Annotated in this window: 54 protein-coding genes (2 of these 54 only partly in view); 16 read left to right on the top strand and 38 right to left on the bottom strand. The window is 46.9% G+C overall.

The window, feature by feature from the left end; all coding sequences use genetic code 11:
* A protein-coding gene (locus SEDOR53_RS18380; protein ID WP_051416711.1) for a putative porin crosses the window boundary here: on the bottom strand, nt 1–1314 show its 5' portion. The gene continues 720 nt to the left of window position 1, outside the view; 1314 of the gene's 2034 nt are visible here — the first part of the coding sequence; the start codon lies at nt 1312–1314; its stop codon lies off the left edge, out of view.
* A 48-nt stretch (nt 1315–1362) separates the two neighbouring features.
* Nucleotides 1363–2184, bottom strand: a complete 822-nt coding sequence (locus tag SEDOR53_RS0116225; protein WP_026770650.1) for a purine-nucleoside phosphorylase — start codon at nt 2182–2184, stop codon at nt 1363–1365.
* Nucleotides 2185–2262: 78 nt separating this feature from the next.
* Here SEDOR53_RS0116225 and SEDOR53_RS0116230 point away from each other — a divergent pair, with 78 nt between their 5' ends.
* Entirely contained in the window at nt 2263–3462 is a 1200-nt protein-coding gene (locus SEDOR53_RS0116230; protein ID WP_026770651.1) for a hypothetical protein, read from the top strand.
* Between the two features lie 51 nt (nt 3463–3513).
* On the opposite strand, the gene SEDOR53_RS0116235 is transcribed toward SEDOR53_RS0116230, so the two are convergent.
* Nucleotides 3514–3717, bottom strand: coding sequence for a cold-shock protein (locus tag SEDOR53_RS0116235; RefSeq protein ID WP_026770652.1), 204 nt, complete (start codon nt 3715–3717; stop codon nt 3514–3516).
* 187 nt (nt 3718–3904) lie between these two features.
* Here SEDOR53_RS0116235 and SEDOR53_RS0116240 point away from each other — a divergent pair, with 187 nt between their 5' ends.
* On the top strand, nt 3905–5722 hold the full coding sequence (locus SEDOR53_RS0116240; RefSeq protein ID WP_037361497.1) for a M61 family metallopeptidase: 1818 nt from the start codon (nt 3905–3907) through the stop codon (nt 5720–5722).
* On the opposite strand, the gene SEDOR53_RS0116245 is transcribed toward SEDOR53_RS0116240, so the two are convergent.
* Both SEDOR53_RS0116245 and SEDOR53_RS0116255 read right to left on the bottom strand, forming a co-directional pair.
* Complete coding sequence (locus SEDOR53_RS0116245; RefSeq protein WP_255346349.1) at nt 5719–6996, bottom strand: TCR/Tet family MFS transporter; 1278 nt, start codon at nt 6994–6996, stop codon at nt 5719–5721. The two genes, SEDOR53_RS0116240 and SEDOR53_RS0116245, sit on opposite strands and share 4 nt — an antisense overlap.
* 75 nt (nt 6997–7071) lie before the next feature.
* The gene (locus SEDOR53_RS0116255; protein ID WP_026773437.1) at nt 7072–7956 is read right to left on the bottom strand and encodes a DUF4382 domain-containing protein; all 885 of its coding nucleotides are present in this window, start codon (nt 7954–7956) and stop codon (nt 7072–7074) included.
* 195 nt (nt 7957–8151) lie between these two features.
* On the opposite strand from SEDOR53_RS0116255, the gene SEDOR53_RS0116260 reads away from it, so the two are divergent.
* Nucleotides 8152–9450, top strand: a complete 1299-nt coding sequence (locus tag SEDOR53_RS0116260; protein ID WP_026770656.1) for a M20/M25/M40 family metallo-hydrolase — start codon at nt 8152–8154, stop codon at nt 9448–9450.
* On the opposite strand, the gene SEDOR53_RS0116265 is transcribed toward SEDOR53_RS0116260, so the two are convergent.
* On the bottom strand, nt 9447–9962 hold the full coding sequence (locus tag SEDOR53_RS0116265; RefSeq protein ID WP_026770657.1) for a YdeI/OmpD-associated family protein: 516 nt from the start codon (nt 9960–9962) through the stop codon (nt 9447–9449). The two genes, SEDOR53_RS0116260 and SEDOR53_RS0116265, sit on opposite strands and share 4 nt — an antisense overlap.
* A 16-nt stretch (nt 9963–9978) precedes the next feature.
* Nucleotides 9979–12594: an ATP-dependent chaperone ClpB gene (gene clpB, locus SEDOR53_RS0116270; protein WP_026770658.1), complete on the bottom strand. Its 2616-nt coding sequence runs from the start codon at nt 12592–12594 to the stop codon at nt 9979–9981.
* Nucleotides 12595–12698: 104 nt separating this feature from the next.
* Between clpB and SEDOR53_RS0116275 the strand changes: the two genes are divergently transcribed.
* A complete protein-coding gene (locus SEDOR53_RS0116275) occupies nt 12699–13754 on the top strand; it encodes a serine hydrolase (RefSeq protein ID WP_198018988.1) in 1056 nt (351 codons plus the stop codon).
* A 33-nt stretch (nt 13755–13787) separates the two neighbouring features.
* Nucleotides 13788–14720: a tRNA epoxyqueuosine(34) reductase QueG gene (gene queG, locus SEDOR53_RS0116280; protein WP_026770660.1), complete on the top strand. Its 933-nt coding sequence runs from the start codon at nt 13788–13790 to the stop codon at nt 14718–14720.
* Here the strand turns inward: queG and SEDOR53_RS0116285 are convergent.
* From SEDOR53_RS0116285 to SEDOR53_RS0116300, 4 genes are read right to left on the bottom strand one after another with little or no spacing between them, the layout of a single operon-like run.
* Nucleotides 14707–15309, bottom strand: a complete 603-nt coding sequence (locus tag SEDOR53_RS0116285; protein WP_026770661.1) for a hypothetical protein — start codon at nt 15307–15309, stop codon at nt 14707–14709. The two genes, queG and SEDOR53_RS0116285, sit on opposite strands and share 14 nt — an antisense overlap.
* A 1-nt stretch (nt 15310) precedes the next feature.
* Nucleotides 15311–16567: an LVIVD repeat-containing protein gene (locus SEDOR53_RS0116290; RefSeq protein ID WP_026770662.1), complete on the bottom strand. Its 1257-nt coding sequence runs from the start codon at nt 16565–16567 to the stop codon at nt 15311–15313.
* A gap of 50 nt (nt 16568–16617) precedes the next feature.
* Complete coding sequence (locus SEDOR53_RS0116295) at nt 16618–17919, bottom strand: hypothetical protein (RefSeq protein WP_037361500.1); 1302 nt, start codon at nt 17917–17919, stop codon at nt 16618–16620.
* Nucleotides 17909–18469 (bottom strand): RNA polymerase sigma factor, encoded by a 561-nt coding sequence (locus SEDOR53_RS0116300; RefSeq protein WP_026770664.1) that lies wholly within the window; start codon nt 18467–18469, stop codon nt 17909–17911. The genes SEDOR53_RS0116295 and SEDOR53_RS0116300 overlap by 11 nt, the downstream gene beginning before the upstream one ends.
* Nucleotides 18470–18556: 87 nt before the next feature.
* Between SEDOR53_RS0116300 and bioA the strand changes: the two genes are divergently transcribed.
* Nucleotides 18557–19819 (top strand): adenosylmethionine--8-amino-7-oxononanoate transaminase, encoded by a 1263-nt coding sequence (gene bioA, locus SEDOR53_RS0116305; protein WP_026770665.1) that lies wholly within the window; start codon nt 18557–18559, stop codon nt 19817–19819.
* A gap of 473 nt (nt 19820–20292) precedes the next feature.
* Here bioA and SEDOR53_RS0116310 read toward each other — a convergent pair whose 3' ends face one another.
* Nucleotides 20293–21612, bottom strand: a complete 1320-nt coding sequence (locus tag SEDOR53_RS0116310) for an aspartate kinase (RefSeq protein WP_026770666.1) — start codon at nt 21610–21612, stop codon at nt 20293–20295.
* A 93-nt stretch (nt 21613–21705) separates the two neighbouring features.
* Nucleotides 21706–22842: an Ldh family oxidoreductase gene (locus SEDOR53_RS0116315; RefSeq protein ID WP_232214798.1), complete on the bottom strand. Its 1137-nt coding sequence runs from the start codon at nt 22840–22842 to the stop codon at nt 21706–21708.
* A gap of 3 nt (nt 22843–22845) precedes the next feature.
* On the opposite strand from SEDOR53_RS0116315, the gene SEDOR53_RS0116320 reads away from it, so the two are divergent.
* Nucleotides 22846–24129 (top strand): hypothetical protein, encoded by a 1284-nt coding sequence (locus SEDOR53_RS0116320; protein ID WP_026770668.1) that lies wholly within the window; start codon nt 22846–22848, stop codon nt 24127–24129.
* Nucleotides 24130–24175: 46 nt separating this feature from the next.
* Here SEDOR53_RS0116320 and SEDOR53_RS0116325 read toward each other — a convergent pair whose 3' ends face one another.
* Nucleotides 24176–24592 carry a single-stranded DNA-binding protein gene (locus SEDOR53_RS0116325; protein WP_026770669.1) on the bottom strand — a complete coding sequence of 139 codons (417 nt, stop codon included), beginning with the start codon at nt 24590–24592 and terminating at the stop codon, nt 24176–24178.
* Nucleotides 24593–24759: 167 nt separating this feature from the next.
* Here SEDOR53_RS0116325 and mnmA point away from each other — a divergent pair, with 167 nt between their 5' ends.
* Complete coding sequence (mnmA, locus tag SEDOR53_RS0116330) at nt 24760–25866, top strand: tRNA 2-thiouridine(34) synthase MnmA (RefSeq protein WP_026770670.1); 1107 nt, start codon at nt 24760–24762, stop codon at nt 25864–25866.
* Here the strand turns inward: mnmA and SEDOR53_RS0116335 are convergent.
* From SEDOR53_RS0116335 to SEDOR53_RS0116350, 4 genes are all read right to left on the bottom strand, one after another.
* Nucleotides 25838–27013, bottom strand: coding sequence for a hypothetical protein (locus SEDOR53_RS0116335; protein ID WP_026770671.1), 1176 nt, complete (start codon nt 27011–27013; stop codon nt 25838–25840). The two genes, mnmA and SEDOR53_RS0116335, sit on opposite strands and share 29 nt — an antisense overlap.
* 67 nt (nt 27014–27080) lie before the next feature.
* The gene (locus SEDOR53_RS0116340; RefSeq protein WP_026770672.1) at nt 27081–27968 is read right to left on the bottom strand and encodes a hypothetical protein; all 888 of its coding nucleotides are present in this window, start codon (nt 27966–27968) and stop codon (nt 27081–27083) included.
* 122 nt (nt 27969–28090) lie between these two features.
* A complete protein-coding gene (odhB, locus tag SEDOR53_RS18385; protein WP_026773455.1) occupies nt 28091–29323 on the bottom strand; it encodes a 2-oxoglutarate dehydrogenase complex dihydrolipoyllysine-residue succinyltransferase in 1233 nt (410 codons plus the stop codon).
* Between the two features lie 49 nt (nt 29324–29372).
* On the bottom strand, nt 29373–32117 hold the full coding sequence (locus tag SEDOR53_RS0116350; protein WP_026770673.1) for a 2-oxoglutarate dehydrogenase E1 component: 2745 nt from the start codon (nt 32115–32117) through the stop codon (nt 29373–29375).
* 195 nt (nt 32118–32312) lie between these two features.
* Here SEDOR53_RS0116350 and rpsT point away from each other — a divergent pair, with 195 nt between their 5' ends.
* Nucleotides 32313–32570 carry a 30S ribosomal protein S20 gene (gene rpsT / locus SEDOR53_RS0116355; RefSeq protein WP_026770674.1) on the top strand — a complete coding sequence of 86 codons (258 nt, stop codon included), beginning with the start codon at nt 32313–32315 and terminating at the stop codon, nt 32568–32570.
* Nucleotides 32571–32627: 57 nt separating this feature from the next.
* Here rpsT and SEDOR53_RS0116360 read toward each other — a convergent pair whose 3' ends face one another.
* From SEDOR53_RS0116360 to SEDOR53_RS0116370, 3 genes are read right to left on the bottom strand one after another with little or no spacing between them, the layout of a single operon-like run.
* On the bottom strand, nt 32628–34010 hold the full coding sequence (locus SEDOR53_RS0116360) for an ATP-binding protein (RefSeq protein WP_026770675.1): 1383 nt from the start codon (nt 34008–34010) through the stop codon (nt 32628–32630).
* A 9-nt stretch (nt 34011–34019) separates the two neighbouring features.
* The gene (locus tag SEDOR53_RS0116365; protein WP_026770676.1) at nt 34020–34700 is read right to left on the bottom strand and encodes a response regulator transcription factor; all 681 of its coding nucleotides are present in this window, start codon (nt 34698–34700) and stop codon (nt 34020–34022) included.
* A gap of 45 nt (nt 34701–34745) precedes the next feature.
* Nucleotides 34746–35471: a head GIN domain-containing protein gene (locus SEDOR53_RS0116370; RefSeq protein ID WP_026770677.1), complete on the bottom strand. Its 726-nt coding sequence runs from the start codon at nt 35469–35471 to the stop codon at nt 34746–34748.
* A gap of 113 nt (nt 35472–35584) precedes the next feature.
* Here SEDOR53_RS0116370 and guaA point away from each other — a divergent pair, with 113 nt between their 5' ends.
* Genes guaA through SEDOR53_RS0116385 form a run of 3 tightly spaced genes read left to right on the top strand, consistent with a single transcriptional unit; the run spans nt 35585 to nt 39249 of the window.
* The gene (guaA, locus tag SEDOR53_RS0116375; RefSeq protein ID WP_026770678.1) at nt 35585–37120 is read left to right on the top strand and encodes a glutamine-hydrolyzing GMP synthase; all 1536 of its coding nucleotides are present in this window, start codon (nt 35585–35587) and stop codon (nt 37118–37120) included.
* Between the two features lie 32 nt (nt 37121–37152).
* A complete protein-coding gene (locus tag SEDOR53_RS0116380; protein ID WP_026770679.1) occupies nt 37153–38340 on the top strand; it encodes a hypothetical protein in 1188 nt (395 codons plus the stop codon).
* 3 nt (nt 38341–38343) lie between these two features.
* Nucleotides 38344–39249, top strand: coding sequence for a histone deacetylase (locus SEDOR53_RS0116385; RefSeq protein ID WP_026770680.1), 906 nt, complete (start codon nt 38344–38346; stop codon nt 39247–39249).
* Nucleotides 39250–39278: 29 nt separating this feature from the next.
* Here the strand turns inward: SEDOR53_RS0116385 and SEDOR53_RS0116390 are convergent, their stop codons facing one another.
* The gene (locus tag SEDOR53_RS0116390) at nt 39279–40031 is read right to left on the bottom strand and encodes a LexA family transcriptional regulator (RefSeq protein WP_026770681.1); all 753 of its coding nucleotides are present in this window, start codon (nt 40029–40031) and stop codon (nt 39279–39281) included.
* Between the two features lie 226 nt (nt 40032–40257).
* On the opposite strand from SEDOR53_RS0116390, the gene surE reads away from it, so the two are divergent.
* Both surE and SEDOR53_RS18390 read left to right on the top strand, forming a co-directional pair.
* Nucleotides 40258–41052 carry a 5'/3'-nucleotidase SurE gene (gene surE, locus SEDOR53_RS0116395; RefSeq protein ID WP_026770682.1) on the top strand — a complete coding sequence of 265 codons (795 nt, stop codon included), beginning with the start codon at nt 40258–40260 and terminating at the stop codon, nt 41050–41052.
* On the top strand, nt 41052–41345 hold the full coding sequence (locus SEDOR53_RS18390) for a hypothetical protein (RefSeq protein WP_037361504.1): 294 nt from the start codon (nt 41052–41054) through the stop codon (nt 41343–41345). The genes surE and SEDOR53_RS18390 overlap by 1 nt, the downstream gene beginning before the upstream one ends.
* On the opposite strand, the gene dnaJ is transcribed toward SEDOR53_RS18390, so the two are convergent.
* Both dnaJ and SEDOR53_RS0116410 read right to left on the bottom strand, forming a co-directional pair.
* The gene (gene dnaJ, locus SEDOR53_RS0116405; protein WP_026770683.1) at nt 41342–42517 is read right to left on the bottom strand and encodes a molecular chaperone DnaJ; all 1176 of its coding nucleotides are present in this window, start codon (nt 42515–42517) and stop codon (nt 41342–41344) included. The two genes, SEDOR53_RS18390 and dnaJ, sit on opposite strands and share 4 nt — an antisense overlap.
* 7 nt (nt 42518–42524) lie before the next feature.
* Nucleotides 42525–43094 (bottom strand): nucleotide exchange factor GrpE, encoded by a 570-nt coding sequence (locus tag SEDOR53_RS0116410; RefSeq protein WP_037361505.1) that lies wholly within the window; start codon nt 43092–43094, stop codon nt 42525–42527.
* A 118-nt stretch (nt 43095–43212) separates the two neighbouring features.
* Here SEDOR53_RS0116410 and SEDOR53_RS0116415 point away from each other — a divergent pair, with 118 nt between their 5' ends.
* Nucleotides 43213–44385, top strand: coding sequence for a class I SAM-dependent rRNA methyltransferase (locus SEDOR53_RS0116415; RefSeq protein WP_026770685.1), 1173 nt, complete (start codon nt 43213–43215; stop codon nt 44383–44385).
* A 97-nt stretch (nt 44386–44482) separates the two neighbouring features.
* Here the strand turns inward: SEDOR53_RS0116415 and SEDOR53_RS0116420 are convergent, their stop codons facing one another.
* The 10 genes from SEDOR53_RS0116420 to rpsA form a co-directional block, all read right to left on the bottom strand.
* Nucleotides 44483–44836: a T9SS type A sorting domain-containing protein gene (locus tag SEDOR53_RS0116420; protein WP_026770686.1), complete on the bottom strand. Its 354-nt coding sequence runs from the start codon at nt 44834–44836 to the stop codon at nt 44483–44485.
* 184 nt (nt 44837–45020) lie between these two features.
* Nucleotides 45021–45494: a redoxin domain-containing protein gene (locus tag SEDOR53_RS0116425; protein WP_026770687.1), complete on the bottom strand. Its 474-nt coding sequence runs from the start codon at nt 45492–45494 to the stop codon at nt 45021–45023.
* A gap of 39 nt (nt 45495–45533) precedes the next feature.
* A complete protein-coding gene (locus tag SEDOR53_RS0116430) occupies nt 45534–46190 on the bottom strand; it encodes a 3-oxoacid CoA-transferase subunit B (RefSeq protein WP_026770688.1) in 657 nt (218 codons plus the stop codon).
* A gap of 27 nt (nt 46191–46217) precedes the next feature.
* On the bottom strand, nt 46218–46916 hold the full coding sequence (locus SEDOR53_RS0116435; protein WP_026770689.1) for a CoA transferase subunit A: 699 nt from the start codon (nt 46914–46916) through the stop codon (nt 46218–46220).
* Between the two features lie 37 nt (nt 46917–46953).
* Nucleotides 46954–47316 carry a DUF4296 domain-containing protein gene (locus tag SEDOR53_RS0116440; protein WP_026770690.1) on the bottom strand — a complete coding sequence of 121 codons (363 nt, stop codon included), beginning with the start codon at nt 47314–47316 and terminating at the stop codon, nt 46954–46956.
* Nucleotides 47313–48242 (bottom strand): DUF4835 family protein, encoded by a 930-nt coding sequence (locus SEDOR53_RS0116445; protein WP_232214799.1) that lies wholly within the window; start codon nt 48240–48242, stop codon nt 47313–47315. Before SEDOR53_RS0116445 ends, SEDOR53_RS0116440 begins: the two co-directional genes overlap by 4 nt.
* On the bottom strand, nt 48229–49431 hold the full coding sequence (gene coaBC, locus SEDOR53_RS0116450) for a bifunctional phosphopantothenoylcysteine decarboxylase/phosphopantothenate--cysteine ligase CoaBC (protein ID WP_026770692.1): 1203 nt from the start codon (nt 49429–49431) through the stop codon (nt 48229–48231). Before coaBC ends, SEDOR53_RS0116445 begins: the two co-directional genes overlap by 14 nt.
* Nucleotides 49432–49509: 78 nt before the next feature.
* Nucleotides 49510–49854: a DNA-directed RNA polymerase subunit omega gene (locus SEDOR53_RS0116455; protein ID WP_026770693.1), complete on the bottom strand. Its 345-nt coding sequence runs from the start codon at nt 49852–49854 to the stop codon at nt 49510–49512.
* Entirely contained in the window at nt 49823–50647 is an 825-nt protein-coding gene (locus SEDOR53_RS0116460) for an outer membrane protein assembly factor BamD (protein ID WP_026770694.1), read from the bottom strand. Before SEDOR53_RS0116460 ends, SEDOR53_RS0116455 begins: the two co-directional genes overlap by 32 nt.
* A gap of 164 nt (nt 50648–50811) precedes the next feature.
* Nucleotides 50812–52716, bottom strand: coding sequence for a 30S ribosomal protein S1 (rpsA, locus tag SEDOR53_RS0116465; RefSeq protein WP_037361507.1), 1905 nt, complete (start codon nt 52714–52716; stop codon nt 50812–50814).
* A gap of 184 nt (nt 52717–52900) precedes the next feature.
* Between rpsA and SEDOR53_RS0116470 the strand changes: the two genes are divergently transcribed.
* Entirely contained in the window at nt 52901–53209 is a 309-nt protein-coding gene (locus tag SEDOR53_RS0116470) for a hypothetical protein (RefSeq protein ID WP_026770696.1), read from the top strand.
* Between the two features lie 56 nt (nt 53210–53265).
* On the opposite strand, the gene SEDOR53_RS0116475 is transcribed toward SEDOR53_RS0116470, so the two are convergent.
* The 4 genes from SEDOR53_RS0116475 to rplO form a co-directional block, all read right to left on the bottom strand.
* The gene (locus SEDOR53_RS0116475) at nt 53266–54414 is read right to left on the bottom strand and encodes an NAD(P)/FAD-dependent oxidoreductase (RefSeq protein WP_232214800.1); all 1149 of its coding nucleotides are present in this window, start codon (nt 54412–54414) and stop codon (nt 53266–53268) included.
* A 64-nt stretch (nt 54415–54478) separates the two neighbouring features.
* Nucleotides 54479–55300 carry a type I methionyl aminopeptidase gene (gene map, locus SEDOR53_RS0116480; RefSeq protein WP_232214801.1) on the bottom strand — a complete coding sequence of 274 codons (822 nt, stop codon included), beginning with the start codon at nt 55298–55300 and terminating at the stop codon, nt 54479–54481.
* Nucleotides 55301–55362: 62 nt separating this feature from the next.
* Nucleotides 55363–56709, bottom strand: coding sequence for a preprotein translocase subunit SecY (gene secY, locus SEDOR53_RS0116490; protein ID WP_026770699.1), 1347 nt, complete (start codon nt 56707–56709; stop codon nt 55363–55365).
* Between the two features lie 76 nt (nt 56710–56785).
* Nucleotides 56786–57122: the 3' portion of a 50S ribosomal protein L15 gene (gene rplO, locus SEDOR53_RS0116495; RefSeq protein WP_026770700.1), read on the bottom strand. The gene runs 113 nt beyond the window's last position; only the last 337 of its 450 coding nucleotides appear in the window; its start codon lies beyond the right edge, outside the window; its stop codon occupies nt 56786–56788.

Here is a 57122-nt window from a genome sequence, read left to right on the forward strand (position 1 = left end):
TCTCTTCATGCTCACGAAAGCCGCATAATCACCCGCATTGAACCCATTCAGGTATAGCTGCCCATTGGCTTCTATATCCCATACCTGGTTACGCGTGCGGTTACGGTATTCGCCGGTTGCGTATACATTGTAATAGCTGCGTGTGGTAATGGTGTCGAAAGTTCCCCGCAGGTTCTGCAAAGCAATCCCCGCCTTCAGGTACTGGCTCTGGTTGTTCTTATCGGGGAATGAAAGCAGGCTGAATTCGTTGGTGAGACTTTTCCATTGGTCTTTGATATCGATAACCGCACTGCTTTGTGGAAGCCGTATATTGAAATAGTTTCGATAAGGAGTTGAATCGGCATTCTGGTCGAGAAATTCATAACTGTTCGTAGTGTAGTTCAACGTATGTTCGACCCTCAATCGCGGGTAAAATAATTTATACGTAACTGAATCCGTCACCAGCGAATCTTTCTTACCCAGGTCGAAATGATGCCGGAAAAGCAGCGTGGTATTTTTATAAATATTTCCCGTATTCACGCCAGTGTTAAAAGGATTGCGCGTAGCAGCTCCTGCAATACCCAGCCTCGTTTCCAATTCATACGGATCATTCAATGCAAGACTATCGAGTTTTTTCACATCACGCAGTCCTCCGTTCTCCGAAGACGCTGCTTTATTGGAAATATAAATAAGGAAGTATTCGTACTTCTTATTACGCGTCTGATAGTGTGCGGTGAAGCGGATATTATTGTGACTGGCATTCTGTGTTTTCAATACCCCGGGTCCGTTACTGAAACGGTATTCAAAAGAAAAATTAAAATTGCTTTTCCTGTTCTGAGTATGCGACAGGTTCACCAATTGCTCCGCCTTACTACCCAGCAAATATGCCAGCTCCGTATAAGGCCGGGTGGTCTGGTAAAACCGGGTATTCTCTACCGTGTACGCATATATATCGTACTGGTGAAAACCTGCGTCGAAGCCGGGCTTCATATAAGGGTTGAACAACATTGACTGTGCTGCTGTTCCATAGTTTCCCAATGTGTGATAGTAATAAGGCAGGGGGAAGCGGGTGGTAAAATCGTTGATGGAAGAATCAATGATGCGGTTGCGGGTGGAATCGTAATAGCGATAATAAATGGTGATGGAATCTGCATACCGGTCGCGGTGCTGTAGCGAGTCGCCTCCTTTGCTTTTCCTGATGGGCCTTCCCTGGTTATCATAAGTGACGTTACTGCCGCCCGTACCCTGCTGACCATACTGGCGCAGCGGTATTTGTTGTGCCCGCAGGGAAACACTGCCAAGGAGTAATATGATGATCAATAGCCTTTGTACCATTGGCCGAGCTTACGATAATATCCTGCAAAATAAAGGTATAATACCGGCTTATAACGATTTTATCAATTCCTTAAACAAGAGGGTAAGCTTGGGTTCGGCTTCTTTGGCCGCCTGGAGCACTTCTTCATGCGTGATCACATTGTCCTCTTTACGTATGCCCAGGTCGGTGATCACGCTCATAGCAAACACTTTCATGCCACCATGAACAGCTGCGATCGTTTCCTGTACGGTACTCATTCCTACGGCATCGCCTCCTACGGTACGAATGAGCTTATATTCAGCCCTTGTTTCGAAAGTAGGGCCTGTTACACCCAGGTAAACGCCCTCCTTCAACAGAATATGATGCGATGCGGCAATCGCTTTTACTTTGGCTATGAGTTCTTTGCTGTAGGGTTCGCTCATATCAGGGAAACGGGTACCCAGTTCGTCTACATTTCTGCCAACGAGCGGATTAGCAGTGAAGAGGCTGATATGGTCGTTGATGATCATGAGGTCTCCTACTTTTAAACCCGGTTGCACTCCTCCGGCTGCATTGGATAAAAGCAGGGTCTCTACGCCCAACAGTCGCATCACCCTTACAGGATAGGCCACCTGCTGCGCCGTATATCCTTCGTAATAATGAAAACGTCCGGCCATCACCCACACTTTGCGGCCACCCAATTCTCCAAAAAGCAAGCGCCCTTTGTGACCTTCTACCGTACTCACAGGGAAATGAGGAATTTCATGGTACGGAATTTCATGCTCGACCCTGATCTCCTGTGAAAGATTACCCAGGCCACTGCCCAATATGATCCCGATCGAAGATGTTGCATCGACTTTTTGCCTGATGAATGCTGCTGTTTCTTCTAATTGCTGCATGACTGGTGACATCCGCTGTGAATTAAGTGGGCAAATATAGGAAAAGGTAAAAAGGATTCTTTACTTTGGGTAACAGCTAAACAAAACGCGATGGTTCCTTCTATCCGGCAACAATACAACCAGGCATTTACCGAAACAACCTATCAGCAATATCTCAACGAGCTCAACAGCCTGCATCCAGGCGCTATTGAATTCAGGGTGGCGGAAACACCTGTATTCATCGACAGGTCTTTCAAAGAAAAAATTCTTTCCACCTGTGAAAGTATTGTAGATGTGATTACACAACCCGGTTTCCCGGCACGAAGTGCTCATGCCATTCCTGCCGGGTTGCATGTACCCAATGAAACCAGTTTCAGTCAGTTCATTGCTTTTGATTTTGGTATCTGTGAAAATGAATCGGGTGATCTTGAGCCGCAGTTGATAGAAATGCAGGGCTTCCCCACCCTTTTCGGATACCAGGTATGGCAGGACGATTGCTGCCGGCGTCATTTCCACATACCCGATCATTACAGTACTTATCTCAACGGACTAACGCGTGATACTTATCTGCAACTGCTCAGGGAAGTGATCCTGGGCAAGCACGCACCGGAAGAAGTGATCCTGCTGGAAATATTACCTCATCAGCAGAAGACCAGGATCGATTTTTATTGTACTGCCGATTATACCGGTATTCCCATCGTATGCCTTACCGAACTGCAACAGGAAGGACGCCGTTTGTTTTATGAAAAAGACGGAAAAAAGATGCCGGTGAAACGCATCTATAACCGCATCATTTTCGATGAACTGCAACAACAAGCAGCCGAAATACAGGAGAAGGGTAAACTGTTGTTCCAGGACCTCGATGTAGAATGGGTACCCCACCCCAATTGGTTTTATCGCATCAGCAAACATTCACTGCCCTTCATACAACACCCTTATGTACCGCCCGCCACTTTCCTGAGCGATTTGCATAGCATACCCGCTAACCTGGAAGATTATGTATTAAAGCCTTTGTTTTCTTTTGCGGGACAAGGTGTGGTGATTGATGTTACACAGGCCGATATAGAAGGGGTGAAAGATCGGGAGAACTGGATACTGCAGCGCAAAGTAAAATATGCGAACGTGATCCAGACACCCGACAACGATGCTGCCAAAGCAGAGATACGCATTTTTTATTTCTGGAAAGATGGTACTGTAAGACCTGTGCCTGTGAATAACCTGGCGCGACTGAGCAAGGGTAAAATGATCGGTGTTCGTTACAATAAAGACAAAACCTGGGTAGGTGGAAGCCTTGTTTATTTTGAGCAATAAAAAACAGGCTGCCTTATAAAGACAGCCTGTTATGCGTTAACAAAGAAGATATTAATCTATGCGTTTTACGTTAACTGCGTTGGGACCTTTACGTCCGTCCTGTACATCAAAAATCACCTTGTCATTGGCTTCGATCTGATCGATCAAACCATTGGCATGCACAAAAGTCTCTTTGTTAGAGTCGTCGTGCTTGATGAATCCATAACCTTTTTCTTCGTTAAAGAACTTTACAGTTCCTTGAATTTGTGTGTCCATGTGTAAATTGTAAATAAATAATGAAGTGCAAAGGTAAGGAGAATCCCCTCCTCGTCCTAATAAATATGTTTTTATTACACTAACGGCGCAGCAGACCTTCATTATCAAGAGGTTGATGAGTGGTAAATCTGATTGGCCAAACCGGATTAACTTAGTATCTCTGCAAATATTCACTCAAATATCGCTCATGAAAAAAATACCGCTCGCACTCTTATTGCTCACTGCATTGAGTAGTTATGGCCAACAAATGCACTATCAAGTGTCTTTCCCGAATGCAGTACACCACGAAGCGCATATTGAACTAACCGCCAGTCATATCCCTTCCGGCCCTGCCGTTTTCCGTATGAGCCGTTCTTCTCCCGGCCGTTATGCCACACATGAGTTTGGCAAGAATGTATATGATGTAACGGCACGCGATCGCAATGGTAAAAACCTGACCGTAAAAAGGATCGACGGTGATGTATATGAAGTACCGCAACATGATGGCGCTGTTACCATCGCCTATACTTTATACGCCAATTATGCCGATGGTACTTATGCTGGCATCGATCCCGAAAGCATTCACCTGAACATGCCGGCTTGTTTCATGTGGATGAAGGGACAGGACAATGCGCCCATTAGCATCAGCTTCGATATACCCAAAGAGAACAAAGGCGTAATTGCCACGCAACTGTTTCCTGCCGATGTACCCAACAATTTTACGGCACCAGGATTGCAGTATTTTATGGATTGCCCTACCAAGATCGGCGATTTGCATTTCAGGGAATGGAAAGTGACGAACACCAATGGAAAGATCTATACCATACGGGTAGCGCTTGAAGCAAACGCTACCGAACAGCAGATTGATGAGCTTACAGAAAAAACAAAAAAGATCACTGCTGAAGCCAAAGAAGTTTTCGGTGAATATGCACCATACGATCACGGTACTTATACTTTTATCATCAGTGCCAATCCTTATGTTTTTGGCGATGGCATGGAGCACCGCAACTCTACGATGATTACCCAAACCATGGGCAGCTTTAACCCCAATTGGTTAACAGGCGTGATCTCACATGAATATTTTCACAACTGGAATGTTGAGCGCATCCGCCCGAAAACACTGGAGCCCTTCAATTTCGAGAAGAGCAATATGAGCAATGAGTTATGGTGCGCCGAAGGTTTCACGCAATATTATGGTGAACTCATATTGGCGCGTACAGGTCTGCGCGATCCGAAGACATACCTCGCAACATTAGCCGCATTTGTGAATGCAAAACAGAACACACCCGGCGCCCGGTATTATTCTCCCATACAAGCCAGCAACCATGCGGTTTTCGTAGATGCGGGCGTATCGATAGACCGGACCAACTATCCTAACATGTTCACCACTTATTATTATTACGGCGCTGCCATTGCGCTGGCGCTTGACCTGGAAATGCAACCAAACTATCACAAAACCATCGATGCATTCATGCAGGCTATGTGGAAGCGTTTTGGCAAAACAGAGATACCTTATACCATTGCTACCATGCAGGAAACACTGGCATCTGTAACCGACGCAACATTTGCCGCATCCTTCTTCGATAAATACATCCGCGGGCATGAATCTATCGACTATGCAACTTTGCTGGCAAAAGCAGGATACGAATTGAAGAATGCATCGGAAGGAAAAGCGACCCTCGGCGTTAGTGCACAACCTGATGGTCAGGGGCGCCTGGTTATTACGAGGAATACCACCAAAGGTACTGCTGCTTATGAAGCCGGACTGGATATCAACGATGAACTATTGAGTTTCGACGGAACCACTGTAAAAACGATGACTGACATAAATGATTTTCTCCAGCAAAAAAAGCCGGGCGATATGATCACCGTCCGATATAAGCATCGCGACAAGGAAAAGACCGTTTCTGTTACATTAAAAGAACAGGCTCTTCCTACACTCATCCCTATAGAAGAAAAAGGACAAACTGTTACAGAAAGCATGCAGCAGATCAGGGATAGCTGGTTTAAGACGAGAACACATTAATGATTAAGATGGTGTTCTCTCTTCAACACCACATAAGACCATATAGCACTGCCAAGCATGAATACAGCACCCAGTAAGAAGGCGGCGCCGGGAAAATAAACCGGTGCACCCGGTGCTGTGAAATGCGCAAAAAGATTGGTCATCATAGGCGGACCAACAATGGCCGTAGCGCTCATGATACTGGTGAGTGCACCCTGCAATTCGCCCTGTTCATTGGGTGGTACGTGGCCCGATATAATGGCCTGCAACGCCGGGCCGGCAATACCGCCCAGGCAATAAGGCACCAGGAACACGAACATCATCCAGCTTTGCGAAGCAAAAGCAAACAGCAGGAGTCCCAGTGCGTAAAGTCCTAATCCAATATAAATACTTCTCTCATTTCCCAGTTTGGGATTAATGAAACGTACAAGTCCTCCTTGCACTACCCCTACCAACAGTCCCACCATACCCAATGATATCCCGATCATTTTAGGACTCCAGTGAAATTTTTCTATGCCGAAAAAACTCCAGTTGCTTTGTACGGCATGAGAAGCCAGGTAAACCAATGCAAGTGATGACACGAGGCCGGCTACTGCCGGATATTTTCTCAACTGCAATAAAGAACCCAACGGGTTGGCCCTCTTCCAGTCAAAAGGTCTCCGGTGTTCGATAGCCAATGATTCGGGTAATACAAAATAGCCATAGCAGAAATTGAGCAGCGCCAATCCGGCTGCTACCAGGAAGGGCACCCTTGGTCCCAGTTCTCCCAACAAGCCTCCCAATAAAGGTCCTAGTATAAAGCCCAGTCCGAATGCAGCCCCAATCATCCCAAAATTCTGCGCCCTGTTTTCTGCGTTACTGATATCGGCTATATAAGCCGAAGCGGTAGTAAAGCTCGCGCCTGTAATGCCTGCAATGATACGGCCAACAAAAAGCCAGCCGATGGTAGGTGCAAAAGAAAGGAAGAGGTAATCGATGCCAAATCCCAGCAGTGAAGAAAGGAGCACGGGTCTGCGGCCGAATTTATCACTCAGGTTACCCAGTACCGGGGCGAAAAGAAATTGCATGATGGCATAGGCAAAAGTGAGCCATCCCCCATATTGAGATGCCTTACTGATCTCGGTGGTGTGCAATAACTGCTCAATCAGTTTGGGCATTACGGGAATGATCAGGCCCAATCCTGTTATGTCGATTAAAAGGGTAATAAAAATGAAACCGATTGCTGCTTTGCGGGGGTTTGCCATATACCTGGTGTTGGAAGAAGTGAAGGATGCCGCAAAATTGCTGTATTTCATGAAAGTACGCAAACAAAAAAAGGGGGGCACCTGATGGCGCCTCCCTTGCTTATCCGTAACAAACCCTTACGTATTTTATTTATGCAGTGCAATGGTACCTACCGAAGTATTGTTCGGCGCGGCTATGCTGATATTTGTCAGCGTAGTATCCTTGTAACCATTGGATGCATTCACAAAGAGTGAATAAGTACCGTCTTTCAATCCACGCATTTTGAAATAACCTTCCCTGTTGGGCAGCGCATAGGCTGTATCTTTTCCATTGAGAAGGGTCAGTACAGGCTGTGCTTCCATCGGTGTTACCCTTCCTGAAAGGCTTGCAGTGGTACGTGTAACAAAGAAGCGGAAATGCGGACGGAGGTAGAACTCATTATTGAAGCCCTGGTAAACGGAACGGTTCACATCAAAATCCAGCCATAAACGAACTTTACCGGCCATAAATTCTTCAGGTTCATCGCCTCTCAATTTAATCAGCACATATCCGGGGAAATTATTAGGTAAAAGCAATGGGTAAGTCACATGGTTTTTAACCAGTGAATTATGCGTACCTATTTCGATTTTCAGCAGACGGATAGCGCCTTTGGGTATGTTGGTGGAGGCCAGCACCGTATCCAGTCCATTCCTCAGGTGAAGGATATCATAAATACCAGCGGCAATATTCAGGTTTTGCCATACCAGGGAAGAGTCTTTGGCTTGGGGATTGCGTCCCTCACGATCGCCTGCATCGTCCCAGTCGTTGTCGTCGTGCATGCGGGTATTCCTGCTGGTATCTACCAGCACTTTCACAGATCTGATATCAACCAGTACACTATCAAAAAATCCCGGGCCATCGGTCAGGTATAGTGTAAGGTTTTGCTGACTTCCGGCCGGCGCCTGCGCCGAATCGGACTTTTTACAAGCCGTTATCGTAATTGCGGCAGCAATAGCCATAAGGGCTCCATAGAGGAAATGTTTAGCTTTCATAAGTGGTTTTTTTAGAGTAGCATTATGCCATCCAGGAAATTGGTTTTAATATATAATAACCGCTACGCGGTACAGGATGTAGAATATTCAACAAAGGATTGGCCAAAAACATGTTAAAGCGTGAGATTAAGCACATTTTAACATTTATTTTAAAGTTCCGTATCTTGCTATTATTCACCATTTATCCCTTGTTTGATGAAAAAGATACTACTGCTTTCCTTCGTGTTGCTTAGCGTTCAAAATATTTTTGCGCAGCCGCTTTCGCAGGCGGAGCAAGGCATTATTCGTTATATCCAGACACATCTTCCGGAAGCTACCCGGTTGTTGAAAGAGACGGTAGACATCAATAGCGGTACCCTGAACAAAGAGGGGGTTCGCCAGGTAGGCGCCCGGTTCAGAAAACAATTTGATAACATGGGATTCTCCACCGAATGGGTGAACCTGCCCGACTCGCTGAACAGGGCCGGCCACCTGGTAGCTGCACATAAAGGGAAAAAGGGCAAGCGTCTTTTTCTCATTGGTCACCTCGATACCGTATTCGAACCCGACATGCCCTTCTCTCCTTTTCAGATGCTGAACGATTCTACTGCAACAGGCCAGGGGGTGAATGATATGAAAGGGGGCGATGTGATCGTAGTAGCTGCTTTGCAAGCTTTGCAGGCGCAGGGACTGCTGGACGATGCATCGATCATTGTGTATTTTACCGGCGACGAAGAAAATGCTGGCAAACCTTCTTCCGTTAGCCGGCTCGACTTTATTGAACGCGCTAAAACCTGTGATGCAGCATTGGCATTTGAATCGGCCGCCGGCCTGCATACCGTAGCTACCGCCAGAAGGGGCGCGAGCGACTGGCGCCTGACTGTTACTGCAAAAACCGGGCATTCTTCCGGGGTATTCAGCCAGGGAGCAGGTTATGGCGCTATTTATGAGGCAGCCAGAATTGTGAATGGATTCAGAACAACATTAGGTAATGAAAAATACCTCACTTTCAATCCGGGGGTATTTATTGGCGGGTCGGAAATGGAGTTCGATGTGAAAAGAGCTGCCGGAAAAGCCATCGGCAAAACCAATATCATTTCACCGGCAACCGTAGTAACCGGCGACCTGCGTTTTCTCACTGAAAAGCAAAAGGAAAATGCCAGGGCCAGGATGCGCAAAATTGTAACGGATAGCCTGAATGGCGCCAGTGCCAGTATTGTTTTCCAGGATGGCATACCGGCCATGGAACCCACGGCCGGTAATGAGGCGCTTGTAAAAAAACTGGATCGTTTAACACGCGATATGGGCATAGGGTCTACACAGGCAGGAGATCCCGGCTCGCGTGGCGCCGGTGATATCTCTTATGTTGCGCATTATCTCGATTGTATCGACGGGCTGGGCGCTTCAGGTAAAGGAGCGCACGCACCGGGTGAAACCATTAACATGAAAGAATTTCCTGTATTGATACAAAGGGCAGCTTTATTGATCTACCGGCTATTACAAGAAGGAAGTTAGTATCCTTCTCTTTCTTTTTTCTGCTCCTGGAACATTTCTGCAAAACCGTATCCTTTCAGCAGTGCATTGATCACCATGGCTATACGCTTGGCCCTGGCGGCTTCGCCCTTCACCCCTCCCATCCATTTGATGAAATAATTGCGGTGCGAAAGTTTCAGGGCATCAAAAGCCTTCTTCGCTTTGGGCTCATCATCGAGGCATTCCATAAAACCCGGCGGTAATTCCAGTGGCGCCTGATCGATCTGCAACTGCACTTTTACCATGGCGCCTTTCTTTTTATGTATGGCTTTGCGCATAGTGGCGTTGACAGGCAGGATGAATTCGCCTCCGCCCATGGGCATGATCGCAACACTTTTAATGGGATGTGCGTCGAGTTTGCCTTTTACCCTGTATGACTTGCGTACACCGGGATTCATTTGCTCAGCCACATCTGCCGGCACAACAATATAGGTCCACCCGGTTTTTTCACCCTGCGCCGCAAACTGCGCGATTGTTGCAGTAAACTGTACCATCTATTAAAGATACATATTAAGCCTCATGCACTTCTTCATTCCGGAATACCACTACCCCATCGAACGCATCTACCAGTACCCGTTTATTTTTATCTACTTCACCGGCCAGTATTTTTTTACTGAGCGCATTGGTGATCTGCTTTTGTATCAGTCTTTTCAACGGCCTCGCACCAAATTGCGGATCATATCCCTGTTCAGAAAGGAACTCCAGTAAATAGTCGCTGAAATTCAGTTCTATTCCATTGGCGGCTACCAGCTTGCGTAAGCCTTCCAACTGGATGCGCACAATATCCATGATCTGTTTTTTCAACAACGGGCGGAACATGATGATCTCGTCTACCCGGTTCAGGAATTCGGGACGTATGGTTTGACGCAGCAGGTTCATGACTTCAACCTTCGCTTTATCAGTAGCTTCTTCTACATTTTTTTCGTCTACATCATCGAAGGCATCCTGTATCAACTGGCTGCCGATATTGCTGGTCATGATGATGATGGTGTTCTTGAAATTCACCACACGGCCTTTGTTATCGGTCAATCTTCCATCGTCGAGCACCTGCAGTAATACGTTCCATACATCGGGGTGTGCTTTTTCTATCTCATCCAGCAATACCACACTATAAGGTTTGCGTCTCACGGCTTCTGTCAGCTGTCCGCCTTCATCATATCCCACATAACCGGGAGGGGCACCCACCAGTCTCGACACCGTATGTTTCTCCTGGTACTCACTCATGTCGATACGGGTCATCATGCTTTCATCATCGAACAGGTATTCCGCCAAAGCTTTGGCCAGCTCTGTTTTACCCACACCGGTGGTACCAAGGAAAATAAAAGAACCGATCGGTTTTTTCGGATCCTGTAATCCGGCGCGGCTCCTTCGGATGGCATCGGCTACCGCACTGATAGCCTCATCCTGCCCTACTACCCTTTGATGCAATTCATCTTCCAGCAGCAATAATTTTTCCCTTTCTCCCTGCAGCATTTTGGCAACTGGTATACCGGTTGCTTTGGCCACGGTTTCTGCAATATCTTCCGCATCTACTTCTTCCTTCATCAATCGCCTGTTGGTTTCGCCAAGCTGGTTCAATTGATCGGTGAATGTTGTAATTTGTTTTTCCTGCTCTTTGATCTTGCCATACCGTATCTCGGCTACTTTGCCATAATCGCCATTGCGTTCGGCTTGTTCTGCTTCCAGCTTCAGGCTCTCGATCGTAGCTTTCGCACTCTGTATCTTCTCCACTACTTCTTTCTCGTCGCGCCATTTGGCTTTGAGTGTATCTCTTTCCACACTCAGGTTACTGATCTCAACATTCAGGTCTTTCAGTTTTTCTTCATCATTCTCGCGCTTGATGGCTTCCCGTTCAATTTCCAACTGTCGTATCTGGCGTTCCAGCGTATCCAGCTCTTCCGGCATTGAATTCATTTCCAGGCGCAGCTTGGCAGCGCTCTCATCAATCAGATCAATCGCTTTATCCGGCAGGAAACGGTCGGTGATATACCGGTTCGATAATTCCACTGCGGCAATAATCGCTTCGTCTTTGATACGCACATGGTGGTGTGTTTCATAGCGGTCTTTGAGTCCGCGCAATATAGAGATCGCGTCCTCTACACTCGGTTCGTCGATCATCACTTTCTGGAAACGGCGTTCGAGCGCCTTGTCTTTCTCAAAATATTTCTGGTATTCACTCAACGTGGTGGCGCCGATCGCACGCAGTTCGCCTCTCGCCAGGGCCGGCTTAAGGATATTGGCCGCATCCATAGCGCCCTCACCGCCACCTGCGCCTACCAGGGTATGTATTTCATCGATGAATAAAATGATCTCGCCATCGCTCTCCGATACTTCTTTCACAACGCCCTTCAAACGTTCTTCAAATTCGCCCTTGTATTTGGCGCCGGCGATCAACTGTCCCATATCGAGGCCAAAAATGATTTTTCCTCTCAGGTTCTCGGGTACATCGCCATTGACAATACGCATGGCCAATCCTTCGGCAATAGCCGTTTTACCTACACCCGGTTCACCCACCAGTATGGGATTATTCTTGCTCCTGCGTGAGAGAATATGCAAAGTCCGGCGGATCTCCTCGTCCCTGCCTATCACAGGATCGAGTTTACCATCCCTTGCCAGTTCGTTCAGGTTCTTGGCATATTTACTCAGTGAATTGAATTGCGTTTCCTGTGTTTGCGATTTGATGGTATCGCCTTTACGCAGGTCTTTGATGGCAGTAATGAGTCCTTTTTCTGTGAGGCCCGCCGCTTTCAGCGTTTTAGCTGCTGCATCGCTTCCTTTCAGCAATCCCAACAGCAAGTGTTCCGGGCTCACAAATTCATCATTGAATTCTTTGAGCACGGCATTGGCTTTCAATAAAGCGGTGTTCAGGTCGCGGCTGATGTTTTGAGCGGCTTCTCCATTAGATGATTTGGGCAATTTGCTGATGTCCTCATCTACTTTTGTTTCAGTGAAGCCGGTATTTACGTTGTTACGTTTCAATAAAAAAGCAACAGGACTATCCTTATCGGCCAGCAATGCTTTTAACAGGTGATCGGTTTCAATAACGGGGTTCCCGTTGTTAAATGCCACCTGTTGTGCTGCCTGGATGGTTTCCTGGGCTTTGATGGTATAATTATTCAGGTTCATATCGTATTTACTTCAGTTTGTTATTTGGGTTCGAAGTACTAATTTGTCTGCAAAAACTATTCTAAGCCTTATTTATGCTTTCGATACCTAAATTTCCGGAAAATATGTCTGAAAAACACCGTTCTCACTGCATGAAAGTCAGCCTGGTATGCATTTTCATGCTATTCTTTCAGTTGGCACAATCCCAGTACGATTTCAGTGAGCTGGATAAAAAAATGGAGGCTGCCAGGCGGGAACTGGGTGGTCATACGGTGGCTATGATCTATAAAGACGGGAAGATCATTTACCAGAAATCCATGGGCGAAGAATTCAACCCCAAAACACAGGCGCCTGTTGCCAGTTGCAGTAAATGGCTGACGGCTGCACTCGTCATGACTTTTGTAGACGAAGGCAAACTATCGCTCGACGACCCTATTGGCAAATACCTGCCCTTCTTCACCAAATACAACAAAGGATATATTACCATACGCCAGTGCCTGGCACATTTAACCGGTATTGAATCGGATGCAGGCCGGCCGTTGAAAGCCATCTTCGACCGTAAGAAATACAAATCACTGGAAGAGGAAGTGAACGATTTTGCCGCTAAAAAAGAGATCGCCTCCAATCCTGGATTGGAATTCAGTTATAGCGGTATCGGGTTGAATATTGCAGGAAGGGTGTTGGAAGTTGTTACACGCCGGGGGTTTGAACAACTGATGCAGGAACGCATCACGAGGCCGCTGATAATGCGCAATACTTCTTTTTCCAGTTTCAATGCGGTAAACCCATCCGGCGGAGCTGTTTCCACTGCCAGTGATTACATGAATTTCCTGGCCATGATCCTGAACAAGGGTGTCTTCAACGGCAAGCGCATATTGAGCGAGAAAGCCATTAGCGATATGCAAACGGCGCAAACTACTCCTTCCATGATCCGCTATGCGCCCAAAGCTGCGCAAGGATACAATTACGGACTGGGCGAATGGATATTGGCCACAGACGAAAATGGTAAAACAACAGCAGTGGCGAGCCCTGGTTTATTCGGCACCTGGCCCATGATAGATAACTGCCGGGGTTATGCCTGTATATTTTTTACCAAAGGGTTATTGGGTGAAGAAAAGCGTGACCTTTATATGGACATGAAAAAGTCTATCGACGCACAAATCGCTTCTGCCTGCAAATAGGAGATTGGGCTTACCTTGCACAAAATCTGTTACTTGAGCAGGATCGAAGCATATTCTCACACAGTTAAATCGGTTGCCCGTCAGCTGGGTTTCGATTATTGTGGTATCGCTAAGGCGGAGAAGCTCAACGATGATGCAAGAAGGTTGGAAAAATGGCTTCATCAGGGTATGCATGGCAGCATGCAATACATGGAAAATCACTTCGACATGCGAACCGATCCTACCTTGCTGGTTCCTGGCGCCAGATCGGTGATCACGCTGTTAAAAAATTATTACCCATCGCAGCAACAATCTGCGCATACACCGCATATATCCAAATATGCATTCGGAAAAGATTACCACGAAGTGATCAGGGCTCAACTGAAAGAATTGTTACAGGCCTTAAATGAAAAGATAGGCGAAATACATGGGCGTGGATTTGTAGATTCAGCGCCGGTGCTGGAAAGAAGCTGGGCCACCAGGAGCGGCGCCGGTTGGATAGGAAAAAACGGCAACCTTATTACCAAGCACAGCGGCTCATTTTATTTTATTGCCACACTGATCGTAGACATAGCACTGGATTACGACGATCCTTTCGCAAAAGATTATTGCGGTTCATGCAGCAGATGCATCGATGCATGTCCAACCGGGGCCATCGAAAATCATAAAGTGATCAATGGAAGTAAGTGTATCAGCTATTACACCATTGAACTGAAAGACGCACTCCTGCCGGAACAGATGAAAGACCGTTTTGAAAACTGGATGTTCGGTTGCGATATATGCCAGGATGTATGCCCCTGGAACCGGTTCAGCAAGCCGCACCATGAGATCAACTTCACACCCATTCCCGAAATACTCAACCTCAGTACCAAACAATGGGAAGAAATGACGGAAGAAAGTTTCAAAAACATCTTCCGTCATTCGCCGCTCAAACGCACAAAATTCAGCGGCATTCAACGCAACCTGCGTTTCATTACCACAGGCTAATCCCCAACTTTAACGAGAAATAATTCAGCCAATAATCTACCGATTGATCATAATCGGATTTTTGCATGATGCCGCCGCTCATCAAATAATTACTCCATGGCACCCAACTGTTATAATGTTCAGTAACCGTTTTAAAGCCATAACCCACACTCAAGATCAGTTTCCTTTTTGCAGTGGCGTTGAGTGTATACCCCAATCCTATATCGGTGTACAGCCCATTGTCGAACCGACTGCCGCCCTGGGCTGATGACCAATAACTGTACATCATCTTTTGCTGCCAGGGCATGGGCGAAGCAATATTATAGCCCAGGTTGAGGTATGAAAAATAAGCCTTCTTTTTACCGAAGAAAAACCTGGTATCGGTGAACACAGGTATGCTGCGCAATTTGTAATAATCCATTCCACTCCCCAACCCGAAGGCCCATTGCTTTTTCCGGATTCCTCCTACTAATTGCCATTGTCCGCTGTAAATATGATCTCCACTCAACACAGCAGCTTGTGGAATGAGGTAAAATTTTTTCTGTTTTTGTTGTGCTGATGATGCAAGTGTTATCATCAACAACAACAGGCTTACCATATATTGCTTCATATCAGTTGTTTTGAATGACAGGAATTTTTCCTACAATCTTTGCGTTATTCACGTCTGAATAATCGATGCAGTACAGTCCCTCTTTTGCAGTGGCGATCGCTATTCCACCCAATGCAATCACATCAGTGGGCTGAAATCCTTTTACCTGGCTCAACAATGTAAGGTTATACGGATCACTGGCATTGAACAGTTTGAGTCCTTCCTTGCCATCGCAGATCAATAACAAGTAGCCATCTTTCGACAAACCATGTGGGCCACTGAGCGGGTATGATTTGACAAGCACAGGATGCAAAAGGTTTTTCAGGTTGATAATATCCAACTGGTTCGAGTACCCACCGCAAGAACTGCCTCCCCATAAGGTTACATAGGCATAATCATCATCCACAATCACAGGGTCACAGGTTCTTACATGTGTGAATTGCGACAGAAATGTGGGTTGATCGGGATTGCCCGCATTGTAAATGAACATCCCTACCATGCTACCGATGAACAGGTTGTTCTTATAAGGGAAGATCGTTTCAATATTGCCTTGTGACAAGGGGATGGATTGCACATAACGCGGTGCGGCTGCTTGCTGAACGTTGAATACTTTCAGGTCGTTCCGGCTCACTGTGTACAGGCGTTGACTCAACTGTGCAAAGCGCGACAACGATCCGGCAATACCGATAGCAGTGGGAGCTCCGGATGCATTCGCAAGTGCAGAAAAGTATACGTTACCGTATTGTTTTCTCATAATGTCGGCCACTGCTGTAAAACTTTGTTCGAAACGGTATGAAACAGCCGTATCGATCCTGATCCACCGGGTGATCACTTTGGTAGTATCAGGAAAAAAATCTGCGTAGACCCGTTGCGGAAAAACACCTTGCAATGCCTGCACCAGGCTAACACTGGCAGGATTGCTGATATCAATCGTTACCATATCTGTGTAGCAATCGGCGTACAGGTAATTACCCTGTATGGCCAGGTCTGCACAGCCCGGTACATGGATGAATGCCTGGTTCACTGGTTTAGCGGGATCCGTGAGGTCTATTACATGTATCCCTTTGTTCAATTCATTCAGAAAAACATAATGATCTTTTACTACAATTTTTCCTGGTTGTTGCACGGGCTCCGGTGCATCACTTTTGATACCGGCGCGCACTTCGTCTTTAGTGGCATAAACAGGCCTGTAGAAGGTATAATGTGTGGTGGCTTTGTCTTTGGTGCAGGATACCAGCAACCAAATACATCCGGCGAATGTCAGCAGCAGCTTTTTCATAAACATGCATTTGCGATACTGACACAGGTTATTTACTCACCGTTGCATTACTATTTTCGTTGTGGGAATACATAGACAGCCCTCAAAGATGGCTGCCACAAATATTGTTTTGTTCCTTCTTGCCGGGAGAGATTGGTGATGAAGAATTTTGCTTGCGGACCCACATAAAGAAATGGTTGCTTGCCTAGTCCAACATCAAAGCCGGTAGATATGTCTAAGTTTAGTTTTCTGATGAGATCATTGTTGGAGAATAAAAAATTACTTTGTCTGTCATAATGCAATCCATTGCTGCCCAATAGCACGCCGACTCCTGCTCCCAATTCCCATCTAAATGGCACTACATGGAACAATTTGAACAGTGTATACAGATGGGCAGAAGCTTCCAGGAAATGATACCGGTTGGTATATTTCATACTATCTACATTCCTATAGTAATAGCCCCTCGCGCTAGAATAATTCCTGTTTTGTCCGCCTCCGAGAATACTATCCTGCCGCGCACCTACATTCATGTAATCCTGGTACAAACCATAACCAATGGCAACTCCGAGGCTGTTTTTCTTTCCGATGGCTTTGTTGAATTCAACACCCAGGTTAAAAGAAAAAGCATCATGAAATGCCGGCGGCGTTGGTGTGGCTGTTGATCCATTATTGAAATTGCTCCCGGGTAAGCTGTAATACATATCGGCACTGGCTGTATGGGTTCTCAGGATCGAATTGCGTACCCCGCTGCTTCCTGCATTTGCAAACAGGTGTATCTGCCATTTCTTTTTCCTGGCTAGTATTACTTTTTCTTTTGTAGCTGTTGGGGCTTCCGATGTTACGGGGGGCTTCCGTGCTTGTGCAGTATCAGTCGTTGTTGTTTCCGGCAAAACAGTGGCTGTAAATACTTTATTTTTTTCTGCCGTTACCGCATCTGCTTCGGTTGTTTCGATATGCAGTCCTTGTGTTGCCGGTTTTGACCCTTCTATTTTACCCGGCATATTTATTTTGCCTGGCTCACCGGTTACAACAACAAAATTTGTTGTTCTTTTTTGTTGATGTTCTATTTCCCGAACTGTCTCTTTTTCTTCAGGCAATTTATTTGTTGCTGTCTCTTCTGTGTTTGATCGTTGACCATGGGTTGTTACCCGCTGCTTGTTTACTATAGGTTCATGTGCTTTCTTTGTTTGAAATTCCCACCAGATCCAACTCCCGCCACAACAGATCGCCAACAAGAACAGCCAAAGCACCCACCGGCGCTTTCGCTCCCGTTGCAGGGATCCTGCCACTACCTCCCAGGAAGCGGCATCTGGCTGTATCTTCAGATCAGCCAGCTCTTCGCGTACCTGTTGTTCAAACGATCTATCGGGCATACTTGTCTTTTTTTCCGTTAACAGCATTTTTCTCCATCCAACTGATCAGCAAAGCCCTGGCCCTTGAATACTGGGAGCGGCTCGTGCCTTCGCTGATGCCGAGTATCTTCCCAATTTCAACATGCGTGTACCCTTCTACCGCATGCAGGTTAAAAATGGCCTGGTAACCCGGCGGCAATTGCCTCACCAATGCCAGCAGGTCTTTCATATTCAGCTTCCATTCCGGTTCTGCCTGCGTAACAGGATGCAGGTGACTGTCTTCGAAAGACAGATCGAGCTGGTACTGCGGTTTTCGCTTGAGATAATTGATGGCGGTATTGACCATGATGCGCCTGATCCAGGCGCCCAGCTCCCCCTCGGCCTTGTACTGGTGCAGGTTCCCGAATACTTTGATGAAGCCTTGTTGCAACACTTCCTCGGCATCATGCATACTTTTGGTATACCGGTAACAAACACCCAGCATAGATGCCGCAAACAGGTCATACAACTGCTTCTGCGCAGCGGCATGATGCCTGAGACAGTCTTTTACCAGTTTCTGCTGATCAACCATTGGTGTGCATTCGTTTAAGTGACACCCGTTGTGCTTGATAACGTTGCATCTGCAATAAAAATAAGGTTTCAGCAGTACCTTTACAGCATGAGTTTAGTAGCAAGAGACCGCCAGGTGATCTGGCATCCGTTTACCCGTCAGAAGAACATGTTGCCGCCCATTCCTATTGTTAAAGGAGAAGGTACGCTTTTGTGGGACGAAGATGGAAAAAGCTATATCGATGCCATCAGCAGCTGGTGGGTAAACCTGCACGGTCATGCACATCCTTATATTGCTGAAAAACTGTACCGCCAGGCATTGCAACTGGAGCAGGTGATCTTCGCGGGCTTCACACACAAGCCTGCCGTAGAACTGGCCGAGCGACTGTTGCCGCTGCTCCCCGGTCATTTTTCACGCGTATTCTACAGCGACAACGGATCTACCGCTACCGAAGTAGCCCTTAAGATGGCTATCCAATATTGGTGGAATCAAAATGAAAAACATCGGAAAAAAATACTGGCCTTCCGCCACTCCTATCATGGAGATACATTCGGCGCGATGAGTGTGAGTGACCGGAGCGTGTTCACACTTGCTTTTCATGAGCTCTTATTCGATGTCGTATTCATAGACACTCCCACAACAACCAATCTCCCTTCCTTAATCGAAACCATTTCGGCGCATGCGGCAGAAACCGCTGCCTTTATTTATGAACCCCTGGTGCAGGGCGCAGGTGGCATCAAAATGTACGATGTTGCTCCGATGGATCATCTGCTGAAACAGGTGAAAAAAATGGGCATCATCTGTATTGCCGACGAAGTAATGACGGGCTTTTGGAGAACAGGCAAATCATTCGCCAGTCATTATCTTTCTGTAGAACCCGATATCATTTGTCTGAGCAAAGGACTCACAGGCGGTACCATGGCGCTGGGTGTAACGGCCTGTTCCCCAAAAATCTATGATGCATATATGAGCGATGATGCATTGAAAACTTTTTTCCATGGCCACTCTTTCACCGCCAACCCGCTCGCCTGTACTGCTGCACTGGCCAGCCTCGATTTGCTACACGAAGCCGATTGCCGGCATCAAATACAGATGATCTGTGAAGAGAACCAACAATTTGCCGTTCAGTTACAACAGAGCCATCTTCCTTATAAGAACATCAGGGTAAGGGGTACCATACTGGCATTTGAAATTGAACAGGGCGAAGATGTTTATCTCAATAATATCGGCGCGCTGGTTACCGAACAGGCTTTGAGCAAAGGCATTTACCTGCGTCCGTTGGGCAATACGGTGTACATCATGCCGCCGTATTGCATATCGAAAGCAGAATTGCAACAGGTATATGATTGCTTACTGTCCATCCGGCTATAAAAGTTGCACTACTGAATCTTTAGTGAAGGCGGTTCATAGTCATAGGGAAGCATCGTAGCCAGTTTCTCATACTATGATTTCACATAGCGAAAGATAAACATATTTTCCAATTACCCGATAATAGATCATTGAGATCACAACAAAAGTGCAGTGCGAGCCACTACTCATTCATAGTTATCTCACTACTGTGTGCATCGTACTCTAGTATAGTGCACCGCGTCCACCACACTGTGTGTGCCATACTGTAGCATAGTGCACCGCATCCACCACACTGTGCGTGCCGTGCTGTAGCATAGTGCACCGCGTCCACCACACTGTGCGTGCCGTGCTGTAACATAGTGCACCGCGTCCACCACACTGTGTGCGCCGTGGTGGAGCATAGTGCACCGCTCCCACAGTGTGGTGTAAACGGCCATTTGAACATGGCGGAACGTTTAAAACATTGATTTACAATTCCGAAGTCATTTTTCAGCTCAAAGTCCGAACAAGCCGGCATTCAGCAACTGAAGGGTTTTGGTCTTGTAATCGCTGGGAACCAGCAGGGAAATATTATGCGGACTACCGCCATAGCTCACCATGGTAACCGGTATTTCACGGATGGCATCAAACAGCTTTTTAAGTACATCTTCTGTCTGCGCAATTTCATTACCTACGATGGAAACGATGGTTTGCCCTTTTTCCACTTCCACAGAGCCAAAGGGTTCCAGCTCTTTGATGATGGATGCAAGCGCTGCATCACTATCGATGGTTACAGATACCGCCACTTCGGAAGTGGTGATCATATCGATGGAAGTCTTGTATTTTTCGAATACTTCAAACACTTTTCTCAAAAAGCCATAAGCCAGCAACATGCGGCTGCTCTTGATCTTGATGGCTATGATACCATCTTTGGCGGCCACGGCTTTCACGCCTACACTGCCCGCGTCTTTGGTGATCACGGTACCTGCCGCATCGGGCTGCATAGTATTGAGCAGTTTCACCGGCACGTTCTCCTGCTGTGCAGGCCAGATACAAGTGGGGTGCAATATCTTGGCGCCGAAATAAGCCAACTCGGCAGCTTCATCGAAACTCAGTTGCTCGATGGCCACTGTTTTATTAACGATGCGCGGATCGTTGTTGTGCATACCGTCGATATCGGTCCATATTTCACATACGTTGGCGTGAGCGGCGGCGGCTACCAATGAAGCGGTATAATCACTTCCTCCGCGTTTCAGGTTATCTACTTCTCCCCTTGCATTGCGACAGATATATCCCTGGGTGATGAATATTTTTTTGTTGCTATGCTGTTTCAGCAACTCATTCAGCTTGGAGCGGATGCTGCTCAATTGGGGCTCTTCATTGATATCGATGCTCATGAACTCCAATGCGGGCAGCAGCAAATGATCTACCCCCTGTTCATCGAGAAAAGTGCTGAACAGTTTCGTGCTCATCAGTTCTCCTTGTGCCAGGATGTCTTTGTTCAGCGCTTCGCTGAAGGAAATGCGTAAAATGATATTGAGGAATTCAAAATGCTCGGTAACAATAGCATTGGCTTTGGCGCGGTTCTCTTCTTTCTGAACGAGATCCAATACAAAGCTCCTGTAATGCTTTTCCAGGGTATCGATCTTCTGTTTGGCTGCCACCCGATCACTTGCTGCTAAACTGCTGCTGATCTCCACCAGGGCATTGGTTGTTCCGCTCAATGCACTCAACACCACGATCTTGGCTTCTGCATCTTTTGTGATCAACTCGTATACCTGGCGCATGCGTTCCGGCTTACCAACACTGGTGCCGCCAAACTTCATAATCTTCATAAAAAAACCACTGGTTTAATTGTAAAATGAGTGGCAAAGGTAAAGTGGAACAGCCAATATAGAAGCAAGATTTTAGCGTACAACCGTTAGCTATTACAGTGCCAGTGAAAACCGGGTTCCCAGTTCCTGCAACTCTTTCGCAACGCTGTCTACCAGGGGTATTCCTGCTGTTTTCCGCACTTGCTCCATTTCCCTTTCCGGGTCGCCAGGTATCAATACTTTTTCATGCCCCGGGGCGGGCTTTGCCGTACGGAACCGTTGTATCCAGTTGTCCATGTGCTCCTTGAATTCCGATGCAGGCCTGAACGCATCTACCCGCATGGCTCCGAAGAAATGCCCCAGCCCTTTGCCCGGCATATTCTCCGGCATGGCTACATAGGCAGGGAAAGGCGGTACCCAGGGACCATAACTGGCGCCACTGAGCACGGCTGAAAATATATCTACCACAGACCCCAATGCATATCCTTTATGGCTACCATGGTCACGGTCGCTGCCCAGCGGAAGCAACGCCCCCTGCTTTTTCAATATGTTGGCATCGGTAGAAGCTTGTCCGTCTTTATCCTGCACCCATCCCAACGGTGTATCGGCATTTTTTCTTTGCAGTATTTCCAGCTTGCCGTTGGCAGCCGTTGTAGTGGCCAGATCGGCCACAAATGGCGGTTCCTCACCGGCCGGTATGGCCACGGCTATGGGATTGGTGCCCAGCATCCGCTCAATGGAAAAAGTAGGCGCCACCAATGCACTCGCATTGGTCATGGCCATGCCGATCATATCCTGCTCCAGGGCCATCATAGCATGATAACCTGCTATTCCAAAATGATTGGAATTACGTACACTGACCCACCCGGTGCCTGCCTGCCGGGCTTTATCAATCGCCACCTGCATGGCAAAAGGCGCTACTACCAGTCCCAGTCCCGCGTCTCCATCCACCACGGCCGTAGAAGGCGTTTCATGCACGATTTTAATATCCGGCGTTGCATTCACCCTTCCCGCTTCCCACAGCCGTACATAACCCGTAAGCCGGGCTACACCGTGACTGTCGATTCCCCGCATATCAGCAGATAACAGTGTTTGTGTAGCAGTAGCAGCGTGTACATCGGAACAGCCGATGGCTTTGAAAACGGATTGTGTAAACTGATAAAGATGATCGTAAGGATATATTTGCATAGGACGCAAGGTAGGGAATGAATGGATGACGATCAATTGGAAATAAATCTTCAGTAATTTCAACGCATGAAATTGCTCATTCCTTTGTCTCTTTTATGTTGCCTGTCTCTCCATGCGCAATATTCGCGCGACAATATTTATTCAGATTTTGTGCTGTATAACCAACGGGTGAAGTTTGATCAATACCTACGCGAACAAACGATCAAGGCCACTTTTGAAAAAACACTCAACAGTGAGACAGAAGATTATTACCGCGAAGCATGTTGGGCCGTATCGCAATATGTTTTACAGTCGCCGGTAGTTGAAAAAGGATTGCATAACCTGTTCAACGGATATAACAGTTTAGAACCTGCTACCAAACGTGCTTTGCTGGAAGCCGCTTATGCCAGCTATCCGAATACTTTTTATAAAGAGATGACACAGTTGATGCAACAGGAAACCTCACCAAGGTTTTTTGCGATGCAGGCAGTGTATCTCTATCGCATCGATCATAGTGGCAAAAGAACAGCAGCGCTGAGACAACAGTTACACAGCCGTTTCCCGGAATATGATACATTGCCCGTGTTGAAAGAACTGGATCATTATCTCCTGCATCATGATGCACTGGCACATGCTGCAACACCGCCGTTGGATGTATTATTTGCACAACAGAAAGCAACAGGACAAAAAATTATTTATTCTTTCCAGCGATGGAACCGCGATTATGCAGGACTGGCCGTTATACAGAATGCCGACGGGCATTTTTGCCGCGACACATCGGGCAGGTTACTGGTATTCCGGCAGCTGGCCCGCTCGGGCTCTAATCTTCCCTATTTCATTACCAATGGCAGTACGCCACAAGGCATTTACAGCATACAGGGCACCGCTGTTTCGCACAACAACCTGATCGGACCCACGCCCAATATACAACTGGTGATGCCCTTTGAAGCCGATAGTGTTTACTGGCACCATGCCGTTGATTCCACAAAGCCTGCATTGGATAATTACCTGGGCATGCTGCCCGTTTCCTGGCAGTCTTATGATCCCATGACCGAAGCCTTTTATGCAGGCAAGATCGGACGCACAGAGATCATCGCACATGGTACCACCATTGATCCGGATTATTTTAAAGACAAACCGTATTATCCCCTTACACCTACCATGGGTTGTCTCTGCGCGCAGGAAAACTGGAATATGTTCACAGGGAAGATCAACAGCAGTGAACAATTCAACCTCGTATCAACATTTCTCTCTACCCCTGGTGATACGGGCTACCTCATGGTCATCAACATCAATGACTTGCCACAGCCGGTAAGCAGGGAAGAAATTGAGCAAATGGTAAATGCATTTGAGCGCAATAAAAAAGGATGAACAGGTATATGTTCATCCTTCATCAATATTTGCTCGTATTATCAGGTTAGAACGGCAGGTCATCGATCGGCTCGGTGATATCGCTGGCTGAAGGCGGAGCCGGTTGATTATAAGCAGGTGCACCAGGCGATGCTGCTCCTTCATTTGAACGGCTGCCGAGTAACTGTACGCTCAACACACGCATGGTTAATGAAGCGCCGCTGCGGCCATCCTGGGTAGTATAGGTTCTTACATCCGGTGTTCCTTCTACATATACCTGCGTTCCTTTTTTCAAATAGGGAGAGATACCGGTCCTGTCGGTCCAGTAAGCACAATCCACCCAGGTAGTCCTGTCTTTCTGATTACCCTGCGCATCTTTGAAACGTTCTGTATGCGCTACCGTAAAATTGATCACATTTTTCCCATTCACATTGTTCAGAACCGCGTCCTTACCCAGGTTGCCAATTACTTGAAGTTTTATCATAATAGATCTGTTTTAGTAAATATCGTGAAAAGGCGCCAACAACCCGTCAGGTAGATATCGCAAATCTTTTCCGCTATTCGAAACCCACTGTGTATCAGCAGATAGCATCCTTAACGCCCCTTTCGGTTTAGTTTTTTTAATTTTGCACGAAATTAAGTCAATTCATCATGAGCCGTAAAGGAAAGGTTTTAGTGGCAATGAGTGGCGGTATCGACAGTACCGTTACGGCTCTCATGTTGCATCATGAGGGATACGAAGTCGTGGGCATTACCATGAAAACATGGGATTACGCCAGCAGTGGCAGCAGTTCAAAAGAAACCGGCTGCTGTAATATCGATTCTTTCAACGACGCGCGACAGGCAGCAGTGCACCATGGTTTTCCGCATTTTATTTTAGATATCCGCGAAGAGTTCGGTGATTTCGTGATCGAAAATTTCGTGGAAGAATACCTGGCCGGCCGTACACCCAACCCCTGTGTGATGTGCAACACCCATATCAAATGGCGGGCATTGCTGAAACGTGCCAATGCACTCGACTGCGATTTCATCGCAACCGGTCACTATGCAGAGATTCGCAAGCATACCAATGATCGCTATGTGATCAGCAAAGGGAAAGACGATACCAAAGACCAGAGTTATGTGTTGTGGGGACTCGACCAGGAATTGCTGAGTCGCACCATCATGCCCCTGGGCAAATACCATAAAACAGAGATCCGGCAGATGGCCATGGATATGGGCTATCCGGAGCTCGCTAAAAAAAGCGAGAGCTACGAGATATGCTTTGTGCCGGATAACGATTACCGCGGTTTTTTGAAAAGACGGGTAGACGGACTGGAAGACCAGGTAGCAGGCGGATGGTTTGTGGACAAAGACGGAAAAAAATTAGGCCAACACAAAGGCTATCCTTTCTACACCATCGGACAACGCAAAGGATTGGATATTGCATTAGGGAAACCTACTTATGTAACGGCTATCCATCCCGACAGCAATACCGTGGTGCTGGGCGATGAAGCCGACCTGGAACAAAACGATATGATCGTTGGTAAACTTAACTGGATCAAATACGATGGCATCACCAATGGCATGGAAGCCATGACGCGCATCCGTTACAAAGACAAAGGCACATTGAGTAATTTGTATAATGACGAAAGGGGCATACGTGCACGCTTCTATGAAAATGTGAAAAGCATTGCACCCGGACAAAGCGCCGTATTCTATGAAGGCAATGATGTGATTGGCGGTGGTATCATCCAGCGGGGTGAGCTCGTTTTTTAAACAGTGCCGTAAATAGTGAATCTGCTTTCCGGTCGTACCCTTTCAATAGTTCCATACTCAGTAACTCCAACGGAAAATTTTGTTGAATGAAGGACACTTGTTCTTCATTCTCTTTTTTGAATACCGAGCAGGTAATGTATAAAAGGTATCCATTTTCCGTTAAGTGATTTTGCACTGTGCGAACGATCTTTTGTTGCAATGATGTATAATGATCTATCCGTTCCTGTTCAAAATAATACAATTGTTCCGGCGTTCTGCCCCAGGTACCGCTGCCGCTACAGGGCACATCACAAATGATGAGATCGTATTTTTTTACTGCACCATAAGTCTTTCCTGATGACAGGTCTGCCACAAAAGAATGGTACTGTTGAATCCCAGCGCGCATGAATCGTTGTTTCAGGTTCTGCAGGATGGAAAGCCTGATATCTGATACGGTAAGATCGATCTTCTTCAATATATCTTTTACCAGGATCGATTTGCCACCACTCGCTGCACAGCAATCCCATACAGTGGATACGTTTGCCGGAAGTTTTTCGCCTACCCTTTGTGAATTATAATCCTGTACAACAGCTTCCTGGTCGATGGCAATAAGGGTATCGATCTTGCTGGCATTAGCAAGCCCGATGCAGTGTTCATTCAAGGATTGAAACGCAATGGCTGCGTCTTTGAGTTTTTGCGGAACAATCTTTTCATACCCGGGTCTTATTCTTAAAAAAAGAAGCGGTTGTATAAAATGAGAACACGCAAAGCCATTTGCATCGATGGTCAGGCTCAACGCTTCCTGCCAGGGAAATACACTGCTGATCGAAAAAGAGGGTTCTGCCGATTGCAGGTACCGGACCCGCGCCGGTAATGCATCGCTCCAGTTCTCCAGCCACGACGCGTCGAAAAGATCACTCCACACACCTGGTGAATGCTCACAAAGGAATAAAGCCATTTGTATCCGCTTACTTACCGGCAGGTGCAGGCTGGCATGCCCCATGCGGTAATAGCAATAACAAAGGTGACTGATGAATCTGCGATCACGGGAACCGAATTTTTTCTGAATGGCAAAATGCTGTTTCAGAAAAACAGCGAGTGGTACTGTACCATCATACAGACCAATGATCGTTTCGGCCGATCGCATATATTGATGCGCATATTTCATCTGGTTGTAAAAATAATGCCGCTGTGGGTAACAGCGGCATCAATACTGTAACAAAGCAGGGAAAATTCTATTTGTAAAAATATTTGATGGAGCCATTGCCTATCAACGAACTCACCACATCTCCCGAAGCCGGCTTATTACCGGCATTATACTGATACGTAATTGTAGTAACCTGGCTGGGGTAAGAAGTTAATACAGCATTGGCATCAATAGCCATCCGGGTAATATTGTTCCTGCCGGCACTTTGTCCGTCTCCTCCTTCTATCAATGCTTCATTACCCATTTGCAGCGGGTTGATCTTATCATCGGCCGTGAAAGTGAATGTAAGCATGGGGCTCATGGCACCCGAACCGGAGGGGTCGGGCATATAGGTTTTCATTTGTGTGATGTTCCCATTGGTATCGTAACTGTAGGTGATTTTAGCGGTGAGCACATTCATCACGCCATTCAATGATAAATAGGTGTCCATTTCGGTGATCCGGCCATCGGTATACTTATAGGCACTGCTGTCGGCTGAAGTAACGCCTTGTACGCTAAGACTCGAAAAGGTATAATCGAACTGTGTACTGGTAGCCGAAGGATAATGCACGTAGATGATGGTACTGTCGGTACCGTTCAGGGTAGTGCCGCTGCCCTGGCTTCCCCATTTAAAATTAGCTACTATTTTTACGATCCTGCCAAGGCTGTCGCGCACCATGCGTCGTACCTGCGTGCCGCCGTCGGGCTCTGCATTGTCGACTTTTATGTTGATGAGCCGGCCATTTGCATCATAGTCATAATGCCGGGTAGTAGTGCCCTTGCTTCCGGTAACATCTACCTTCATCAGAGCACCGGTAGTATTTTGGTTTCCGGATGCGGAATCGGCGCCCTTGGCCATCTTCAGCTCAAATTGCTTTTCGCAGGAACTGAGTATTGTGCACAGGAGCAAGCCGTAGGTGAGTAACGGTAGCTTCATAGAATAGGATTTATGTACTGCAATTTATATCGTTATAAATAAAATATTTGTAGGTGAATAACTACAACAAAAGGGGCTCCTTGCGGAGCCCCTTTCAAACTATCGTATTGATTATCTTATCCTTATACTTCCAGTAATGTTTTAACCGGGTCTTTGCCGAACAATAACAATTCAGGATTTTCCAGCAGTTCTTTTACGCGAACCAGGAAGCTAACGCTCTCACGTCCGTCGACGATGCGGTGGTCATAACTCAGCGCAATGTACATCATGGGACGTATCACTACCTGCCCGTTGATGGCCATGGGCCTGTCCTGTATCTTGTGCATGCCCAGGATGGCACTTTGTGGTATGTTGATGATGGGTGTGCTCATGAGGCTTCCGAATACACCGCCATTGGTAATGGTGAAAGTACCGCCCTGCAGGTCTTCGGCAGTCAGTTTACTGTCTCTCGCTTTACCAGCCAGCTCTACCACTTTTCTTTCGATCTCTGCCATACCCAGGCTTTCCACGCTGCGGATCACAGGAACCGTTAAGCCGCGCGGTGTGCTTACCGCAATACTGATATCGGCATAATCGTGGTAGATCAATTGATCACCATCGATATAAGCATTCACAGAAGGCCATTCACCCAATGCAATGGCGCAGGCTTTGGCAAAGAAGCTCATGAAGCCCAGGTTCACACCATGCACTTCTTTGAACTTGTCTTTGTATTGTTTACGCACTTCCATCACCCTGGTCATGTCCACTTCATTGAAAGTGGTGAGCATCGCCGTCGTATTCTTGGCTTCCACCAGCCTGCGGCTGATCGTCTTGCGTAAATTGCTCATTTTCTCCTGGCGCACATTGCGGGAGAACAATGCATCACCGTCGAATGATTTGCGGCCCGGGTTGTTCAATGCTTCCAGCACATCGTGCTTCATGATCTTTCCGCCAACACCAGAGGGGGTGATAGCTGAAGGATTCACTTTTTTATCTGCTATGATCGCTGATGCTACCGGTGTAGCTTTCACTTCGGCTGCTTTGGTTACAGGAGCAGGCTCAGCGCTTGCTGCCTTGGCAGGCGCAGTAGCGGCCTGGGGTTTCTCTGCAACAGGAGCAGGTGCCGCTGTTGCAGGCTTGGCAGCCGTTTCGTCGATCTCAGCCAGCACATCCCCAATGTTCAGCGTATCGCCTTCTTTCCATTTTGTAGTAAGCACACCCGCTTTCTCAGCATTCACTTCAAAAGTAGCTTTCTCACTTTCCAGTTCCGCGATCACTTCATCGCGCTCCACCCACTCACCGTCCTTCTTCGTCCACTTTAAAAGCGTCACTTCACTGATTGATTCTCCTACCGTTGGAACTTTTATTTCGATCATATATCTGTTTTATTATCTGTGGTTTGATGGTCTGCGGTTGATGCTATTATCAGATGCCGAATGCCGTATCGATGATCTCCGATTGCTCCTGGGCATGCACTTTAGCATATCCTGTTGCAGTGGCTGCACTGGCATTGCGACTGATCACACCAAAATTGATATTCTTCAGGTTCATCTGCAGGAAACTGGCTGCTCCCATATTCAGCGGTTCTTCCTGTACCCAGAACCAGGTGGCTTTGCTGTACTTCTTGTACAGCGCATCAATCTGGCGGTAAGGCAGCGGGTACAACTGTTCCAGTCTAACAATAGCGATATCGTTCCTGTTGTCTTTCTGTTGCTTGTCGGCCAGTTCAAAATAAAGTTTGCCGGAGCACAACAATACTTTCCTCACCTGTGTGGCATCTTTTACAAATGTATCATCGATCAGTTCCCTGAATCCGCCGGTGGTAAATTCGCTGACCGGACTATAAGTGCCCGGATTACGCAGGTTGGCCTTAGGCGAGAAATTAATCAATGGCTTGCGGAATGGCCAGGTAAGCTGGCGCCTGAATGCATGGAAAAGATTGGAAGAACTGGTGATATTGGTTACCACCAAATTCAGTTCGGCGCACATTTGCAGAAAACGTTCCATGCGCGCACTGCTATGCTCAGGGCCTTGTCCTTCGTATCCATGCGGTAACAACATCACCACACCGTTCTGCCGCTGCCATTTTTGTTCGCCTGCTGCAATGAACTGGTCAATCAGGGTTTGTGCGCCATTGCAAAAATCTCCGAACTGCGCTTCCCATATTACCAACGCATTGGGATTGGCCATGGCATAACCATATTCAAAACCCAATACCCCATATTCGCTCAGCAATGAATTATAGATGCGGAATGCCGCCTGCTTTTCCTGGAGATGGTCGAGCCGGTTGTATTCAGCATTGGTGTTTTCATCGCGCAATACTGCATGCCGGTGACTGAAAGTGCCGCGCTTCACATCCTGTCCGCTCATGCGCACAATATTTCCTTCGCAGAGAATGGATCCATAAGACATCAGTTCGGCCGTAGCCCAGTCGATCTTCTGTTCTGTATCCAGCAGCTTGATCTTATCCTGCAATAATTTTTCTACTTTTTTCAATGGCTGAAAATCAGACGGCCATTTCATGAGGCCGTTGAAAAGCGAGCGCACGGCTTCTTCACTGATACTGGTAGCGGGTGAAGCAACAAAATCTTCTTCTGTTGCTTTGCGAAGGCTTTTCCATACCAGTTCGGGCTGTTGGTATTTGTAAGGCAGCGGATGCTGTTTCACTTCATCTAGTCTTTCCTGGAGATCGGCCCAGAATTTCTTTTCCATTTCCTTAGCCAGTTGCTGTGCATCGGCTTCGCCATTCTCCATGAGGTATTGCGTATAGATCTCCCGTGGGTTCGGGTGTTTGTCGATCAATGCATAGAGCTGTGGCTGCGTATATTTAGGGTCGTCTCCTTCGTTGTGTCCGTGTTTGCGATAGCAAACCATATCGATGAAAATATCGCTGTTGAATTCCTGGCGATAGCGTGTGGCGATCTCTGCACACTTAACAGCTGCTTCCGCATCATCGCCATTCACGTGCAATACCGGCGCCTGTATCATGGCCGCTGCAGAAGTACAATAATCGGCACTCCTTGCATCATCAAAATCTGTGGTGAAACCGATCTGGTTATTGATCACGAAGTGAATGGTACCGCCTGTATAATAACCGGCCAGGTTGCTCATCTGCAACACTTCGTACACAATGCCCTGTCCGGCTACAGATGCATCTCCATGCACCAGTATGGGTAATATCCTGTCGAAATCACTTTCGTACAATACATCTGCTTTCGCCCTTGCAAAACCCACCACCACCGGGTCTACGGCTTCGAGGTGAGAAGGGTTAGGCATCAGTTTGAGGTGAATATGTTTGTCATCTGCTGTTTGCACTTCACTGCCATACCCCATGTGGTATTTCACATCGCCGCTGCCCATGGTCTGGTCGATATCAGCCGTTCCTTCAAACTCACTGAATATCTGTTCATAAGTTTTACCCATCACATTGGCCAATACGTTGAGGCGGCCGCGGTGTGCCATACCAATGACCACTTCCTGTACATCATTGTTGCCGGCTACATTGATGATGGCATCCAGTGCAGCAATGGTGGTTTCTCCTCCTTCCAGTGAAAAGCGTTTCTGGCCAATATATTTGGTATGAAGGAATTTTTCGAACATCACACCCTGGTTCAGTTTTTCCAGTATGCGTTTCTTTTGTGTGATGGGAACGGGCGTATTGAACTTGCGTTCCATCTCGTTGGTGAGCCAGTCGATCTTTTTCTGATCGCTGATGTATTTGAACTCAATGCCTACTTTATCGGCATAACATTTCTGCAAATGATCGAGGATATTGCGCAGGCTGGTGGCGCCGAGGCCAATGAGATTGCCTGCCTGGTAAACCGTATCCAGATCGGCATCGGAAAGTCCGAAGAACGACAGTTCCAGGTTGGCGCCGCGGTCTTTACGCGGACGTATGGGGTTGGTCTTGGCCAGCAGGTGGCCTTTATTGCGGTAGCCCAGGATCAGGCGGTATACCCTGATTTCCTTCATCCAGTCGATCGCTGCCGTTGTGGCAACAGCGGCTTGTCCGTTTACCGTTGCACCCGCATGATTGGCAACAGCAAAATCAAACCCTTCAAAAAATTTACGCAGATCCTGATCAATCCCTGCCGGGTTCTTCACAAATTCCTGGTACAAACTTTCGATAAAGGCCGGATGGGAATTGGTAATATACGAAAAATCCTTCATTTGACTAGATTATTCAGCTTTTTGTTGAAATTGAGGGCAAATATCGGTCATTAGCCGCATAAAATAAGGCTTATTTTCACCATTTTAGATGGCTTTTATGCCATCCCGGTGAAAATGGATTTTTCAGTTTTTTTGCCGAAAATTTCCCTGTTTGATTCCTATACCTTACCTTTGCCGTCCTGAAAAAAACAGAACATGGCAAATCATTCAGCTACCAAGAAAGATGTGAGACAAGCTGCTAAGCGTCGCGATCGTAACCGTTACTATGGCAAAACTACCCGTAATGCCATCCGCGGTCTGAAAGCGAACACCGACCAAAAGGCCTATACTGAGCAGTTGCCTGACGTTGTTTCTATGATCGACAAGTTGGCTAAGCGTGGTATCATCCACAAAAATAAAGCTGCCAACCTGAAGAGCAAACTGGCTAAAAAGGCAAATAAAGCTACAGCGTAAGCTTTATCTGTAGCTTTCCGATAAATCATTGCAAGCCAACCGGTAGCCGGTTGGCTTTTATATTATGTAATGATCCTCCGCTTTGGGTAAGCGCACAGTAAAACGGTTCGTATCATCGTAGAGGGCCGTATAAGTGATGGTTCCATGATGCACGGTAAGAATACGTTGCACAATGGAAAGTCCCAATCCAAAACCCTTGGTCATCGCAGCATTCTCACCACGGAAAAATGGTCCCATGATCTTTTCTGCCTCTTCGTGAGAGAGTTGTACGCCCCGGTTATCGAAATGCACTTCCACATGACGTTGGTGCATGTCGATACCAATGTTTATTTTTTTGTCGAATGAATAGTTGTAAGCATTCTTGAGCAGGTTAGTGAAAACCGATTTCAACAGGGAATCGTTACCCGCTATCAGGCAATCCTGGTCCGATTCAGGTTGTTTAACAAAGAATACGGTCACTGCTATATCGGGATATATTTTTTTTATGTTGCTGATGGATTCATACAGCAACTCATCTATGCGAAGCCAGGGCCAGTCGGACTGAAAATTCAACTGTCCGTATTGTGAAAGCAATAAGAGTGAATTCGTCAACTCTATCAGGCGTTGTTCGTCTTCTTTAAGCGAATGCAGCACTTCCCTGTATTCTTCTTCCCCCAGGTTTTTCCTGAGGGCCAACTCTGTTTGAGCGAGCATGGAAGCCAAGGGGGTGCGTAATTCGTGGGAAGCCTGTTGTACAAAATTCTTCTGCACTGCAAATGCTTTGTGTAATCTTTCCAGCATCTCATTGAAATTGCGGGCGATCTCGTTGATCTCTTCATACCTGCCATCCTCCGATACCCTTTCCGTCAGGTTCTGTTCGCTGATGAAAGCCATTTGGTTACTCAACATTGTGAGTGGCTTCACTGCTTCTCCTACATACGCGAAAGAAAAAACAGAAGTGAGTAACAAGGCCCCAATGCAAACCGACGCCAGTATGATCTTCAGGTTGTTCAGCTTGCTCAGTCCCGGCAGATCATATCCCGATGACAAAACATAATAATGCGTCTCTGGTATATACAACCAAACCTTTTGCACATTTTCGTTTTCCTGCCTCCACTCTTTCAGGTTTTTTATATTCTTCATCATTCCATTGTCCATCAATTCATGCACGGTATCCGGCAGCTTGTTCAATACAGCACCCGTAGAATCATATATAACCAGTTTTTCATCATAGGAAGTATTGCTGTGCAATGCTTTCTTCAGCATCACAATGGCGGCTTCACCGGGCGCCTTGATCTCGGCAACTATATCATGGAATTCCAGGCCGTCTTTTTTTAATCGCTCAAAAAAATCTTCCCGCCGGTAGCCCGAATCCAGGATGAAAATGGCCGTAGATGTAATGATCAGAACGATGGCAACAAAAAAAGTGAGCAGCAGTGCAAACCGTAACTTGAGGTTCATGCTCCGGGTTTATTTGATGTAATATCCGAACCCTGGCTTGGTATAGATCAGTTTCTGTTCAAAAGGCTTGTCAATCTTATTCCGTAAAAAGCTGATGTAGACTTCAATGGTATTGGTGCCGGTGTCAAAACTCATGTCCCATACTTTCGAAAGGATCTCCTGTTTGGAAATCACTTTTTCTTTATTGGATGCCAGCAAAACCAACAGGGTAAATTCTTTCGCCGTGAGGGAAATATCGGTGCCGTTTCTTTTCACCGATTTGTCCCAAAGGTCTATCACCAGGTCATGCACAACTATTTTTTCTGCTTTCCGGGGTTTTTCAGAACGTTTGAGAAATACTTTGATGCGTGCAAACAGTTCATCGAAATGAAAAGGCTTTACGATGTAATCATCCGCGCCCAATTCAAAAGCCGTTACCTTATCACTGATCTGGCCTGCTGCAGTGAGCATTACAATGGGCACTTTCTGGTTGTGTTTCCTGAATTCCCTGCAAAGGGCAAACCCATCTTTATAGGGCAGGTTGATGTCGAGCAACACCAAAGAAAAAGCCTGTTTTTTAAACACTTTTTCAGCTTCTTTCCCATTGGTGGCCACCTCTACCTCATATCCCTGCCGAACCAGTTCATCCTGAATGGCTTTGCCTAATTTGATCTCATCTTCAACCAGTAAAATGCTGTGCACGTTTTCCATTACTTTCAGTGAATTTTCAACCTAAAATAATGAAAAAATAATGGTTTAGTCAATTTTATGTACGCTGCCCGTGCCAGAAATGCTTTGTGTAATAGAAGCTGCTCCTTTATAATATACCGATCCGATACCCGATACATGTATGTCCAGGTCTTTATCGGCAAAAACCTTTGCATTGCCGGCTCCTGAGATTCGCACTTTCACAGATTCGGCCTTCAGGTCTTCGCCTTTGTAGCTGCCGATGCCACTGATCCGGACCTGCTCATTCCTGGTTTCGCCCGACAAACTAACAGAGCCACTGCCGCTGATCTCGGCTTCTACCTCGGGGGTATTCACATCGAGGTTCATGTTGCCGATACCCGATACTTTTACTTTCAGTTTATCGGCCCCGGTGAACTTACCCTTTCCTGTGATATTACCGCTTCCGGATAAACGCAGTTCTTCCAACCGGTCGGTAGTGATATATACCTTGATGCCCGCCGAGTGGCCAATATATATATGGTCTCTCAACTCCAACAGCAGGAACCCGTTTTCCATGCGGGTAACCACATAAGGCAGTATGTTATCGTCTGCCTCCACTTTTACAGAAGTAGTGGGCCCTTTGGTGATTTCCACATCGAATATCGATCCCAGTCTTATTTTTTCTGCATGCTCAATGGGACGCGTTTCCGTTACCCTGTTCCCGCTTCCTTCGATGCGTTTGAAATGTATCCAGTTGCAGGCGCTGAAACACAAGGCCGTCACCAACATCAATATAGGTATAATATATTTCATATTATTTGTTTGAAATTAAAGATAGCCAAAAGAAAATACCCTGTCCTACCGTTCCTGTGCATTTGTGACCATTGATCAGTTAAGGCCCGTGAAATTTCAATACCTTCGCAGCCATGACGGAAAAGATACTCATCCTCGACTTCGGAAGTCAGTATACCCAGTTGATAGCCCGTGCGGTAAGAGAAGCCAATGTTTATTGTGAGATCATACCTTATCACCAGTCTTTTACATTTGAAGACGGGTTAAAAGGCATTATCCTCAGCGGCTCTCCTTTCAGTGTGAACGAAGAGAAAGCGCCTGCGGTAGATATTGCCGCTTTTATACAGCGCCTGCCGGTACTGGGTATTTGCTATGGCGCCCAGCTAACTGCCAAGTGTTTTGGCGGAAGGGTTGACAAATCGAACAAACGGGAATACGGCCGCGCCAGGCTGCAACGCCGGAAAGACGATGTGTTGCTGAAAGACATCAGCGACGGTTCCCAGGTATGGATGAGTCACAGCGATTCCATTGTAGCGCTTCCGGAAGGTTTTGAAATACTGGCTACAACGGAAAGCATTCCTGTTGCCGCTTTCCGCAAAACCGGCAACGATACCCATCCGCTTTACGGCATTCAGTTTCACCCCGAAGTATATCATTCCACAGAAGGTAAAAAGGTATTGAAGAATTTCCTGGTACAGATCTGCGGTTGTAAGCAGGACTGGACACCCGCTTCTTTCGTGACTGAAACCGTAGCCCATCTCAAACAACAGATCGGCGATCATCAGGTGATCATGGCGCTCAGCGGCGGGGTTGACAGTACCGTAGCTGCTACCCTGATACACAAAGCCATTGGCGACAGGTTGCACGGTATTTTCGTTGACAACGGTGTATTACGCAAAGATGAGTTTGAAAAAGTGCTGCATACGTATCGCCAGTTGGGTTTGAATGTAAAAGGCGTTGATGCCAAAGGGTTGTTTTACGGCGAGTTGAAAGGTAAAACCGATCCCGAAGCCAAGCGCAAAGTGATCGGAAAATTGTTCATCGATGTATTCCAGGAAGAATCCAAACAGATAGCGGGGGTGAAATTCCTCGGGCAAGGCACTATTTACCCCGATGTTATTGAAAGTGTAAGTGTGCATGGCCCTTCGCAAACCATCAAATCGCACCACAATGTAGGAGGCTTACCCGATACCATGCACCTTGAACTGGTAGAACCCCTTCGTTTCCTGTTCAAGGATGAAGTACGGAAAGTGGGATTGGAATTGGGCATACCTGCCGATATGATCAACCGTCATCCTTTTCCCGGACCGGGTCTTGCGATACGCATCCTGGGTGAAGTAACCGAAGAGAAAGTACAACTCCTGCAAGCCGCCGATGATATTTATATACAGGAACTGAAAAAGCACAACCTTTACAGTACTGTATGGCAGGCAGGCACTATTTTATTACCTGTGAAAAGTGTGGGGGTGATGGGGGATGAAAGAACTTATGAATATACTGTTGCGCTTCGCGCCGTTACTTCAGTGGATGGTATGACGGCCGACTGGGCGCACCTTCCTTATGAATTCCTGGCCCATATTTCGAACGAGATCATTAACAATGTTAGGGGTATCAACCGGGTCGTGTACGATATCAGCAGTAAGCCGCCGGCTACGATTGAATGGGAATAGTTTTTTTAGTACATTGAAGCAAATATGACGGTATGCACTATTGGAAAAAGTATGCTTGTCTGTTTACCTGTTACTGTTGTTTTCTTTTTTCGGCAATTGCACAGGATACTGCCATACGGCAGCCTCTGAAAATTGCTGTATTCGCCCCTGTGTACCTCGATTCTGCTTTCAAAGGCAATGACTACAAACTGGGCAATACCAACAGCCTCCCGCGCTATATGTTGCCAGGCCTCGATTTTTACAATGGTGTGTTATTGGCCATAGATTCCCTGCAAGCCGAACACGCACAACTGGAAGTGTTATTTTACGACAGTAAAAGCTTAACCCAACCGTTGCCACAAGTGCTGCTAAAACCGGAGCTGAACGGGGTATCATTGCTCATCGCTTCTTTCAATACACGCAACGAGATCAAGCTCCTGGCTGATTTTGCGCTCAATAAAAACATCCCGCTTATTTCCGCCACCTATCCCAACGATGGTGGTATTACAGCCAACCCATTTTTTGTGCTGGTAAATCCCACATTGCCCACACACTGCGCCGGCCTGTATCATTACCTGCAAAGAATATATCCTACCAGCAGCATGATTATGTTCAGGAGAAAGGGCCCGTTTGAAGACATGATCCAGTCCGAGTTCGACACTGCAGGCCAGCAAACAGCCGGTATTCCGCTCAGGATCAAAACTGTTGAACTGCCCGATACTTTTAACGTGAAACAGGTGACGGGTTATCTCGACAGTACAAAGCAAAACATTGTGATCTGTGGTACCCTCAATGAAGCATTCGGTGTTAACCTGGTAAGGGCATTGGATGAATCGAAAAACTTCCCTTCGGTAGCCATTGGGATGCCTACCTGGGATGCATTAAAAGAATTGGACCGGATGAATACCGAGATCGTATACTCTACTCCTTTCACTTATAATTACCTGCGTAAGGACAAGACAGGACAGCAATTGGTTACCAAATACAGGGCAAGGTTCCAGGCAAGACCCAGCGATATGGCTTTCAAAGGCTTTGAAGCCCTTTATCATTTTGGTAAATTATTGCTCAAATACAATAATGGCCTGATCAATCATCTTTCCGATAAAGATTTTCATTTATTCAACGACTTCGACTTTCAACCCGTTCGTTTGAGCAAAGAGCATCTGTTACCCGATTACCTGGAAAACAAGAAACTGTATTTTATCCGCAAGGCAGGCGGACAGCTAAAATCGTTGAACTGATCGATGTTGTACATTGCCTATGCCCCTTTGTATGCACACCCCTTACCTGAAGGGCATCGTTTTCCCATGCTTAAATACGAACTCATTCCCGCGCAATTATTGCATGAAGGAGTGATCGCAAAGGAAAACCTCTTCGAACCCTTTGCCTGTAACGAAGACACCGTGTTGCTGACACACCAGAAAGCGTACTTGGAAAAACTGTTGCATCAAACACTCTCCGCTTCAGAGCAAAGAAAGATTGGCTTCCCTCAATCGCCAGCCCTTACACAACGGGAGTTGATCATAGCACAGGGCACCATTGATTGTTGCCGTTATGCCAGGCAGTATGGCGTTGCATTGAATGTGGCCGGCGGAACGCACCACGCTTTCGCCGACCGGGGTGAAGGTTTTTGTTTACTGAATGATATGGCTATTGCTGCTAATTATTTACTGCATCACCAACTGGCCAGTCAACTATTGATCATCGATCTCGATGTACACCAGGGTAATGGAACAGCCAAATTATTTGAGAAAGAACCCCGTGTATTTACTTTCAGCATGCATGGCCAGCACAATTATCCTTTCCACAAAGAACAATCAGACCTCGACATTCCTTTAAAAGACGGTACCGGTGAACAGGAGTACCTGCAAATATTGTCTCATACCTTGCCTGTGCTGCTGGAAAAGGTACAACCCGATTTCGCTTTCTTTTTATCGGGCGTAGACATACTGGACACAGACAAATTCGGTAAACTGAAAGTAAGTATCGATGGTTGCAAAAAAAGGGATGAACTGGTATTCAGCGAACTAAAGAAAAGGAATATCCCTGTAACCGTGGCCATGGGCGGTGGCTATTCCCCGGATATCAGAGCCATTGTCACAGCGCACTGCAATACTTTCAAAGCCGCAAAAGACATTTTCAATCTCTGAACAATTCTTTCATTCATCGAGCCATTCAATTAGTTGAGCTTCCGCTTCAACGTGCTCACCTGCTCCTGCAGGTTATTGACCATACCAGCCAGTTGATTCACATCCCAACGCGGCGTGGTATTGGCTTTTTGCATGATGTACACCGCTTTCCAAACTTCCAGCACATCTTCCGTACTCACGTTGTAAGGTTCGTATTGCGGATTATCGCTGATGAGGGTAAGCTTGTTCCTGAGGCGGTTGTTCTTCATGATGCGCTTATACACCACGCCATCATTTTTTGAAAGCACTACATAAGTATTACTGTTCTTCACTTCTTCCAGGTCCTCTACTTTCTCTCCTACAATTACGCTGCCACTGGGAGTGGGCAACATACTGTCTCCAATGATTTCAAAAGCACGATACTGTCCGGGAGCCAGCATAGGCAGGGTAAACGTGTTCAGTTCATCCAAAAATTCCGGATCAGCATAACCGGTCATATAGCCTGCCGCCGCCTTCACCGGCACAAAGCTGATCTGGGTAACTTCTGAAGCCATCTTAAGCTGCCTTCTCTTCTCCAAATAGCTGGCACCCTGCGGCTCGGCCAGGTCTTTGAATAAAAGGTCTTCCAAACTCAGCTTGAAAATATTGCAGACCACTTCCATTACTTCCAGGCGCGGCTCAGCACGTTCTTCTTCATAAGCACCCACCAATGATCTTTTGATCTTGAGTTTATTGGCAAACTCTTCCTGTGTCCAGCCACGCAGCTTGCGCAGGTAGCGTAAATTCTTTCCGGCGTTTGACATAGCTAACTGATTTAGTGCAAAATACTAATATTTTTAGCTTTGCCAAAATTTTCTGCTGCTTTTTTTAAAAAATTACAATGCGGACAGCCTGTTTCCCTTACTTTCTTTTTGCAGCGCCAACAGTTCTTATAAGGTAAGTAAAAGTGACCGGCAAATCTTTGGGCATACCAACCACAATGCTTCCATTATAAATGTAGTTGATATTGCTCTTGCTTATCTTTACAGCATGGTCAAAAAAACGCGTTCGAAGTCATCCCTTCCCATCATATTGGTTACCAACGACGATGGTATTGCAGCACCCGGTATCCGGGCATTGGTAGAATCTGTAGTAGGATTAGGTAAAGTAGTAGTAGTGGCTCCCGATAAGCCGCAGAGTGGTATGGGGCACGCCATCACCATTGGTCATCCGCTGCGCCTGCAGAAGGTGAACCAGTTCGGAGATATAGAAGCTTATAGTTGCAGCGGCACACCGGTTGACTGTGTAAAGCTGGCGGTTGACAAAATATTACACCGCAAACCCGATCTCTGTATCAGCGGCATCAACCACGGCGCCAACCATTCCATCAACGTGATCTATTCGGGTACCATGTCTGCCGCACTGGAAGCAGCCATCGAAAGCATCCCCAGCATTGGCTTCAGTCTGCTCGATTACAGTATTGAAGCCGATTTCTCGGCATCCCAGCGATACGCGCGTATGATCGTTGAAAAAGTATTGAAGGGTAAACAGCACGATAAACACCTTTGCCTCAACGTTAATTTCCCCGCAGTTACAGAAAAACTGATCAAAGGAGTGAAAATCTGCCGACAGGCTTATGCCAAATACGAAGAGGAATTCGACGAACGAAAAGATCCCCACGGCAAAAAATATTATTGGCTCACCGGTGAATTCCTCAACTTCGACAAAGGCAAGGACACCGATGTATGGGCGCTCAAGAACAATTATGTGAGTGTGGTTCCCGTACAGTTCGATCTCACCCACTATGAACTCAAAAAGAAACTGGAAACAAACTGGAAATTCTGATGCTCAAGAAAGACAACTTAAAACTGGGCCTGGTGCTCGGATTCATTGCTCCTGTTGCGGGGCTCTTTGGTTATTACCTGGTGCGGTTCCGGCTTTTTTCTCTCAAAGATTTCTTTGAAGTATTAATGGCGCAGAAATCACTGCTCACTGCCATCATCAGCATTTCACTGATGGCAAACGCATTGGTCTTTACATTCTATATCAACCGGCGGAAAGACAAAACAGCGAAAGGAGTGTTTGTTGCTACCTGCATATACGCACTTATTTCGCTGTTCATTAAATGGTTCGCTTAATTAAAGGCTTCCCGTACCCTGTCAAAAAAACTTTTATCGCTCTTGCCGGGCTGCGGTTTGAAGTTCTCACTCCTGCCGAGCTTTTCCAGCATTGCTTTTTCTTCATCGGTAAGCTGTTGCGGCGTCCATACATTCACTTGTATCAGCTGATCACCGCGACTGTATCCCTGCACTTCCGGAAATCCTTTTCCTTTCAACCGGAATATTTTTCCGCTCTGTGTACCTGGCGGTATCTTTATTTTAGCCCTGCCGTCGATGGTGGGCACTTCCACCTGCGTGCCAAATGCTGCATCGGCGAATGAGATATGCAGGTCATACGCTACGTTGAGTCCATCGCGCTGCAATTCCGGATGCGCTTCCTCTTCTATCTGTATGATCAGATCACCCGGTGCACCTCCACGCTCTCCTGCATTTCCTTTTCCACTCATGCTCAATTGCATGCCTTCCTGTACGCCCGCCGGTATGTCTATGCTGATGGTCTCTTCGCCGTATACCCTTCCCTCTCCTTTACAGGTACCGCATTTAGCGGTTACGGTAGTACCTTCGCCATTACAAGTGGGACAAGTAGTTACCGTTTGCATCTGCCCCAGGAATGTGTTGGTTACCTTGCGTATCTGTCCGGTTCCGCCGCAGGTCTTACAGGTTTGCACACTGCTCTGGTCTTTGGCGCCGCTGCCGCCACAGGTATTACAGGTAACATGCTTTTTCACTTTCACGTGCTTGGTAACCCCTTTGGCTATCTCTTCATAAGTGAGTTTCATTTTGATGCGCAGGTTGGAACCCCTCACACCTCTTGCCGAACGGCCTCCGCCTCCCCTGCTCCTGCCGGCACCTCCGAAGAAACTTCCGAACACATCCTCACCGCCGAATACATCTCCGAACTGACTGAAAATGTCTTCCATATTCATGCCGCCGCCGTAATGTCCGCCTCCACCGCCCGATCCGGGTGCAAATGCTGCATGTCCGAACCGGTCGTATTTTGCTTTCTTATCAGCATCACTCAACACTTCATAAGCTTCGGCTGCTTCTTTGAATTTCTCTTCTGCAGCTTTGTCACCCGGATTGCGGTCGGGATGGAATTGCATAGCCACCTTCCGATAAGCTTTCTTGATCTCATCGGCTGAAGCAGTTTTACCAACGCCCAGGATTTCGTAATAATCTCTTTTTGTCATTGCAATTCTATTTTCCTACCACCACTTTCGCAAAGCGGATGATCTTATCATTCATATAATAGCCTTTCATCACTTCATCGATCACTTTGCCTTTGAGTTCTTCAGCAGGTGCGGGGATTTCTGTAATGGCCTCGTGTTTTTCCACGTCGAAATCCTGGTGGATACTTTCCATGGGTTTTACCCCTTTTGCCTGCAGGGTGCTGCGAAGTTTATTAAATACCAGCATGATCCCCTCTTTTTGTGCAGCGAGGTCTTCATTGGCCAGTAACTGCTTTTCAGCCCTGTCGCAATCATCCAGCACATCCAGCAGTGACAATATCACGTCTTTTCCGGCAGTCTGGATCAGTTCCAGCCGCTCTTTGGCTGTTCTTCTACGGAAATTGTCGAATTCGGCCATCAGGCGCAGGTATTTGTCCTTCTGCTCCTGCAGGGCGGTTTCCAGCTTCTCCGTTGCATTCTCGTCCTGTACCGGCTCATTCAGGTGTGAAGTGCCGGCTGCATTTTCGTCAGTATTGATATCCAATCTGTTGTCTTTTTCGGCAGATTCCGTTTTTTGCGTCATTTCTTGCTCTTCCATAGTATGATTACGTTATGCCGCAACTATTGTCAAAAATGTTGCCGGAGCAAAGAAAAGGAAAAAATGACAGGAATCCGGCGGCAATCAATAACCCCTTCCCGGCCCTATCTTTGCGGCCATGGTAAAGGTTTATTTGAAGAAAAAGATCACGCCCCGCATTGCCGGCGGACATCCCTGGATATTCCGCAACGAGGTAGACCGGGTGGCAGGTGAAGTAAAAGCGGGTGACATTGTGGAAGTTTCTTACAGTGATGGGAAATTCGCCGGCCGCGGCTATATCAATCCCCAGTCGCAGATACTGGTACGCCTGCTGACGCGGAACCGGCAGGAAGTCATCGATGAGCAGTTTTTCCACGACAGGATAGCCCGTGCCTGGTTGTACAGGCAAAAGTTGGGATATGTTGAAAACTGCCGGCTGGTATTTGGCGAGGCCGATGAACTGCCCGCCCTGGTCATCGATAAATTCAACGACTATTTTGTACTTCAAACCCTTTCTTTTGGGATGGAATGCTGGAAGCCGGCCATTGTAGCGGCACTGCAATCCATCTTCTCGCCCAAAGGTATTTATGAGCGGAATGATGTGCCCGTGCGGGAACTGGAGGGATTAAAACAACAAAAAGGATTTTTATCGACCCCATTTGACACGAATATCATCATCAACGAAAACGGACTGAAATTCCATGTTGATATTGAGAACGGGCAGAAAACCGGGTATTTCCTCGACCAGCAGGATAACCGCCGTGCCATACAACATATTGTAAAAGGCGCTGATGTATTGGGTGCATTTACTTACACTGGCACTTTTGAGATACATGCCGCCCATTATGGGGCGAAGTCGGTACTCGGACTCGACATCTCTGAAAATGCCGTAGCGCAGGCCAATCGCAATGCCGCGCTGAACGGACTCGACAATATCTGCCGCTTCGAAGCCATGAATGCTTTTGATGTGCTTAAGCAATGGGGAAAGGAAGGCCGCCAGTACGATGTGGTCATGCTCGATCCGCCCGCGTTCACCAAGAGCCGCGAACAAATACAGAAAGCGATCACCGGTTATAAAGAGATCAACCTCAGGGGTATGAAGCTGATCAAAAATGGTGGATTCCTGGTCACTTCCAGTTGTACCAACCTGGTGCAGCCCGACCTCTTCCTGCAAACCATTGAAATGGCTGCCAAAGACGCCCGTAAAAAGATCAGGCAGGTTACTTTTCAGGCCCAGGCCAGCGATCACCCCATCATATGGGGCGTGGAGAATACGAATTACTTAAAGTTTCTGATTGTAGAGGTTTCCTGAACGTCATCCCGAGCGTAGCCGAGGGATCTGCTGAAAACTTTATCAGGCCCTTCGACTCGCTTCGCTCGCTCAGGGTGACGATCATTGGTTGGGTTGATTACTTATTCACCTGGAACTTACCCGATTCCACGATCCGGCTATTGGCATCCCGTAACTGGTAGATGTATAGACCGCGAAAATAGTTATCGTCGAGCGGGATGGTGATCTTGCTCTCGTTAACCCTGATCTCGGTCATTTTCTTACCAATAAAATTGTAGATCTGTAATGAGTAGGATTTATCAACCGATTTGTCGAACTCAAAACTGATAACGGTAGTAGCAGGGTTGGGGTAAAAGCGAATGATTTTCGTCTGAACATCAGTAAACTCAAAAGACGACTGTCCTTTGTCAGCAATGAAACTGCTGCCAAAGAACGCCATTACCAGTAAAACAACTGTGTTGAGTTTCTTCATGATCTGAGTCTATTACTAAAGTAGCAAAAACTATGCTAAAAACCATATTTAATTGATCAATGGCTAATTAAACGTCATCCTGAGCGAACGCAGTGAGTCGAAGGATCTCACTGAATATTCAGCAGATCCCTCGGCTACGCTCGGGATGACGTGTGTATTCACTGAGTATGAGCCATCAAGCTATTTAATTAAGTTTAGCCAGCGCCTGCTGTATACCTTCAAAAGAAGGAAGATCCGAAGGCTTTGCACATACTTCAGCATACTGAATCGTGCCTGTTTTATCTATCAGGAAAGCAGCTCTCTTGCTAACGCCATGCATTTCAAATGCGGGGAAAGTTTCATAGAGTACTCCATAAGCGCTCGCGGCTTCTTTATTAAAATCGCTGAGTAACGGGAAGTTCAGGTTTTGCTCGGCTTTGAATTTACCCAATACAAAGAGTGAGTCAATCGATATACCCAATACCTGTGCATTCGAATTATTATAGAGCGCGATATTATCCCTGATGTTACACAATTCTGCAGTGCAGGTGCTTGTGAAAGCCAGCGGGAAGAACAATAACAACACGTTCTTGTCTTTGAAATCCGATAACGATACTTTGTTCTTATCCGAATCGTACAATGCGAAATCCGGTGCTTTTTGTCCAACTTGTATATTCATAACATTGATTTGATATGCAAGTTAGCAAATCGGTCCGAACTAACATTTCATTTCAGGAACATGATCGGGTACTACCAAACGACCGGCAGTCTTCGAAACAATTTCTTCAACTGTTACACCCGGCGCCCTTTCTTTCAGTAAGAATCCATCTGGAGTAATATCCAGCACGGCCAATTCCGTTACTACCTTCTTTACGCATTTTACACCGGTGAGTGGCAGTTGGCATTGTGGCAACAGTTTGCTTTCTCCTTTCGGGTTCGTATGCATCATGGCTACGATGATATTTTGTGCACTGGCTACCAGGTCCATCGCACCGCCCATTCCTTTTACCATTTTACCGGGAATTTTCCAGTTGGCAATATCACCGCTGTCACTCACTTCCATCGCACCCAATACAGTAAGGTCTATCTTACCTGCACGGATCATTCCAAAACTTTCGGCGCTGTCAAAAAAAGCGCCGCCTGGTATTACTGTAACCGTTTCTTTACCGGCGTTGATGAGATCGGCATCTATGTCTGCTTCTGAAGGGTAAGGCCCCATGCCCAGGATACCGTTCTCACTTTGGAGGATCACGGTGATGCCTTCGGGAATAAAATTAGAGACCAGTGTGGGTATGCCAATGCCCAGGTTCACATACATTCCGTCTTTCAGCTCCTGTGCAATTCGTTTGGCAATATGGAATTTATCAAGCGCCATGCTCCATCGTTTTTGAATGTTGATTTTTCATCCTTGTATCTGAACCGTCTTGCGTTCTATTCTTTTTTCATAATGGCTTCCCTGGAAAATGCGGTGCACATATACGCCCGCCACATGAATATGATCGGGATCCAGTTCGCCGGGCTGTACCAGCTCTTCTACTTCGGCAATAGTAATATCACCGGCTTTGGCCATTGAAGTAGAAAAATTCCTGGTTGCTTTCCTGAACACCAGGTTACCCTGCGCATCGCCTTTCCAGGCTTTGACAATTGCAAAAGACGCATGCAGTGCATGTTCCATCAGGTACATTTTGCCATTGAACTCCCGCACTTCTTTTCCTGCGGCTACTTCCGTACCATAACCTGCCGGCGTATAAAACGCAGGTATGCCCATGCCTGCCATTTGTATGCGGGTAGCCAGGGTTCCCTGCGGAATCAGGTCCACCTCTAATTCTCCGCTGAGCAACTGCCTTTCGAATTCTGCATTTTCGCCCACATAGCTGCTCATCATTTTTTTGATCTGCTTTGTCTTCAACAGCAGGCCCAGACCAAAATCATCCACCCCTGCATTATTGGAAATACAGGTAAGTCCGGTTACTTTTTTTTTCACCAATGCTGCAATAGAGTTTTCAGGGATCCCGTTCAGACCAAAGCCGCCGAGCATAATAGTAGCTCCGTCGCGGATATCAAAAATGGCTTCGTCTGCATTTGCATAGACCTTGTTCATAGCGCAATCGTTAACAACCAAAGATACTGTTTAACCGCTATGGTATGGCACGCTTCTTCGACAGCTGCTGTTGTTCTTTAGTAGAAAGACTTTCTACCGAATCCAGCAATTCTTTGAACTGTACCGGATGTGTTTCATAATAACGGTAGCTCTGGTAAAATTGTTCGCGGGTAATATGGTGTATTGAGAATACCTGTTCGTACAAACGGATGTCTTCGCGTTTTTTTTGCATTGTTGAATCTTTCAAACGTTCCCTGGCGAAGAGCTCATCGGCTTTCATCATATCCCACACCACTTTTTTCATGGTGTTCACAGGTATCACTTTCGGTTTATTATCCGAACAGCCCGCCAACAACAGCGCCAGGCATCCGATCAGTTGCATCACCCCGTATTTCTTCATTGCAATTCCTGTTTATAATGCGTGGCATTGACGATATCCAATGCACTCAACAATTCTATGGCTTTTGTTCTTTCTTCCGGCGTACCTTTTTTGAAAACGCCGATCAGCTCCAGGTATTTGCCCTGCAGAAAAAATTGCAGGATCATGGTGTTGGGGTTTTCTTTATTGAAAGCATCCAGCTGTATCAACGACTGTAATATATTGGTTCTCGCTTCTTTCTCTTTGTCGTACAGGTTATCGAACCCGGAACGGTAATAAGCATAGATCACATCGTGCATGATATTGTACCGGTTGTTGATGAGGTTTTCATTCAGCCAGTAGCGGTTACGAACGCCATCGAAGAGGCGCCAGCCGCTGATGTTCTTGCCTTCGGGCGCATTGGTTACGATCTGTTGCGCTTTGCGGTAATACTGCTCTCCTCCTTTGGGAGAAAAAGAGTCGTAGTCGAGTCCCAGTATCGTATACGCATAATAAGCAAAGACAGCCGTGAGGTTGGCAATGGAAGCATCTGTTCCCTGCACCCTGTTCTCATTGAACTCCACCGGTTGAAATTCCACATACCGGAATGTTACTTCGGGGTCTATATAATTCACCAGCGCTGCCTGGTAAGTGGAATTATACACTGGCCTCGCCGCCTGCACCGTGAGTGTGGCTTTGTACACATTGGGCTCTGGTACATTTTCTATATTGAGGATGAAACTGCATTCTATTTTTTCAGTCTCCCTGAATACATCATTGGTCCACTTGCGGCTGTTGAGCAGTGTAGTGAGCTGGTTTTGCAGGGTAGTGAATATTTTCCTGTCTACCGTAGAATTAACACGCGCCGCAATCACCGACACCCTTGCCTGTAATTCCTGTGCCGTAGCCTGCTGCAGGCACAACAGGCAAGCGAGCATGATCATCCACCCTGTCTTATGGTTTCGCATGAACATGTGTTATGATGAAGGATACGATCTCTTCCGCCACTGCTTTTTTCGATTGCAGCCCGATCTTTTTTTCTTCGCCGGAGCGATGCAGAATAGTTACCTGGTTGGTATCCACTCCAAAGCCTGCCGCTTCATCGTTCAGCGAATTGAGCACGATCATATCGGCATTCTTTGTTTGCAGTTTCGCCAATGCGTGTTCCCGTTCATTATTGGTTTCCAGTGCAAAGCCCGCAATGAATTGTCCCGCTTTTTTTTGCTTGCCCAACGCCAGCAATATGTCTTCGTTTTTGGTGAGCTTCAGTTCCCAGTCCGCCGCGCTCTTTTTGATCTTATTGCTGGCAACGGATACCGGCCTGTAATCGGCCACAGCCGCTGCCATTACGATCACCGCCGCATCGGGAGATGCGGCCATACAGGCATCATACATATCAGCAGCCGACACCACCGGTACTACATGGATACCGGCATAAGCTGTTTGCTGGTGTGTAGGCCCTGTAACAAGGGTTACATCGGCTCCCTGCATGTACAAAGCTTCTGCAATGGCAAATCCCATTTTACCGGATGAATGATTACCGATGAAACGTACCGGGTCAATCGCTTCGTAAGTGGGACCGGCAGATACCAGCGCTTTTTTGCCTTTCAGTGTTTTACTGCGCAAGAGGTGTTCTGCCAGGTATGCTACGATGGTCTCGGGCTCTGCCATCCTTCCATCGCCATACAAGCCGCTGGCCAGTTCTCCTTTTTCCACGTTGATGAGGTGGTTGCCGTCTTTCACCAGTAAATCCATATTGCGCCGGGTGGCGGGGTGGCGCCACATGTCTTCGTCCATGGCGGGGGCCAGTACAACAGGACAGGTAGCGGATAAATACACCGCCAGCAAAGCATTATCGCAAAGCCCCTGCGCCATCTTGGCCAGGGTATTGCAACTCAGCGGCGCCAATACGAACACATCGGCCCAGCGGCCCAGCATCACGTGGTTTGACCAATCTTCCCCTTCCACCAGTTCTGTTACAACATGGTTTTTGGAAAGGGTTGAAAGCACTACGGGTGATACGAATGTTTTGGCGGCAGGCGTCATCACCACTTTTACTTCCGCTCCTGCTTTAACCAGCAGGCGAACCAGTAATATGGCTTTGTAGGCTGCGATGCTGCCCGTAACGCCGATCAATATTTTTTTACCCTTGAGCATAGCTGCTATTGTACCTCAAAATAACAAAAAACGACAGTCATAATAACTGTCGTTCAATGCATTTCAGAAAGATTTATCTTATCTGAACAGGTCGTTATCGTTGTTTCTCCTGTAATACACTTTGTTCTCCATGAATTCCTGGGTAGCCAGTATGGCCGGATTGGGCATTTTTTCATAAGCCCTGGATATTTCGATCTGCTCTTTGTTCTCGTGTATCTCTTCCAGGCTGTCTGTATGGCTGGCGAATTCTTCCAGTTTATTGTGCAGTTCTTCTCTCAAAGAGATATTGATCTGGTTGGCCCTCCTGGCAATGATGGCAATGGATTCATACAGGTTGCCCGTTTTGGATTTGATCTGCACCAGGCTTTTGGTTTCTACAACACTGGCGGTATTAGCGCTCATTTGCCTTCTTAGCTTGCTCATGTTTGAGGTTGTTTAAAAAGTTATTTGATTGTGTTTTGTACTTGTTTACGTCTTCTGTGAATTTACTGTCGGTAAACCGATCGGCAAAATCTCCACACTCCGATATTACTTTCTCGTAACGTTCTTTTTGTTTTTCTTCATAGCTCATCTGGGCGTATTTGTAGTACGACCGGATGGTCTGGTATTTATATTCATCTGCTTTCTTAGAATCAGGAAAATTATCCGATACATTGGTAAAAGCGATGGCTGCTGCCTTGTAATAACCGAGGTTATAATACAGTTGCGCCGCTTTGAAATCTTTTTCCTCCAGTTTAGCCCTGCACTTGTCTATGATCTCAGACGCATCTTTCACACGCGCAGAATTGGGGTGTGTATTGATGAAGACCTGCATCAGCTGCATGGTCTTGTTGGTATTGGTTTGATCCAGGTCTGTTTTGGGCGATTGCTTGAAATAACAATAGGCGCGCATGTAATCACATTCTTCGCTCTTGTTACTCGTAGGGAAATTCTCTACAAAATTTTTGAAGAGGTTCTCCGCATTGAGGTAATCCTTATCATAGTAATAAGAATACGCGTACTTATAATACATGTCCTCATAGCGGGCGGTTCCCTTTACATAAGGAAAAACATCTTCAAAGAGCTGCGTTGCATGACTATAGTCCTTATTGGCATAATACTGTTCCGCCATTTTGGATTTATACTCATAATCTTTGCTCTTAAAGATCTTGGAGAACTTATTGGAGCATGCGCTCAGCAACAATACAAATGCCAGTAACAGAGGGGTCCTATTCATACAAGTTGGCAAAATTAGTTATTTACGGGCAATTTATAAAGCCCCGTTCAGGTTTGGCGGCTCGGGTCGTTAAGAATTAGCTAAAAAGCTGATTGCCAGAGGCTGGCAGCAAAAAAGGTCCCGATAGGTATCGGGACCTTTTTTCACTATTACAACGAAGACGGTTATTTGTTTTCGCCGCCTTCTCCTTCCTGCAATTTGGCTTTGATCTCTGCCAGGGCACCCAGGTCGCCCAGGGTGGCTTTTTCTACCTTGTTCTGGATAGTCTTCACAGCTTTCTTGGTCTTGTCAGACTCAGCTCTGGCTTCTTTCTTAGCCGCCTCCTTCTCTTCTGCTATGTGCTGTTCCCAGATACGGGCATGGCTCAATACAATGCGTTTTTCGTTGCGGTCGAACTCGATCACCATGAACTGGGCTGTTTCGTCGGCCTGCACTTGCTTGCCATCTTCTTTGTTCAGGTGGCGGTTAGGTGCAAAACCTTCCAGACCGTAGGGCAACTGTACCAGTGCTCCTTTTTCGTCCTTGCGGGTAACAGTGCCTTCATGGAGTGTGCCTACTGCGAAAGTATCTTCGAGGGCATTCCAGGGATCTTCTTCGAGTTGTTTATGTCCGAGCTGCAATTTGCGGTTCTCTTTATCGATGCTCAGGATGATCACGTCGATGGTCTCACCTACTTTGGTATAGTCTGTAGGATGAGCGAAACGCTTCAACCAGCTGAGGTCGCTGATGTGGATCATACCGCCGATACCGGGCTCGAGTTCAACGAACACACCATAAGGCGTGATGTTCTTCACCAGTCCTTTGTGTTTGCTTCCTTCGGGGAATTTGGTTTCGATGGTATTCCATGGATCCTGGCTCATTTGTTTGATGCTCAGGCTCATCTTGCGTGCATCTTTGTCGAGCGTAACCACTTTGGCTTCGTACTCATCTCCCAATTTGAAGAATTCCTTCGCGTTGATAGGTGTATTAGCCCAGGTGATCTCAGATACGTGCACCAGGCCTTCTACGCCGGGCTGGATTTCCAGGAATGCACCGTAATCTTCGATGTTCACCACTTTGCCTTTTACTACAGAACCTTCTGCCAGTCCTTCAGGCAGCACATCCCAAGGATGCGGAGTCAGTTGTTTCAGACCCAGGCTGATGCGTTTTTTGTCGTCGTCGAAATCCAGTACCACCACCTGCAGTTTCTGGTCCATCTTCACCACTTCGCTCGGGTGAGAGATACGGCCCCATGAAATATCGGTGATATAAAGCAGACCATCGAGACCTCCGAGGTCCATGAACGCACCGAAATCGGTGATGTTCTTCACCACACCTTCCAGTACCTGGCCTTTTTCGAGTTTGCTCATGATCTCTGCACGCTGTGCTTCGATATCGCTTTCGATCAGGGCTTTGTGAGATACTACGGCGTTCTTGATGGCTTCGTTGATCTTCACCACTTTGAACTCCATGGTCTTTCCTACAAACTGATCGTAATCGGTAACAGGTTTAACGTCGATCTGTGAACCGGGCAGGAAGGTCTCCATGCCGAATACATCCACGATCAAACCACCTTTTGTTTTGCTGGTAACAGTACCGGTGATCACTTCACCAGTCTTGTGTACTTCAACGATCCTCTCCCATGCTCGGAAGATACGTGCTGACTTACGGCTCAGGTGCAGGTTACCGTTGCGGTCTTCTTTCTCAACCACCATCACTTCCACTTCATCACCTATTTTCAGCCCCTGTACATCACGGAATTCATTCAGTGATACCAGTCCGTCACTTTTGAAACCGATGTTGATCACAACATCTGTTTTGGTGAGGGCTACTACACCACCTCTCACGATCTCACCATCTTCAATCTGTACGAAAGTGTTGTCATACACTTTGTCGTACTTTACACGGTCGGCTTCAGCATAATGACTCACATTGCGTTTGTCGATGCTCCAGTCGAAATCATCATGCGCTGTTTCTACAACAGGCGCTTCTACAGGTGCATTTGTTGTCGCAGTAGTAGTTGCTGCTACCTCGGGGGCGGCGGCATTCTCCTGTGCATCTGCGTTTAATTGTTTGTTAATCAAGTTCATATCAAATATCCCGATGCTTTTATTCGGGGCGGCAAAGTTACGTAAAAAAAGCTGGAAACGGAAGTTTTTAGCTAACTCATTGACTACAGCATACTTGAGGTATTAAAATTTATGATTTTGAATGCTGCTTTTTTCCTTATCTTAACCTAGAATTTTAAACCCTAATCTAAAAATTAAAGCTACTATGAAAAAGCTCCTCCTGGCCATGCTGTTGTTCGTTGGTATGGCATCTGTTTCTTTCGCTCAAACCAAGAAAGAAGAAAAGCCCGCAGCCGCTAAAGTGCATACCAAGGCCGACGGTACACCCGATAAGCGCTATAAAGAAAATAAAGAGCATGCCGAGCACATGAAAAAAGACGGCACGCCCGATATGCGCTATAAAGAGAACAAGGGTAAAGAAGCAGCCGCTCCCGGACATACCAAGAAAGACGGTACTGCCGACAAGCGTTTCAAAGAGAATAAAGAAGACAAGGGTAAGAAAAAAGCAGCTTAGTCCTGAGCAAAATTCTCCCCAAATAGAGAATGCCGCCTGTATTCCTGGCGGCATTTTTATTTTGCAATGGCTGTTGCCGCTATCCACCCGCTGGTCCAGGCATGCTGGAAATTAAAACCACCGGTAATACCATCTACATCCATCACTTCCCCGGCAAAGAAAAGTCCCGGCCGCAGGCGGCTCTGCATGGTATTGGCATCGATCTCGGCCAGGCGAACGCCCCCGCAGGTCACAAACTCTTCTTTGAATGTTGTTTTTCCCTGTACTTCGCATACTTGCGCAGTCAGGTTCTTCATCAACTGGTTTTGCTCTTTAGCAGGCAGGTCCGACCAGCGCATATCTGGCTGGATGCCACTTGCAGTAAGCAGGAAAAGCCATAAACGCCCGGGCAAACCAAACGGATTTTTATTACCTATCTTCTGCGCAGCATGTTCATTGCGTATGAAAGCCCATGCCTCCCGTAAGCTTTGCTCATGGTATGCTGGTACCCAATTGACCAATAAAGTAAACCTGTAGTTGCGTTCGGCCAATTCGCGGGCGCCCCAGGCCGACAAGCGCAGGATGGCCGGGCCGCTCATACCCCAATGCGTGATCAGCAACGGCCCCTCTTCTGCCAGCCGGGTACCGGTTATTTTTACGAGCGCCCTGTCAACACTCACACCCATCAACGCAGTAATGGGATTACCCGGCATGTTGAAAGTAAAAAGTGAAGGAACCGGTTCTTCAATATTATGTCCGAGTGCCCGCAACCATTGAAACATGGCAGATTTAGGATAACCGCCCGTTGCCACGCAAACAAAATCGGCCCGGAGCTGTTCGCGGTTCGTAGTAAGCAGGAAACCCTTCTCCAATGGATCAACCGTTGTTACTTCTGTATGCATGCGGATTTCCACTCCATAACGGTCCGCCTCGCGCAGCAGGCAGTCGATGATGGATTGCGATTGATCTGTTACCGGGAACATTCTTCCATCGGCTTCGGTCTTCAATGCCACACCCCGCTCGGCAAACCATTGAATAGTATCTTGTGTATAGAACCAGTGGAATGTTTTTTTGAGGAAGTTTTGTCCCCTCGGGTATTTCTTCACCAACCCCGGTATTTCAAAACAGGCATGCGTGGTATTGCATCGCCCGCCTCCGCTGACCTTTACTTTGGAAAGCAGTTTGTTGGTCTTTTCCAGCAGGGTTACTTTCAGCGCCGGGTTCATGCGGGCTGCATTCACCGCGCAGAAAAAGCCTGCGGCGCCTCCGCCTATGACTACTAAATGGGGTTTAATAATAGCTGGTATTCAGGTTGGGATTTGCTTTTTCAGCGGCTTCAATGATGCTATAATCAGATAAGATCAGGGCTTTATCTCTCTTCACACAAACATCGTGTTCAAAATGAACCGAAGGTTTGCCGTCTTGTGTTTTTACCGTCCATCCGTCATCTTCTGTATACACATCTTTGGTGCCCATATTGATCATGGGTTCAATAGCCAGCACGAGGTTTTCTTTCATCCGGGGGCCGTTGCCGCGCTTGCCGTAATTGGGCACTTGCGGGTCTTCGTGCAGGTCCCTGCCGAGGCCATGTCCCACCAATTCACGCACCACACCATATCCGTATTTTTTTTCGGTATGTTCCTGTATGGCATAAGCAATATCTCCTATACGGTTATTGGCAACAGCTTTTTCGATCCCTTTGTATAATGACTCCTTGGTTACGCGCACGAGTTGCAGCACTTCCGCACTCACTTCGCCCAGTATAAAAGTATAGGCGTGATCTCCATGCCAGCCGTTCAATATCACACCCATATCTACTGAAACAATATCGCCATCTTTCAAAGGCGTATTATTGGGGAAACCGTGTACCACTACATCGTTCACCGAAGTGCACACGGAATAAGGATACCCGCGGTAATTGTAAAAAGAGGCAATGGCTTTATGGTCTTTCACGAAAGTAGCGCAGATCTCATCGATCTGCAGGGTGGTCATACCCGGTTTCAGTACTTTGGCCACTTCCGTCAGCGTTTTGCTGACCAGCGTGGCTGATTCTTTCATCAAAGCGACTTCTGCTTCTGTTTTATGGATCATCATGTTGTTTCTTCTCGTCATTCAAAAAAAAGAACCTGCCAAATACGGCAGGTTCGCAAAGTTCGCTATTATTTTCTTAAATCTTAAATAGTAGTGGTAGAAACTGTCTGTCTGCCCTGCACGCGACCACCTTTCATAAGGCCGTCGTACTGGCGCATGAGCAAATGTGTTTCGATCTGCTGAAGGGTATCGAGGATCACACCTACCATGATGAGCAGTGAAGTACCTCCGAAGAAGGTGCTGAAGCTCTGTGTAACATGCAGCCTTTGTGCAAAGCCGGGCAGGATACCTACGAAAGCCAGGAAGATAGCGCCGGGCAGGGTGATCTTATCCATGATGGATCCGATATAATCTGCTGTAGGCTGTCCGGGTTTTACACCGGGGATGAATCCGTTGTTCCGCTTCAGGTCTTCTGCGATCTGCTTGGGGTTAAAGATCAAAGCAGTATACAGGAATGTGAATCCGATCACCATCACCGCATAAATAACCATGTACCATGCGTTGCTATGATCGTTGAATATTTTCACAATGCCTTGTGCCGAATCGATATTGGTGAATGAAACCAATGTAGGCAGGAACATGATGGCCTGTGCAAAGATGATGGGCATTACACCTGCGCTGTTCACTTTTACCGGCAGGAACTGGCGGGCGCCACCGAACTGGCGGTTACCGATGATCTGCTTGGCATAGTTTACAGGTATTTTGCGAACACCCTGTACGAGGATGATCAATCCCATGATGATGGTGATAAGGATCGCGATCTCAATGAGGAACACCAGCAATCCGCCACCGCCTCTTTCGCCTTTGGCGCTGAACTCCTGTATCACCGATTGGGGGAACCTCGAGAGGATACCCACCATGATGATGATGGAAGTACCGTTACCCAATCCTTTGTCCTGGATCTTCTCACCCAGCCACATCACGAACAGGGTACCTGCTGTGAGGGTTACTACGGTAGAGAACCAGAAGAAGGGTTTATAAGCGGGCAGGATGGCTTCTGCGTATCCGGGGCTGTTCAGGTAAGCCACATAAGCGCCGGCCTGGAACAGGGTTACGATCACAGTGAGGTAGCGGGTCCATTGGTTGATCTTTTTACGGCCGCTCTCTCCTTCTTTCTGAACTTTCTGCAGTTGCGGAACCAGGATGGTCATCAATTGCATGAAGATAGAAGCGGAGATATAAGGCATGATACCCAATGCCAATATGGAGGCCTGGGAGAAACCACCACCGGCGAACATATCGAAGATGCCCAGCAATCCGGTGCTTTTGGCCGCTTTTTGTGCAGCTTCGATCCCGTTCGGATCGAGGCCCGGCAATACGATGTGGTTGCCGAAACGGTAAGTGAGTACCAGTGCCAGGGTAACAACGATCTTGTTACGCAGGTCTTCAATGGCCCAGATATTCTTTAATGTCTGCAATAATTTTTTCACTTGAATCTGTTGAAAGCGTTAATACTTGAAAACCAAAAGACGCACCTTCCGATGCGCCTGGCAAATTACGGTAAAATTACTTTACAATTTCAAGGCTTCCGCCTGCAGCTTCGATAGCAGTTTTTGCTTTTTCGCTTGCAGCGTTTACTTTGAAACTGAGTTTTGCTTTCAGTTCACCATTGGCCAATACCTTCACTTTATCGGTACGGCCGATCAAGCCATTGATATAGAGATTTTCCAGTGAGATTTCTGTAAAACCGTATTTTTCTGCCAGTTGCTCGATCTGACCCAGGTTGAATACTTTGAATTCAATGCGGTTATTATTCTTGAATCCGCGTTTGGGGATACGGCGCTGGATAGGCATCTGACCACCTTCGTGTGCCATTTTGCTTTTATAACCTGCGCGGCTTTGT

This window comes from Asinibacterium sp. OR53 (assembly GCF_000515315.1).
GTDB lineage: Bacteria > Bacteroidota > Bacteroidia > Chitinophagales > Chitinophagaceae > Sediminibacterium.

Coding starts and splice junctions, on each gene's coding strand:
- clpB (WP_026770658.1), bottom strand. CDS start 12,594: ATGAACCTGAATAATTATACCATCAAAGCCCAGGAAACCATCCAGGCA.
- SEDOR53_RS0116410 (WP_037361505.1), bottom strand. CDS start 43,094: ATGGAAGAGCAAGAAATGACGCAAAAAACGGAATCTGCCGAAAAAGAC.
- SEDOR53_RS0116370 (WP_026770677.1), bottom strand. CDS start 35,471: ATGAAATATATTATACCTATATTGATGTTGGTGACGGCCTTGTGTTTC.
- rpsA (WP_037361507.1), bottom strand. CDS start 52,716: ATGAACTTGATTAACAAACAATTAAACGCAGATGCACAGGAGAATGCC.
- map (WP_232214801.1), bottom strand. CDS start 55,300: ATGACGAGAAGAAACAACATGATGATCCATAAAACAGAAGCAGAAGTC.
- SEDOR53_RS0116310 (WP_026770666.1), bottom strand. CDS start 21,612: ATGAAGATTATGAAGTTTGGCGGCACCAGTGTTGGTAAGCCGGAACGC.
- SEDOR53_RS0116430 (WP_026770688.1), bottom strand. CDS start 46,190: ATGGCGCTTGATAAATTCCATATTGCCAAACGAATTGCACAGGAGCTG.
- SEDOR53_RS0116385 (WP_026770680.1), top strand. CDS start 38,344: ATGTTGTACATTGCCTATGCCCCTTTGTATGCACACCCCTTACCTGAA.
- SEDOR53_RS0116350 (WP_026770673.1), bottom strand. CDS start 32,117: ATGAAGGATTTTTCGTATATTACCAATTCCCATCCGGCCTTTATCGAA.
- SEDOR53_RS0116380 (WP_026770679.1), top strand. CDS start 37,153: ATGCACTATTGGAAAAAGTATGCTTGTCTGTTTACCTGTTACTGTTGT.
- SEDOR53_RS0116460 (WP_026770694.1), bottom strand. CDS start 50,647: ATGAATAGGACCCCTCTGTTACTGGCATTTGTATTGTTGCTGAGCGCA.
- bioA (WP_026770665.1), top strand. CDS start 18,557: ATGAGTTTAGTAGCAAGAGACCGCCAGGTGATCTGGCATCCGTTTACC.
- SEDOR53_RS0116295 (WP_037361500.1), bottom strand. CDS start 17,919: ATGCCCGATAGATCGTTTGAACAACAGGTACGCGAAGAGCTGGCTGAT.
- SEDOR53_RS0116415 (WP_026770685.1), top strand. CDS start 43,213: ATGGTAAAGGTTTATTTGAAGAAAAAGATCACGCCCCGCATTGCCGGC.
- odhB (WP_026773455.1), bottom strand. CDS start 29,323: ATGATCGAAATAAAAGTTCCAACGGTAGGAGAATCAATCAGTGAAGTG.
- SEDOR53_RS0116445 (WP_232214799.1), bottom strand. CDS start 48,242: ATGCGAAACCATAAGACAGGGTGGATGATCATGCTCGCTTGCCTGTTG.
- SEDOR53_RS0116275 (WP_198018988.1), top strand. CDS start 12,699: ATGTCTGAAAAACACCGTTCTCACTGCATGAAAGTCAGCCTGGTATGC.
- SEDOR53_RS0116225 (WP_026770650.1), bottom strand. CDS start 2,184: ATGTCACCAGTCATGCAGCAATTAGAAGAAACAGCAGCATTCATCAGG.
- SEDOR53_RS0116420 (WP_026770686.1), bottom strand. CDS start 44,836: ATGAAGAAACTCAACACAGTTGTTTTACTGGTAATGGCGTTCTTTGGC.
- surE (WP_026770682.1), top strand. CDS start 40,258: ATGGTCAAAAAAACGCGTTCGAAGTCATCCCTTCCCATCATATTGGTT.
- SEDOR53_RS0116300 (WP_026770664.1), bottom strand. CDS start 18,469: ATGGTTGATCAGCAGAAACTGGTAAAAGACTGTCTCAGGCATCATGCC.
- SEDOR53_RS0116470 (WP_026770696.1), top strand. CDS start 52,901: ATGAAAAAGCTCCTCCTGGCCATGCTGTTGTTCGTTGGTATGGCATCT.
- SEDOR53_RS18390 (WP_037361504.1), top strand. CDS start 41,052: ATGCTCAAGAAAGACAACTTAAAACTGGGCCTGGTGCTCGGATTCATT.
- SEDOR53_RS0116360 (WP_026770675.1), bottom strand. CDS start 34,010: ATGAACCTCAAGTTACGGTTTGCACTGCTGCTCACTTTTTTTGTTGCC.
- SEDOR53_RS0116260 (WP_026770656.1), top strand. CDS start 8,152: ATGAAAAAGATACTACTGCTTTCCTTCGTGTTGCTTAGCGTTCAAAAT.
- SEDOR53_RS0116240 (WP_037361497.1), top strand. CDS start 3,905: ATGAAAAAAATACCGCTCGCACTCTTATTGCTCACTGCATTGAGTAGT.
- SEDOR53_RS0116230 (WP_026770651.1), top strand. CDS start 2,263: ATGGTTCCTTCTATCCGGCAACAATACAACCAGGCATTTACCGAAACA.
- SEDOR53_RS0116320 (WP_026770668.1), top strand. CDS start 22,846: ATGAAATTGCTCATTCCTTTGTCTCTTTTATGTTGCCTGTCTCTCCAT.
- SEDOR53_RS0116425 (WP_026770687.1), bottom strand. CDS start 45,494: ATGAATATACAAGTTGGACAAAAAGCACCGGATTTCGCATTGTACGAT.
- SEDOR53_RS0116440 (WP_026770690.1), bottom strand. CDS start 47,316: ATGAAGAAATACGGGGTGATGCAACTGATCGGATGCCTGGCGCTGTTG.
- SEDOR53_RS0116235 (WP_026770652.1), bottom strand. CDS start 3,717: ATGGACACACAAATTCAAGGAACTGTAAAGTTCTTTAACGAAGAAAAA.
- SEDOR53_RS0116340 (WP_026770672.1), bottom strand. CDS start 27,968: ATGAAGCTACCGTTACTCACCTACGGCTTGCTCCTGTGCACAATACTC.
- SEDOR53_RS0116455 (WP_026770693.1), bottom strand. CDS start 49,854: ATGAGCAAGCTAAGAAGGCAAATGAGCGCTAATACCGCCAGTGTTGTA.
- SEDOR53_RS0116325 (WP_026770669.1), bottom strand. CDS start 24,592: ATGATAAAACTTCAAGTAATTGGCAACCTGGGTAAGGACGCGGTTCTG.
- rpsT (WP_026770674.1), top strand. CDS start 32,313: ATGGCAAATCATTCAGCTACCAAGAAAGATGTGAGACAAGCTGCTAAG.
- SEDOR53_RS0116285 (WP_026770661.1), bottom strand. CDS start 15,309: ATGAAGCAATATATGGTAAGCCTGTTGTTGTTGATGATAACACTTGCA.
- SEDOR53_RS0116365 (WP_026770676.1), bottom strand. CDS start 34,700: ATGGAAAACGTGCACAGCATTTTACTGGTTGAAGATGAGATCAAATTA.
- SEDOR53_RS0116390 (WP_026770681.1), bottom strand. CDS start 40,031: ATGTCAAACGCCGGAAAGAATTTACGCTACCTGCGCAAGCTGCGTGGC.
- SEDOR53_RS0116290 (WP_026770662.1), bottom strand. CDS start 16,567: ATGAAAAAGCTGCTGCTGACATTCGCCGGATGTATTTGGTTGCTGGTA.
- SEDOR53_RS0116475 (WP_232214800.1), bottom strand. CDS start 54,414: ATGAACCCGGCGCTGAAAGTAACCCTGCTGGAAAAGACCAACAAACTG.
- mnmA (WP_026770670.1), top strand. CDS start 24,760: ATGAGCCGTAAAGGAAAGGTTTTAGTGGCAATGAGTGGCGGTATCGAC.
- dnaJ (WP_026770683.1), bottom strand. CDS start 42,517: ATGACAAAAAGAGATTATTACGAAATCCTGGGCGTTGGTAAAACTGCT.
- guaA (WP_026770678.1), top strand. CDS start 35,585: ATGACGGAAAAGATACTCATCCTCGACTTCGGAAGTCAGTATACCCAG.
- SEDOR53_RS0116245 (WP_255346349.1), bottom strand. CDS start 6,996: ATGAAATACAGCAATTTTGCGGCATCCTTCACTTCTTCCAACACCAGG.
- SEDOR53_RS0116335 (WP_026770671.1), bottom strand. CDS start 27,013: ATGAAATATGCGCATCAATATATGCGATCGGCCGAAACGATCATTGGT.
- SEDOR53_RS0116435 (WP_026770689.1), bottom strand. CDS start 46,916: ATGAACAAGGTCTATGCAAATGCAGACGAAGCCATTTTTGATATCCGC.
- SEDOR53_RS0116255 (WP_026773437.1), bottom strand. CDS start 7,956: ATGAAAGCTAAACATTTCCTCTATGGAGCCCTTATGGCTATTGCTGCC.
- coaBC (WP_026770692.1), bottom strand. CDS start 49,431: ATGCTCAAGGGTAAAAAAATATTGATCGGCGTTACGGGCAGCATCGCA.
- SEDOR53_RS0116265 (WP_026770657.1), bottom strand. CDS start 9,962: ATGGTACAGTTTACTGCAACAATCGCGCAGTTTGCGGCGCAGGGTGAA.